Consider the following 56,989-nt stretch of genomic DNA (forward strand, 5'->3'; position numbering starts at 1 on the left):
CCCGCGGGGGTGCCGTGCAGCGGTCGCCGCGGCGCCGGAGCGCGGGGAGCAGGCGCAAGGGCGAGCCCGTGGTGGTTCGTGAGGTCCAGCCCCTGCCCGCACGAACGATTCAGCAGGATGATGTTCCCGTGACGCGTGAGGAACCGGCTGCTGTGGAGAAGCCGCAGGAGAATGGCTGGGACCGGCGCATCGCCGGCGGTCTGGCCTTTCTGCGGCGGCGCCTGACAGGTGAGTACGAGGTCGACGACTTCGGGTACGACGAGGACCTCACCGACCAGGTGCTGATGTCCATGCTCCGGCCCGTCTATGAGAAGTACTTCCGCGTCGAGGTGAAGGGCATCGAGAACATCCCGGCGGAGGGCGGGGCGCTGATCGTCGCCAACCACTCCGGGACGATTCCGCTGGACGGCCTGATGATGCAGGTCGCCGTCCACGACAACCACCCCGACGGCCGTCATCTCCGGCTCCTCGCGGCCGACCTGGTCTTCATGCTGCCGGTGGTCAACGAGCTGGCCCGCAAGGCCGGTCACACCCTCGCCTGCGCGGAGGACGCCGAACGGCTCCTGGAGCGCGGCGAACTGGTGGGCGTGATGCCGGAGGGCTTCAAGGGCATCGGCAAGCCGTTCAGCGAGCGCTACAAGCTCCAGCGCTTCGGCCGTGGCGGCTTCGTGTCGACGGCCCTGCGTCAGGGCACTCCGATCATCCCGTGCTCCATCGTGGGCGCGGAGGAGATCTACCCGATGATCGGCAACTCCAAGACGCTGGCCCGGCTCCTCGGTTTCCCGTACTTCCCGATCACGCCGACGTTCCCGTGGCTGGGCCCGCTCGGTGGGATCCCGCTCCCCACGAAATGGACGATCCAGTTCGGCGAGCCGATCCCGACGAACGGCTATCCGCCGGAGGCGGCGGAGGACCCCATGCTGATGTTCAACCTCACGGACCAGGTGAGAGAGCAGATCCAGCACACGTTGTACAAGCTATTGGTGCAGCGGCGGTCGGTGTTCTTCTGAGGGCTCGTTCCGCGACGGGGAATTACTCGGGTGCGCTGTGCCGACGGACGGAGTCCGGCGCAGCCGTCCGAAGCCTGCGAAGCAGTGCGAGGGCGGCGGTGTAGATGGGTCCCCATGCTGATGTTCAACCTCACGGACCAGGTGAGGGAACAGATCCAGCACACGCTCTACAAGCTGCTGGTGCAGCGGCGGTCGGTGTTCTTCTAAGACGCCTGGTCACGTCGTTTTCCAAGACGCCCGGGTACGTCGGTGGGGGCGCCCCTTGTGGAAAGGGGCGCCCCCACCGACGTACCCGTAGAACCTAGTTCGTGTCCTCGCTGTCGATGCCCAGGCCCGGGAGCAGGCCCGGGAGGAGGGGCGGCAGAGTCACGTCCGGCTCCGCCGGCAGGGTCTCCTTGCCGGACGGGGAGGCGCTGATGTCGCCCTGGGGCGGTTCCAGGAGGCCGCCCGTGTTGCCGCCGAGCAGGCCGTCGTCCTGGGACTTGGAGCTGGACGGCTTGGGGTTGCCGCCGCTGGAACCGGTGCCGTCGGACGAGTTGCCGCCGGTCGAGCTGGGGGCGGCCGGGCGGTCCGTACGGGACGAGTCCGTGGAGTCCGAGCTCGCGCCGCGGTGGCGGCCGGTGCCCTCCGGGGTGGGCGGCTGCGGGAGCAGCGAGCGCAGCGGCTCGACCTCTTCGTCTATGGCGTCGAAGACCGAGCTGACCTGGCGGCTGACGTCGCCGAGCTGCACGGGCAGCCGGTCGCGCAGGGTGCCCCACGCCTCGCGGTGCGACTGGGAGAAGGCGGAGAGGGTCTGGATCGGGCCCAGGGAGTCCGGGTCCCGCTCATAGGCCTCGTGCAGCAGGCGGTGGCCCTCGGAGGCGTCGTGCTGCATGCCGGACAGCGCACGCCGGATCTCGCCCAGGGACTCGTGGTCGAGGGGCCCCGAACGGCCGCGCTCCATCAGGCGGCGCGCCTCGCTCAGCCGGGTGGAGGCCTGGTCGAGGTAGAGCCCGCCGCGGTCGCCCTCGCCGTCGGCCATGCCCAGCTTGAGGTCCTCCATGCCACGCTTGAGCCCGTAGAGCGAGTCACCTGGCAGGGCGTCGGAACTGGCAGCGGCGACACCGCTGAAGGCTCCGGCGGCCACACCGACGGTGAGTCCGCCCGCGGCAAGCCCCTTCGACAACCGGGACCGCGGTCGCAACTTCCCCAGCCCGGTCGCCCGGTGCGCGCCCCGGCCCCGGGGAGATCGCTGCTCGGGCACCGAAGGGTCCGCCGCCCCGCCTCCCGCAGCCGTGCCCTCCAGGAGCATGGCCTCCATCGCGGCCACCAGCTGGGCCCGCTGGACGACCTTGACCTCGGGGTCCAGCTCAGGTTTGGGCAGTTCGCCGAGGCCGGTCGCCAGGGACAGCATCCGGCTCTGCTCGGGCCGGTCCGCGGTGGCCGGAGCGGGTCCTTCGGACTGCTCGGCCGCCGTGCCCCGGTCGGGCTGATCTTCCAGGGCCTGGGCGAAGGCGTTCGCCCGCCGGTGCGCCGATACGTTCGCGATCACTGGCGGCACCTCCTCTCGTCATCACGGTCGACTCCCCAGGGGGTCCTGAGGGTTGCACACCCTGACCGCAAACCACTCGATCGAGTGATCGAAGACGGTCAGAGTGTGACCACAGGGAGCCTGTATCCCGCACAACGAGCGGCTCGGCACTTGGGTTACGGACGACGGATGATCGGACCGCGAAGTCAACGGACTTTCACGGACGGTGAGTTGGGCATCGCTGAGCGTATGGAGCCATACGGAGTCGTACGGAGAAGGGGCGGGGCGGGGCCCGCCGTGTACGGGGTCTCAGCGGGCGTCTTCCGGGAGGAGCCGGGCCAGTGTGCGCACCGCTCGGTACTGGAGGGTCTTGATCGCACCCTCGTTCTTGCCCATCACGCGGGCGGTCTCGGCGACCGAGAGGCCCTGGAGGAAGCGCAGGGTCACGCACTCCTGCTGCTGGGGGTTGAGACGGCGAACGGCGTCCAGCAGCGCCGCGTTCGAGAGGGACTCCAGGACGGAGTCCTCGGGGGAGCGCTCGACCTCGTTGGCGTCGAGCATCTCGCCGGTGGTCACTTCGAGCCGGAAGCGGCTCGACTTGAAGTGGTCCGCGACGAGGTTGCGGGCGATGGTGACGAGCCAGGCGCCGAAGTCACGGCCCTGCCAGGTGAACGTGCCGATGCGGCGCAGGGCGCGCAGGAACGTCTCGCTTGTGAGGTCTTCCGCGGTCGCCTTCCCGCCGACGCGGTAATAGATGTAGCGGTACACGGTGTCGCTGTACTGGTCGTAGAGCCGGCCGAAGGCCTCGGCCTCACCGGCCTGTGCGCGCTCCACGAGGTCCATCATCCGGGCGCTGTCACTGTCTGCGGCCGGGCGGCGTGCGGTGGTGGCCGACGCGCTCGAACGTCCTCGTCTGCCCACCGTCGCGCTGCCGTCGGCCAGTGCGTAGCACGGGCCGACGGGCGCGACGGAGACAGCGAGGGCGGGGACGGCGTACGCGGTGGGGACGAAGCCGCGCAAGCGGTCGAGGACCGTTGCGCGCAGCGTAGCCAGGCCCGAGGCGTCAACCCCGACGTGTGGGTACACGGGACTCCCAGAGGCAGAGCTTCCATCACGTGCAGTACCGGACCGTTCACCCGTCGTAGCGAAGAGCGGGGTCCGTTATGCGTCTGAGGAGAATAACGCTTCGTACAGGCAGTGCTACACCCAGTTGCTCAAATCATCGATTACGTCGCTTCTGTTACCGAATGACGCCTGATCAAGTGCCGGACGGTGACCGGTTGTTGATCGGATCAGTCCGTGTTCCGTCTGGGTCCGGGGCGTGTTGTGGCCGGGTGCCGTTAACGGGACTGGCGAGGGCGCTGCGCGGGTAAGACAGCACGATTGCCCGCATGTCGGCGCGCGGGGACCCTGCTCAGCGGGGTGTTCGAAGCGTGTGGGTGACTCTGTCGCGGGTGGCGGTTTCGCGGTTGACCGTGTCGTGGTTGACGGTGTCAGCGACGACGGCGGTGCAGGGCGATCGCGGCGGCCGTGCCGCCCGCGACCGCGCCGACGCCGGCCGCCGCCGGGATGCCGACCTTCGCCGCCTTGCGGCCCGTGCGGTAGTCGCGCAGCCGCCAGTCGAGGGTGCGGGCGTGCTTGCGGAGCTTGCTGTCCGGGTTGATCGCGTACGGGTGTCCGACGAGCGAGAGCATCGGGATGTCGTTGTGGGAGTCGCTGTACGCGGCGCAGCGGCCGAGGTCCAGGCCCTCCGCCGCGGCCAGGGCGCGTACCGCCTCCGCCTTCGCCGGGCCGTGCAGCGGTTCGCCGACGAGCTTGCCGGTGTAGACGCCGTCGACCGACTCGGCGACCGTGCCGAGCGCGCCGGTCAGGCCCAGGCGGCGGGCGATCACCGTGGCGATCTCGACCGGGGCGGCCGTGACGAGCCATACCTTCTGGCCCGCGTCGAGGTGGGCCTCGGCGAGTGCGCGGGTGCCGGGCCAGATGCGCTCGGCCATGTACTCGTCGTAGATCTCCTCGCCGATCGACATCAGCTCGGCGACACGGTGGCCCTTGACGATGGACAGCGCCGAGTCGCGGGCGTCCTGCATGTGCTCGGGGTCCTCGACGCCGGCCAGCCGGAACCAGGCCTGCTGCCAGGCGAACCGGTAGAGGTCGCGGGCCTCGAAGAACTTGCGCTTGTAGAGGCCGCGGCCGAAGTGGAAGATCGCGGCGCCCTGCATCACGGTGTTGTCGAGGTCGAAGAACGCGGCGGCCTTGTCGTCACCGACCACCGGGAACTCCGGCTCGGTGCCTTCGGGCGCGGGTTCGGGCGCGAGCTCCTCCAGTTCCTGGGAGGACTTGCGCGCTGCCTCAGCCGAGGCCTCGCCTGCCAACACACTCCGCGCGGTCGCGGAGCGCCTACGAGGGGTGAGCCATCCAAGAGCGGCCATGGCGTGAGCATAGCCAGTTTGTTCGGTGGTTCAGGAGTCGGGAGGTTTGAACGCTGTGAACTCTCCGCGACCGTGTCGTTAAAGAACTCATAGGGCGGGACGGTGCCGTGCCGTGCTGTGCCGGTCCGCGGGGACCGCGGTTGGTCCGGCGCGGGAGAATGGTTCGTATGAGTCCCCTTTTCCGGCGCACCGGCCGCCGTACGCAGAACACGGAGAACACGGAGAACACGGCGGCGCGGGAGCGGCTGGTCACGCTGATCGGGAAGCCCGACTGTCATTTGTGCGAAGACGCACAGGAAGTCGTGGAGAAGGTCTGTGGTGATCTCGGTGTCCCGTGGGAGAAGAAGGACATCACCCAGGACGAGGAACTGCACCGCGAGTACTGGGAGCAGATCCCTGTGGTGCTGGTGGACGGGGCCCAGCACACGTTCTGGCGGGTGGACGAGGAGCGGCTGCGCAGGGCGCTCGGGGCGTAGCCAATGGGGCGGAGTAATGGAACCGTGGCCTGACCGAGACGTCCGAGGAGGCCGGAAAGTCACTTAGGATCGAGGGCGGTTCGGACTCGGGGGCGGGGATCGTAGAGGAGCGTGTGCGGTTTTGCCCCCAAGAAGTGAGGAACGGCAGCGCGTGTGCACCGGTTCCATACATCTGCGCCGGGGGTGCGTGACCCCGGTCACGTTGCCCGGGCAAATCGGACACCATCTTTGTGCACGCGTTCACAAAGACATAGCCTGCATCCGACGGGGCGGTCTAGGTACGTGTGACCGCCTGCAGCCCCGCGCTACCCGCAGGAGCACCGTGGCAACTGGCCGAACTCACCGACCGGCGACCCGCAGCCGAGGGATTCCCGAGGCCACCGTCGCCAGGCTTCCGCTGTACCTCCGAGCCCTCACCGCTCTGTCGGAGCGCTCGGTACCCACGGTGTCCTCCGAGGAGCTCGCGGCCGCGGCGGGGGTCAACTCCGCCAAGCTGCGCAAGGACTTCTCGTACCTCGGGTCGTACGGGACGCGCGGTGTGGGCTACGACGTCGAGTACCTCGTCTACCAGATCTCCCGCGAGCTGGGCCTGACCCAGGACTGGCCGGTCGTGATCGTCGGTATCGGTAACCTCGGCGCGGCGCTGGCCAACTACGGCGGGTTCGCCTCGCGCGGGTTCCGTGTCGCGGCGCTGATCGACGCCGATCACGAGATGGCCGGGAAGCCCGTCGCAGGGATCCCCGTGCAGCACACCGACGAGCTGGAAAAGATCATCGACGACAACGGTGTGTCGATCGGTGTCATCGCGACCCCCGCCGGCGCCGCCCAGCAGGTCTGCGACCGGCTCGTGGCCGCCGGTGTGACCTCCATCCTGAACTTCGCGCCGACCGTGCTGACCGTGCCGGACGGTGTCGACGTACGCAAGGTCGATCTCTCCATCGAGCTGCAGATCCTCGCCTTCCACGAGCAGCGCAAGGCCGGCGAGGAGGCCGAGGCGCAGGCCGGGGCCGCGATCGAGGCCGAGGCCGCCGCCGTGGCGGCGGCGAAGGAGACCGGGAAAGGGCCTGACGGGGATGTCCCCGCCGTGATGCCGGCATGAGCCTCCTTGTCGTCGGGCTGAGCCACCGCAGCGCTCCGGTCAGCGTCCTGGAGCGGGCCACGCTGTCCGCGGACGCCCAGATCAAGCTGCTCCAGGACACGGTCGCCGCCGAGCCGGCCGCCGAGGCCGCGGTGCTCGCCACCTGCAACCGGATCGAGCTCTACGCCGACGTGGACAAGTTCCACGCGGGTGTCGCCGAGCTCTCCACACTGCTCGCGCAGCACAGCGGCGTCGGTCTCGACGAGCTCACTCCCTATCTGTACGTGCACTACGAGGACCGGGCCGTCCACCACTTCTTCTCGGTGGCGTGCGGGCTCGACTCGATGGTGGTCGGCGAGGGGCAGATCCTCGGCCAGATCAAGGACGCCCTCGCCACCGCGCAGGAACTGCACACGGCCGGGCGGCTGCTGAACGACCTCTTCCAGCAGGCGTTGCGGGTCGGCAAGCGTGCCCACTCCGAGACCGGTATAGACCGGGCCGGGCAGTCCCTGGTGACGTTCGGCCTGGAGCAGTTGTCGTCCGGCGCCCCGGTCGGCGCCTGGCTCAAGGGCAAGCGAGCCCTCGTGATCGGCGCGGGCTCGATGTCCTCGCTCGCCGCGGCGACGCTCGCGCGGGGCGGGGCGGCCGAGGTGGTCGTCGCCAACCGGACGTTCGACCGGGCGGAGCGCCTTGCGGGGCTGCTGGGAGAGCAATACGGGCAACGCGCCGCGGAGCGGGAGGACTTGGGTGATCCGGGTAATCCCGGTGATCCGGACGTGCTGGCTCGCGCGGTAGCGATGGATTCGGTGGCCGACGAGCTGACACGTGCCGATGTCGTCGTGTCCTGTACGGGGGCGACCGGACTCGTCCTGACGGCGGGCATGCTGGCCGAGGCGGTCGAGGGGCGCACCGGCGCACCGGCCGTCGAGCGCGCTGTCGGCTCCGGCTCCGTACAGGCCGGGTTCCCGCCCACCAGCGTCGGTACCGAGGACGGCTGCCCGCTGGATCTGTCCGCGGTGCAGGGGGCCACCGGTTTCTCCGTCATGGGGGACGCCGCGGTGGCCGGTATGGACGCGGCCACCCTGGAGCAGCACGCCGCCTGGGTGGACAACGGAACCGTCGACCGGCGCGAGGGCCGTCGTACGTCCGAGGCCGAGGCCGAGGCCGATGTCGAGATCGATCTCGAAGTCGTTGCCGCGCTCGCCGCCGCGGCTGCCGCTCTCGGGCGGGTGCCCGAGCGGCGTCGGCCCGAGCCCGTCGTCGAGGTGCCGCGGCCCCGCCCCGTGCTCTCGCTGCTCGACCTCGCCATGCCCCGGGACATCGACGCGGCCGCGCACCGGCTGCTCGGGGTGCGGCTGGTGGACATCGAGTCCCTCGCCGAGGCGTCCGCGGACGCCCCGATGGCCGCCGACGTGGACCAGGTGCGGCGTATCGTTTCGGACGAGGTCGCCGCCTTCGGCGCCGCTCAGCGGGCCGCGCACATCACGCCGACCGTCGTGGCGCTGCGGACCATGGCCGCCGATGTCGTGGCGAGCGAGATCGCCCGGCTCGACGGCCGGCTGCCCGGCCTCGACGAGAAGCAGCGCGGCGAGATCACCCAGACCGTGCGACGCGTCGTGGACAAGCTCCTGCACGCGCCGACCGTACGGGTCAAGCAGCTGGCCGCCGAGCCCGGTGGCGCGGGGTACGCGGACGCGTTGCGGACCCTGTTCGGCCTTGACCCTGAGACGGTTGCCGCCGTTTCCCGGGCTGCTGACCGCCCGGACGGCGACCGCCCGGACGGCGACCGTCCGGACGGCGACCGTCCGGACGGCGACCGTCCGGACGGCGACCGTCCGGACGGCGATGGTCGGGACGTATTCAGCGGCCTTGACTTTGGTCGCGAGAACTTCGACAGCAACAACTTCGAGAGCGCCGAGAACCGAGGGCGAGCATGAATGGGCAAGCACTGAGACTGGGGACCAGGCGGAGCAGACTCGCCATGGCCCAGTCCGGGCAGGTGGCGGACGCCGTGAGACAGGTGACCGGGTGGCCCGTCGAGCTTGTGGAGATCACGACCTACGGGGACACGTCCAGCGGGCAGCTCGCGCAGATCGGCGGCACGGGCGTCTTCGTGACCGCCCTGCGGGAGGCGCTCCTCAAGGAGGAGGTCGACTTCGCGGTGCATTCGCTCAAGGACCTGCCGACCGGGCAGCCCGACGAGCTGGCCCTTGCCGCCGTGCCGGTGCGTGAGGACCCTCGTGATGTGCTGATCGCCCGGGACGGGCTGACGTTTGCCCAACTGTCCGACGGGGCGCGGGTCGGGACCGGCTCGCCGCGGCGCATGGCCCAGTTGAACGCGTACGCGCGTGACCACGGGCTGTCGATAGAGACTGTTCCGGTCCGTGGGAACGTCGACACGCGGATCGGGTTCGTGCGCAGTGGTGAGCTGGATGCCGTGGTGCTCGCCGCTGCCGGACTCAAGCGGATGGGGCGGGTTGGGGACGTGACCGACTTCCTGCCCGTCGACACAATTTTGCCCGCCCCCGGCCAGGGGGCCCTCGCGATCGAGTGCGCCGCGGACAACGCGGACCTCATCGCTGCGCTCGCCGAGCTCGACGACCCGTTCACCCGGGCCGCCGTGACCGCCGAGCGGTCCCTGCTCGCCGCCCTGGAGGCCGGCTGCAGTGCACCTGTGGGTGCGCTCGCCGACCTTCTGGCCGACGGGCAGACTGTCAAGGAAATGCGCCTGCGCGGCGTCGTCGGCACAACCGACGGCTCGACGCTGGTGCAGTTGTCCACCACCGGTCCCGTGCCCGAGACACATGACCAAGCAATGGCGCTCGGCCGTGAACTCGCCGCCGAGATGCTTGCCAAGGGCGCGGCCGGTCTGATGGGGGAGCGAGCACATTGAGCCCCACCACCCTTCCCGCCGGCCTCGAACTCGGGCACGTCACCTTCCTTGGTGCCGGACCCGGGGATCCGGGACTGCTGACTCTGCGCGCCGTGGAGGCGCTGGCGAACGCGGATGTCCTGGTCGCCGAACCCGAAGTGATCGACGTCGTCCGCACGCACGCCAGACGAAACGTCACCGTGCTCGACACCGATACGGGCCCGAGCCCGGACACGCCTCAGCTAACGGTGGTTGACGGTTCGTCAACCACCTCCGGCGTCCCCGCGTCGAAGGACGCGGCCAATATTGTCATGGAGGCTGCGCGGGGTGGCAGGCGGGTCGTCCGTGCCGTCTCGGGCGACCCCGGGCTCGACGCGTACGCCGCCGAGGAGATGCTCGCCTGCGCTGCCGCGGGTGTGCCCTTCGAGGTCGTACCCGGTGTCGCCGCCGCTGTCGGGGTGCCCGCGTATGCGGGTGTGCCGTTGCGGGACGCCCAGGGGGCGGACGTGCGGTTCGTGGATGCCCGTACGGCGTCCGGGCGTTGCTGGACCGAGGTCGGGGCGTCGGACGGGACCGTTGTTGTCTCGGCGACCCTTGATTCTGTGGGTGCTGCGGCTGGGGAGCTGGTCGCTGCGGGGCGTAAGCCCGATACGCCGATGACCGTCACCGTTGCTGGTACCACTACGCGGCAGCGGACCTGGGCCGCCACGCTCGGGACCATCGCGCAGACGCTGAAGCAGGCCAAGGTGCTGCCCTCGCCCGAGGGGCGGCGGCCGGTGATAGCCGTGGTCGGTGAGCGTTCCGCCGCTGCCCAGCGCGACCAGTTGTCGTGGTTCGAGTCCAAGCCGCTGTTCGGCTGGAAGGTGCTCGTGCCGCGTACGAAGGAGCAGGCGGCTTCGCTCTCCGACCAGTTGCGGTCGTACGGGGCCGTGCCGCACGAGGTGCCGACGATCGCCGTCGAGCCGCCGCGGACGCCTCAGCAGATGGAGCGGGCCGTGAAGGGGCTCGTGACCGGGCGGTACGAGTGGATCGCCTTCACGTCGGTGAACGCGGTCAAGGCCGTGCGGGAGAAGTTCGAGGAGTACGGGCTTGATGCTCGGGCCTTTGCCGGGATCAAGGTCGCGGCTGTGGGGGAGCAGACTGCCAAGGCGTTGGTCGCCTTTGGTGTGAAGCCGGATCTGGTGCCCAGTGGGGAGCAGTCGGCTGCCGGGTTGTTGGAGGACTGGCCTCCTTACGATCCCGTTTTTGATCCGATCGATCGGGTGTTCCTGCCGCGGGCCGATATTGCCACGGAGACGTTGGTGGCTGGGTTGATCGAGCTTGGGTGGGAGGTTGATGACGTTACGGCCTATCGGACTGTGCGTGCTTCACCGCCTCCTGCTGAGACCCGTGAGGCGATCAAGGGTGGTGGGTTCGACGCTGTTCTTTTTACGTCGTCCAGCACTGTGCGGAACCTGGTGGGTATCGCCGGGAAGCCTCACAACGTGACCGTCATTGCCTGTATCGGGCCTGCCACGGCCAAGACCGCCGAGGAGCATGGGCTGCGGGTCGATGTCATGGCTCCGGAGCCGTCTGTGCATCGGCTGGCCGAGGCGTTGGCGGACTTCGGGTTGCGGCGGCGGGCTGCGGCTGTTGAGGCCGGGGATCCTGTTACCCGGCCCAGTGAGCGGCGGCCTGGGTCTCGGAGGCGGCGTACCACGTAGGTGGGCGGGGGCTCGTTGCGTTGCGTTGGGTTGCGTTGTGGTTTGGCGTGCGCGGCGCGTTGTCCTGGGGCGCGGGCCGTGCCGGTACGTCGAGCCCGCCGCTTTCCGGGTGTACGGCTGCGGTTTCTAGGGTTCCGATTACTGGAGGAGCCCTACGCGGCGGGCTTCGACGTACCGGCACGGCCCGCTCCCGTGGGTTGTGCGGCTGCGGCTGCGGGTGGGGGTGGGGTGTGGATCCGTGGTGTGCGGGGTGCGGTTGCGCCGACGGTGCGTCGGCAAAGGTGGGGTCGGGGCGGGCGTAGTTTTGGTTTATGACGACTTACGGATCCTTTCCCGGCAGTCGGCCGCGGCGGCTGCGGACCAACCCCGTGATGCGGCGCATGGTTGCCGAGACCCGGTTGCATCCCGCTGACTTCATCCTTCCCGCGTTCGTGCGTGAGGGCGTCAGTGAGGCTGTGCCCATTGCGGCCATGCCGGGCGTTGTGCAGCACACCCGGGACAGTCTGAAGAAGGCTGCCGCGGAGGCCGTGGCGGCGGGGATCTCCGGGATCATGCTGTTCGGTGTTCCGGAGGAGTCGAAGAAGGACGCGGTGGGGACGCCGGGGACCGATCCGGACGGGATTCTGCAGGTCGCTCTGCGGGATGTGCGGGCCGAGGTCGGCGATGAGTTGTTGGTGATGTCCGATCTGTGTCTTGACGAGACCACTGATCATGGGCATTGCGGGGTGTTGGACGGTCAGGGGCGCGTTGACAACGACGCGACCCTGGAGCGGTATGCCGAGATGGCTCAGGTGCAGGCCGATGCCGGGGCCCATGTGGTGGGGCCCAGCGGGATGATGGACGGCCAGATCGGCGTCGTTCGCGATGCCCTTGATCAGATCGGGCGGGAGGACGTGGCGATTCTGGCGTACACCGCCAAGTACTCGTCCGCCTTCTACGGGCCCTTCCGGGAAGCCGTCGCCTCGTCGTTGAAGGGCGACCGGAAGACCTATCAGCAGGATCCCGCCAATGTGCGTGAGTCCCTGCGGGAGTTGGCCCTTGATCTGGAAGAGGGCGCCGACATGGTGATGGTGAAGCCGGCCGGACCGTATCTGGACGTTCTGGCGCGGGTCGCCGATGCCGTGGACGTGCCGGTCGCCGCCTATCAGATCTCCGGTGAGTACTCCATGGTCGAGGCCGCCGCCGAGAAGGGCTGGATCGACCGGGATCGGGCGATCCTGGAGACGCTCACCGGGATCAAGCGGGCCGGGGCGCGGAACATCCTCACGTACTGGGCGGTCGAGGTGGCGCAGAAGCTGCGCTGACCGCTCACCTGGTGTCACCAGGTGAGGGCGTCCGCCATCGTCTGCTGCCAGTACGAGACCGCGATCGAGCTGTCCACGTACACGCCCTCGGTGGGCAGCTTGGGGTTGGTCGAGGTTCCCGTGCTCGTGTTGAGGAAGACCGTGAGCGACTTGGCCGTGTAGCCGTGGGAGCCGCTGCCGTCCGCCGCCGAGAGGCGCACGCCCGCGTAGCCCGACTCGCCCGGGGCCAGTGTGACCACCGCCTGCGGCTGGGACTCCTTGAAGGCCGGCGGGACCGACTGTGCCTCGTCGAAGCGGACGGCCGGGTAGTACGGCAGCGTGCAGTTCTTCGTGCCCGTGTTGGTGACGGTGAGGAGAAGGTGGTTCAGGGGGCGGGAGACCACCGTCGCGGACGAGCGGATGGTGGTGCAGGCCGACAGCTTGGCGGGTGACCCCTGTGACTTCTGCGATCCCTGCGACTTCTGTGACGTTCGTGACTCTTGCGACTTCTTCGAGTCCTTGGAGGTCGTGGAGCCCGTCGTGCCGTCTGCGACCTTGGAGTCCTTCGGGGTTGAGTTCTTGGGGGTGCTCTCCTGTCCCTCGTCCTTCACCGTCTTCTCGTTCGCCTGCGGGGCCGACTTGGGCGATCCCGCGGGGGCGCCCTCGTCCCGGAGGCCTATTCCGTCATTGCACGCCGTCAGCGTGAGAGCGGCGACCGTGACCGCGGCGGCGGCGAGCAAACGGGTGCGAGTGGTACGTGTGGACATGAGGGATCCCCCTGGTGAAGTACGGGCCTTGGTCGCAGGCCTCTCGACCGGGTGCCGGGAAAGGCGTGCTTGGATGGCCCAAGCTTGTGTGGCAGTCCGTCCCGGCCGCCACACCTGCCGGGGTTTCCGGGACGCCGGAACGCCCGCAGTGCTTCTGAGCTGCGGGAATGCCATCCCCCTGGAACGTGGAACCGGGACGTTGGAGACGGAGGAACAGTGGCACGGGACGAGTTCTCGGAGCTGTTGGGGCAGCTGAAGGAGCGGTCCGGGCTCAGTTACGGGGCGCTCGGGAAGCGGCTTCACACGAGTACGTCCACGCTGCACCGGTACGTCAACGGTGACGCCGTGCCGACGGACTACGGGCCCGTGGAGCGGTTCGCTCGGGCCTGCAAGGCCACGCCCGAGCAAATGGTGGAGCTCCATCGGCGGTGGGTTGTCGCGGATGCCCGGCGGGGGCAGGGCCTCGACGGGGGTGACGACGGGGGTGACGACCGGGGTGACGGCGGGGGTGATGTGCCTGCCGAGGGGGTCGTCGAAGGGCTCGACGAAGAGGCGGCTGCGGGAGGGGTCGCCGAAGGGGGTGCAGGAAGGTTTGCCGGGGGCGCTTCCGTCGGCGGCTCGGATTCTTTCCGGTCGCGTGGCGCTTCGGGTTCGGATGCCGCCTCGGCTTTTGATTCTGAGTCGGTCGTGGATGCGGGGGGCGGGGGCGATGACTCCAGTGCTTCCGAGATCCAGCGTGGGGGGCCGCCGGACGTGCCTGGGTCGCGGCGGCGGCGTACCGTCGTGCTCGCTGGAGCCGCCGTGGCCGCCGCTGTCGTGTCGGCCGCCCTCGTGGCGAATCTTGTGCCGGGTGACGACGGCGACGGCAAGAAGCAGTCCGTGGGGGTCGCCGTCGGGACCGCCGACGACAGTCCCAAGGTGAGCGAGTCCGGCGATACGAAGGACTCGTCGCCCTCGCCGTCCGCCTCGCGCAGTGGCGAGGCCGAGGCCTCTCCGTCCCCCTCCGAAGCTCCGACCACCGAGGCCGGTGCCGGTGCCGCGAAGAACAGCGAGGCCGAGGTGGTCGCCTCCGCGCCCGTCGTCGCCGTCAACCCGTATAAATGGGATGGTCCGTGCAGTCAGCACTACCTGGTCGACCGGAAGTTCGAGCAGGTGCCTCCGCCGCCGGGTGAGACGGACGCGCGCGGGTGGGTCTCCGCGCTCGGCGGGGTCGCCGCCGGGGAGCAGATGCTCGCGCTGACCGTGCAGGGCACCGGGGAGGCCACCGTCGTCGTGGAGGCACTGCACGTGCGGGTGGTGGACAAGAGCGCGCCGCTGGCCTGGAACGACTTCGCGATGGGCAACGGGTGCGGTGGCGGCGTGGAGACCACGTCGTTCGGCGTGAACCTCGACGCCGGGCGGCCCGCGACCTCGCCCAAGGCCGGGCAGCGGAACTTCCCGTTCAAGGTGAGCGAGTCCAAACCCCACGTCTTCTACGTCTTCGCGGACGCCCGGGCGTACAACGTGAGCTGGTACCTGGAGCTCGACTGGTCCAGCGGGGACAAGAAGGGCACCGAACGCCTCGACGACAAGGGGCAGCCCTTCCGGACCAGCGGGAACGTGGGGCGGCCCGCGTACATCTTCCCGAACGGGAACTCCGAATGGATCCGGCACCCGTACGACCCCAATATTCTGGGCTGAGGACCCGGTCTTCCGGTCAGGGCACTATCAAGTCGCCCTGAGAGTTAGGTTGTTGCTCGTTTGATGACGCGACTCTCCAGGGAGAGGCCCCATGGCCGGTGATGCTCTCAGCCAGGACCCCGCCGAGCTGAGAAGGAGGATCGACACCACCAGGGCGCATCCGGCACGTGTCTACGACGTCTTCCTCGGCGGGAAGGACAACTACGAGGTGGACCGGGCCGCGGCCGCCGCCGCGCTCGCCGCCAACCCGCGCGGCTACCTCGACGTCCGGCACAACCGCGACTTCCTGCGCCGGGCCGTGAACAGGCTGACGGGCGAGGAGGGCATCCGGCAGTACCTGGACATCGGCACCGGTCTGCCCACCCAGGAGAACGTCCACCAGATCGCCCAGCGCCTCGCCCCCGACTCCCGGGTCGTGTACGTCGACAACGATCCGGTCGTCCTCGCCCACGCGCGCGCCCTGCTCACCAGCGGGCCCGAGGGCCGGACCGACTACATCGACGCCGACTTCGAGAACCCGGCCCAGATCCTCGAAGTGGCCGCGAAGACCCTGGACTTCGACCGGCCGGTCGCCCTCGCGCTCGTGGCGATCCTGCACTTCGTCGAGGACGAGAAGGCCTACCCGGTCGTGCGCGAGCTGATCGACGCCCTGCCCTCGGGCAGCCGGCTCGTGCTCAGCCACCTCACCGAGGACCTCAACGCCGAGAAGATCCGCGCGGTCCAGCGAACGTTCACCGAGCGCGGCTTCACCTTCGTACTGCGCTCGAAGGCGGAGGTCGAGCGGTTCCTCACCGAGAACGGCCTGGAGGTCGACGAGCCCGGCGTGGTCCCCGTCCACCGCTGGCGGCCCGACAACGCGGCGCCCGTCCCCGAGCAGCCCGACGCCGCCTACCTCGCCGGCCTCGACGACATCGAGAAGGTCAGGTACCGCGGCATCGACGACGTGACGGACGCGGACATCAATGTGTACGCGGTCACGGGGCGCAAGCCCTGAGATGCGGCCTCTGTGATGCGGGCCCGTCCGGAGTTCCCGGGTCGTTCTCGTGCCCGGCCGGGCCGCGGTACCGCTCAGTCCCACCAGAACGTCCATGAGCGGGCGCCCAGTACCTCCTGCTCGGCGTACGCCCGTAGGGAGTCGTGGTCGCTCTGCTCGATGTTGGCCGGGCAGAACGCGTAGTGCTCGGCGGCGATCGCCTCCGCCTCGGCCAGGGTCCGGGGTGGGGACGCTACGGAGACGGTGAGTTGGTCGAAGGTGAGTGCCACCACCCGTATCCCGAAGCGGTCCTCCCAGGAACGGAGGACCGCGCACAGCGGTGCCACGTCGTTCGTGAGGTTGGCCGGGCCGCACCAGCCGACGGCCGCCGGGATGTCCGCGCTGCGGCGGGCCGGCACGAGGGCGAGGTGCGCCTTCTCCAGCCAACTTCCGGCGCCCATGAGGGAGTCGGTGATCTCGGCCGCCCGCTCGTCCGGGTCGGCGTCCGGCGGGCCCGCCGGGGCCAGGCCCGGCCAGTCGGTGTCCGATGCCTCGGCCGCGTACTCCTCCCAGAGGTCCGCCAGCACCTCCTCCGCGTCGTGGTCGCCCGGATACGACACCACGTCGGGGTCCAACTCCCACTTGTCCGGGTGGGATTCGCTGTCCGCGCGGCCGCCGACCAGCACCGGATACAGGCCCGCCGCGTGCCGCGCGGACGCCAGCCGCAGCCAGTCGCCCGGTGCCGCCGGGGCGTCGGCGCGCCACAGCAGTGGTTCGTCCCAGGGGCCGTCGATCGTCGTGTCGAGCAGCGTCCCGGGCGGGAGGTCGAGACCGAGCGGGCGGCCGGTCGGGTCGGCCGCCAGCGTCGGCAGCTGGTTCGGGAGAGTCGCCATGCACGTGACTTTAGGGCCCGCCACTGACATCGGCCGCGGGGCCCGGTGGAGGAGGCGCTCGCCGGGCTCCGGGATCAGTCGTCGATGCCGAACCATGTCTTGGCGAGGGCGTCCAGCGTCGGCTCAGGCGGCTTGGGCATCCTGCGCAGAGAGGTGGGCAGGTCGCTGTAGACATGCAGCAGCGTGTACGCCATGAGCGTGTGCGGGTCGAACGGCGCGCGCCCGTAGGCCTCGTAGAACCGCTTCAGCAGCCGGGGCTGCCCGCGCGAGATGTACAGGGCGACGCCGACGAAGTCGTACGCCGGGTCGCCGATCATCGCCGGCTCGAAGTCGAACAGGCCCGTCAGGCGCCAGCCGTCCGGGTCCACGGTCAGATGCTCGCTCATGAACTCCGTGTGCAGCAGCACGCGCCGTGCCGGAGCGGCCAGCGGCACCGAGCTCAGGAACCACGGAATCTGCTCCAGCCACGGCTCCGACAGACCGGCCTCGCGCTGCTGCTCCACCGCGTTCGTGCGCTGCGCGTCGACGAACAGGCCCCACTCGGAAGGGCCGACGGAGCCCGCGAGCGGCGCCGGGTTCAGCGCGTGCAGCGCCGCGAGGGTCTCGCCGGCCTCCGTGACGATACGGTCCTGCTCCGCGGCCGGAATCCGCGGCCACGCCTTGGCGAGGCTCTCGCCGGGCAGCCGGGACATCAGGACGAAGGACCAGCCGTTCTTGTACGCCCCGGCCGAGTACACCTGCGGTGTCGGGACCGGGAGTTTGCCGTACACGTGGCTCAGTACCTGCTCCTCCCGCCTGGCGTCGAGCTCCTCGTAGGCGGGGAACAGCTTGACGACGTGCGCGGCGCCGACGGAGTACACCGGAAGCGAACCCTCGATGAAGCGGATCAGCGGCTTCACCGCCACCCCGAGGCGCTCGCACAGGTCCATCACGGCGGGCCGCAACAGGGCCTCGTCACGGACCATGTCGTCCAGTTCCTCGACTGTTTCGACGAGTGGCAGCACAGGTCAACACCATCCAGTCGGCCGGGTGACGGAGAAGGGCAGTGCAGTGCTCATTGCGCTCCCAGTGAGGTCCAACAGGGCTCTGGATTCCCCGGAGTTGGGGGGTTTGCGCCCCGCAGCATCGCATACTTCGGGGTACGCCCGGCCACCTCAACCCTTGGCCATCACTCATACGGATTGCCAGGTCAGGGGAGGGGGAAGCCAGAGGCATATGCGGACCCCTGTGACCGCACCGGTTACCCCTATCGCGGGGTCCCGCCTGTCGTGTACGCCTTCAACTTCCTTCACTCGAACGGGGTAAGCGGCCGGGCCGGTTGTCGTATGTGCCGAGACCCGGGCGCGGCCCCGTGGTGAGGGGCCGCGCCCGGGTCTCGGGCACAGCAGGGCTGAGAAGGGCAGAGCAGGGCAAGGCTGGTTGCGCTTGGGCGGGTGCCGGTGGCGCCCCCCTCGGGCCTTGTCAGAGGCGGTCGGGCGTCCTGATGCCCAGCAGGGCCATGCCCTGGTGGAGCGTGCGGGCCGTCAGGTCGACGAGGAACAGCCTGTTCTCGACGACCTCCTTCGGGTTCGCGTCGCTCAGCACCTGGCACTGGTCGTAGAACGTCGTCAGGTGCGACGCCAGCTGGTACAGGTACGCGGCCAGCTTGTGCGGCTCGTACCCCGACGCCACGTCCAGGAGCAGCTCGCCGAACTGGTCCAGGTGCAGCCCCAGCGCACGCTCCGCCGGGGCCAGTCCGAGCTCCGGGTGGGCCAGCGGACGTGCGTCCCCGGCCTTGCGGAGGATCGACTGGATACGGGCGTACGCGTACTGGAGGTACACGCTCGTGTCGCCGTTCAGCGACACCATCTGGTCCAGGTCGAACTTGTAGTCCCGGACGGCCGACGTGGACAGGTCCGCGTACTTCACGGCGCCGATCCCGACGTACCGGCCGTTCTCGACGATCTCGTCCTCGGTCAGGCCGATCTTCTCGGCCTTCTCGCGGACCACCGCCGTGGCACGGTCGATCGCCTCGTCGAGCAGGTCGACCAGCCGGATCGTCTCGCCCTCACGGGTCTTGAACGGCTTGCCGTCCTTGCCCAGCACCGTGCCGAACGCCAGCTGCTCCGCCTTCGCGTCGCCGTTCAGCCAGCCCGCCCTGCGCGCCGTCTCGAAGACCATCTTGAAGTGCAGGGACTGCCGGGCGTCGACCACGTAGATCAGGTTGTCCGCCTTCAGGTTGAAGACGCGGTCCCTGATCGCGGAGAGGTCCGTCGCCGCGTAGCCGTAGCCGCCGTCCGACTTCTTCACGATCAGCGGGACCGGGTTGCCGTCCGGGCCCTTGACGTCGTCGAAGAACACGCACAGGGCGCCCTCGGACCACACCGCCACGCCGGCCTCTTCGAGGAGGCGGCACGTCTCGTCCAGCATGTCGTTGTAGCCCGACTCGCCGACGATGTCCGCGTCCCGGATCTCCATGTCCAGCTTCTCGAAGACCGAGAAGAAGTAGATCTTCGACTCGTCCACGAACTTCTGCCACGTGGCCAGCGTGTGCGGGTCGCCCGCCTGGAGGTCGACCACCCTGCGCCGGGCCCGCGTCTTGAACTCCTCGTCGGAGTCGAAGTGCGTGCGCGCGGCCTTGTAGAGGCGGTTGAGGTTCGACATCGCCTCCTCGCCCGTCACCGCGCCGTCCTCGGCGGACTTGTGGTCCAGCTCGTGCGGGTGCTCGTCCAGATACTGGATGAGCATGCCGAACTGCGTGCCCCAGTCGCCGATGTGGTGCCGCCTGACGACGGTCTCGCCGACGAACTCCAGGACCTGGACGACCGCGTCGCCGATCACCGCGGAGCGGAGGTGGCCTACGTGCATCTCCTTCGCCACGTTCGGCTGGGCGTAGTCGATGACCGTCGTGCCCGGGTTCTCCGTGAACGGGACGCCGAGGCGGTCCGCCGGGTCCGTGGCGCGGGCCGCGAGGTTCTCCGTGATCGCCCGGTCCGTGATCGTGATGTTCAGAAAGCCCGGGCCCGAGACCTCGATGTCCTTGATCACGTCACCCTTGACCACCCGGTCGACGACCTGGGTCGCCAGGTCCCGGGGGTTGGCCTTCGCCTTTTTCGCCAGCGCGAGGATTCCGTTGGCCTGGAAGTCCGCCCGGTCGCTGCGTCGCAGCAGTGGGTCCGCGGTCGTGGTGTCCGGCGTGGTCTCCGGCAGGGCTGCCGTGAGCGCGTCCGCCAGGCGCTGGTGGACGGTGGCGGTGAGGGACGTGACCGAGGCCATGGGGTGGGTGCCGTTCTCCTCGTGGGGATGGGTGGATCCGCCCAGTATCCCACGGGGGTAAAGCGAGTTTTCGCCCCCGCCGCCCCTGCCCTCCCCCACTCTCGGCTTCGCTTCAGCGGGGGACCCCCATGAGCGGGGGGATCTCCGTCGTCAGTTTCTGGGGGCTGCCGCCCCCGGGCCCCCGCTCGTCCGCCCCGACGACTTCGACGCGCTCGTGTGGTGGAGCTTCGGCCGCGCCATCCGGTCCATGGCGCACATGCACGAGCTTGCCGCGTGGGCGCGGGAACACTGCAACAACCCCGTTCACGGGCTGGGCCCGCGCTGCTTCCGCCCGCGCACAGCCTGCTTCCGCCCCCGCCCCGCGCCCGCCGGCCGCCCGGTATGGAGACCGGCCGGCCGACAGGCAGGTGTCGGCCCGGATCAGGCCGTGCTTACTTCGTGGCCTCGGTGGAGAGCACGGCCTCGCCCGGCTCGCCGACCGAGCCGTCCCAGGCGTTGTCGTCGCTCGTGATCCACTTGTAGTCCACCACGCAATCCCACTCGGGGTCCTCCACCGGGGACGTGTCCAGGACCGCGTCCATGGGCTCGCCCACGGTCCCGCCCGGGATCTCGACGTCCGACGTCCCCGTCTTCTCGACACAGGCGGGCTTCCCGCCTACCTCGCCCGCGTCGACAACCGCGAGCCGGGTGCCCGTCGACTGCCCGCCGGTGCCCGCCTGTGCGGTGCCGACGGCCGCGCCGATGGTGAGCAGGGCGGTGGCGCCGAGGACGGCGACACGCTTGGCGATCTTGGTCTGCTTCACGAGGAATGTCCTTACGCAGGGCCACCGTTCGGAACGCGGTGGCGATGGGCATCACCGTGTCGCGAGGTACCTGAGGGCACGCTGAGGACCTGAGGCAGGCTTCAGGCTTCGCCACCGGGAAGGCGCGGGTGAGGCAGGCTGAGGGGCATGCATCTGCTGATGGTGGAGGACGACGTACGGCTGGCCGGCCTGCTGTGCCGGGGCCTGGCAGACGAGGGGTTCGAGGTCGACTGGGCCGCCGACGGCTCCGAGGGGCTGCGGCGCGCACTGTCCGACGCGTACGACGTGATCATGCTGGATGTGATGCTGCCCGGACTGCACGGCTACGGCGTCTGCGCGAAGGTGCGGGAGGCGGGCAATACCACGCCGATCCTGATGCTCACGGCCAAGGCCGGCGAGTACGACGAGGCCGAGGGCCTGGAGACGGGCGCGGACGACTACCTGGCCAAGCCGTTCTCCTTCGTGGTCCTCACCGCCCGCCTCAAGGCCCTCGTCCGCCGTGCCGGCCGCCCCGCCACGGCGGTGCTCAAGGTGGGCGATCTGCGCATCGAACCGGTGTCGTTGCGCTGCTGGCGCGCGGACGAGGAGGTCTCGCTCACCACCAAGGAGTTCGCCGTCCTCGCCACGCTCGCCGAGCGGGCCGGTGAGGTGGTCACCAAGACCGACATCGCCCGGCGGGTATGGGACGAGTACTACGACGGTGATCTGAACGTGGTGGAGGTGTACGTCAGTGCGCTGCGCAGGAAGATCGACGCGCCGTTCGGACGCCGCAGCATCCGGACCCTCCGGGGCGCGGGCTACCGGCTCTCGGCCGATGGCTGAGCGCCGCCGGCCACGGCTCCGGCTGCCGCGTCCGAGTACGGTACGGCCGCGTACAGTACGGGCCCGTACGACCGTCGCCGTCACCTTCGTGCTCGGGATCGCGCTGGCCGCCGGTGCCGCCGTCCTGCTCGCGGTCGTACGCGGTGACCTGTTGGACACCGCCCGCCAGGCGGCACAAGAAAAGTCCCTGACCGCGGTGGATCTGCTCTACCAGGCGGAGCCGGAGGGCGAGTACGCCATCGCCGCGAACGGGCAGGTCGACGTGGTCGAATTCGCGCAGTACGCCCAGATGGAACCGAACCCGATGCAAACGGAGAAGGAGGTCATCTCCACGGACTCTTCCGATTTCGCCCGAGCGATGTCGGCGGACGGCCGCTACCGGGTCCAGTCGGAGGTCGACTTCACCGCGGCCCAGGACACCCTGGACAGCATGCTCGCCCTGATGATCCCCGGCGTCCTGCTGATCGTCCTGCTCGGTGCCCTGCTCACCTGGTCGGCGGTGGGCCGGGCGCTGGCCCCGGTCGAGGCCGTCCGCCGAGAGGCCGCCGAGATCACCGCGACCGATCTTCACCGCAGACTCCCGGTCCCGCCCGGCCGGGACGAGATCGCGGGCCTGACCAGTACCTTGAACGCCACCCTGGACCGCCTGGAGCGCGCGGTGGCACGGCTGCGGACCTTTACCGGAGACGTCTCGCACGAACTGCGCAGCCCACTCACCACCCTGCGTACCCGGCTGGAACTCGCCCTGGCCCGCCCCGAGCGCACCGACTGGCCCGAGGTCGTCACCGAAGCGCTCCAGGACACGGACCAACTCCAGGACCTGGTCACGGACTTGCTGCTGCTGGCCCGTCTCGACGCGCACCAGCCCGCACACGACCGCCAGGTCGACCTCGTCGCACTCGCCGCGCTCGTCTGCGAACGCGCCGAACAGACCGGCGCCGTACCGCCGTTGGAGATCACCGCCCCGCAGTCCGCGCCGGTGTTCGGCAACCCCGCCCACCTGACCCGCCTGCTCACCAACCTCGTCGACAACGCCCGCCGCCACGCGACGACGACCGTCCATGTCCGTGTCGCCGTCGACGCCACCGACGTACTCGTGGAAGTGACGGACGACGGCGCCGGCATCCCGCCCGAGGACCGTGAGCGCGTCTTCGGCCGCTTCAACCGCCTTGACGACGCCCGCACTCGCGAAGACGGCGGCACCGGCCTCGGCCTGGCCATAGCCCGCGCCATCGCCACCACCCACGACGGCACCCTCACCGCGGAAGAACCCACCGAACCCCTCAACGGGGCCCGCCTGATCCTGCGTGTCCCCGGCATCTCCACCGCCTCGGCCGTCCCCACAGCCCGGTCGCGGCGCTCGAAAACGAAACGCGAGCCGACGCGGCCCAGGGTCATCAGCGCGAGCGCGAAGGGGTGAGCGCGAAGGGGGTGAGCCCCTGAGAGTGCCCCTGGTCCGCAAGTGGCCGAGATCAGTCCGGCGGTACGACGGTGATGACCACGTTCCCGGCCCTCTGCCCGATCGCGCCGCACGCTTTCGTACCGCTACCCCGGTGATCAATCTCTCCGGCGTTCGAGGAGCAGGGGCGATGAAAAGCAGTTTTCGTGGATGCGGGCAGACCTGGGAGAATGGGGCGGTCAGCCGTGCGAACCGTACCGCCGGCCAAAGACACCTCCTGAGGAAAGAAGGACGTGCCGATCGTGGCTCAGAGCACCGAGACCACCGACTGGGTCTCCCGTTACGCGGATGAGGTCATCGAGGAGTCGGAGCGCCGGGCCCCGGGCACAGTGACATCAGTCGCTACCGCTCCGGTCGTCGTCGTCGCGTCCGGCCTGTCCCCGTCCGGACCCATCCACCTCGGGAACCTGCGCGAGGTCATGACCCCGCACCTCGTCGCCGACGAGATCCGTCGCCGGGGGTACGAGGTCCGGCATCTCATCTCCTGGGACGACTACGACCGCTACCGCAAGGTGCCGAACGGCGTAGTGGGCGTTGACGAGTCCTGGGCCGAGCACATCGGCAGGCCCCTCACCGCCGTCCCCGCCCCGAAGGGCTCCCCGTACCCGAACTGGGCCGAGCACTTCAAGGCCGCCATGGTCGAGGCGCTCGGCGAGCTGGGCGTCGAGTTCGACGGCATCAGCCAGACCGAGCAGTACACCTCCGGCACGTACCGCGAGCAGATCCTGCACGCGATGAAGCACCGCGCGGACATCGACGCGATCCTCGACCAGTACCGGACCAAGAAGGCCCCCGCCAAGAAGCAGTCGCAGAAGGCCGTCGACGAGGCCGAGCTCGAAGCCGCCGAGGGGTCGGGCGCCGCGGCCGAGGACGACGGCTTCGGCTCCGCCGGGTACTACCCGTACAAGCCCTACTGCGGCGGCTGCGGCAAGGACCTCACCACCGTCACGGCCTATGACGACGACACCACCGAGCTGACGTACACCTGCACCGCGTGCGGCTTCACGGAGACCGTGCGGCTCAGCGAGTTCAACCGCGGCAAGCTCGTGTGGAAGGTCGACTGGCCCATGCGGTGGGCGTACGAGGGCGTTGTCTTCGAGCCCTCCGGCGTCGACCACTCCTCGCCCGGCTCCAGCTTCCAGGTCGGCGGACAGATCGTCGGGAGCATCTTCGGCGGCAAGCAGCCCATCGGGCCCATGTACGCCTTCGTGGGCATCTCCGGCATGGCGAAGATGTCCTCCTCCAAGGGAGGCGTCCCCACGCCCGGTGACGCGCTGAAGATCATGGAGCCGCAGATCCTCCGCTGGCTCTACGCCCGCCGCCGTCCCAACCAGTCCTTCAAGATCGCCTTCGACCAGGAGATCCAGCGGCTCTACGACGAGTGGGACAAGCTGGAGGCCAAGGTCGCTGGGGGCACCTCCCAGGCTTTCGGCTCTGGGGGAGGGTCTGCCCTACCGGCGGACGTCGCCGCGCACTCACGTGCCGTCGGCACCGCCGCGGGTGAGCTCCGGAAGACGCCCCGCCCGATGGCCTACCGCACGCTCGCCTCCGTCGCCGACATCACCGCCGGCGCCGAGGACCAGACCCTGCGCATCCTCAGCGAACTCGACCCCGCCGACCCGCTCTCGTCCCTCGACGAGGTCCGGCCGCGGCTCGACAAGGCCGAGGCCTGGATCAACACCCAGGTCCCCGCCGACCAGCGCACCATCGTCCGCGAGGAGGCCGACACCGAGCTCATCAAGTCCCTCGACGACCAGGGGCGCGCATCGCTGCGGCTGCTCCTCGACGGCCTCGACTCGCACTGGTCGCTCGACGGGCTCACGAACCTGGTGTACGGAGTCCCGAAGGTCCAGGCCGGCTTCTCCGCCGACGCCACACCCAAGGAACTCCCAGCGGAGATCAAGGTCGCCCAGCGCACCTTCTTCGCCCTGCTCTACCACCTGCTGGTCGGCCGCGACACCGGCCCGCGCCTGCCCACCCTGCTCCTCGCCGTGGGCCAGGAGCGGGTGAGGAAGCTGCTCGGCGAGTAACCGTACGAGGTCGTACGTGGATGGGGGCGCCCGGAGATTTCCGGGCGCCCCCATCCACGTACACACGCACGCATGTCCCTACGCGATGTGGTCTTCCTGGAGTACCGCCGCGTGGCGGTTGGTGAAGCGGATGACCATCCGGTCGGCCTCGCGCTGCGGGAGCTTGATGCCGTACGTAGCCTCCACATCACCCCTGAACTGGCCCGAGGTCGGGTAGCTGCCGTCTATCGACTTCTTGAAGACCAGGTAGTAGTCCTCCTCGGTCGGCTCCGTGCCACCGCCCGCACCCAGCTCACGGGTACGGCCTGGGCCGGCTGGGATCGGGAAGGTACCGGTGTCCTCCGGAGAGGGCTCCGGGGCGGGGGCCGGTGGCTCCTCGTACTGCTGCGGGAACGTCTCCTGCTCGAATTGCCGCTGGTCCTGGAACTGCTGCAGATCCTCGAACTGCTGCAGATCCTCGAACTGTTCGGCCTGCTGCTCCCCGTACTGCTGGGTGTACGCGGCTTCCGGGTCGTACGACGGGTCGTAGCCACCCTGGTACGCGATGGACTGGGGGTCCCGGGCCTGGAGCCACGGATTCTGCGGCTCGGCGAAGTCCGGCTGCTCGGGGAGTTCGTTGCCCTCGGGAGCGGGACGCTGCGCCCGGGCGGGTGCCGCGTCGTTCTGTACGGCGGGTGCTGTCTCGGGGGTGTGACTGCCCGCAGCCGCGTCGACCGTCTCCAGGGCGGGCCGCGGGGCCGGCGGCAGCACCGCAGGCTCGATGCCCGCCGCCGCCAGACCGGCAGGGGCCGTCTCCGCCAGCGGGACGCCGTAGCGGGCCAGCCGCAGGGGCATCAGGGACTCGACCGGGGCCTTGCGGCGCCAGGCGCGGCCGAAACGGGAACGCAGCCGCGCCTGGTAGACGAGACGCTCCTGCTCCAGCTTGATGACCTGCTCGTAGGAGCGCAGCTCCCACAGCTTCATCCGGCGCCACAGGAGGAACGTGGGCAGCGGCGACAGCAGCCAGCGGGTGAGGCGGACCCCCTCCATGTGCTTGTCGGCCGTGATGTCCGCGATCCGGCCGATCGCGTGCCGCGCCGCCTCCACGGAGACCACGAACAGGATCGGGATCACCGCGTGCATCCCGACGCCCAGCGGGTCCGGCCAGGCGGCCGCGCCGTTGAACGCGATCGTCGCCGCCGTCAGCAGCCACGCCGTCTGCCGCAGCAGCGGGAAGGGGATCCTGATCCAGGTGAGGAGCAGGTCGAGCGAGAGCAGGACGCAGATACCCGCGTCGATACCGATCGGGAACACGTAACTGAAGTTCCCGAAGCCCTTCTGGAGGGCGAGCTCGCGCACCGCAGCGTACGAACCGGCGAAGCCGATACCGGCGATGATGACGGCCCCGAAGACGACCACCCCGATGAGTATCCGGTGCGTCTTCGTGAGCTCCATAGGCGCGGACACCCGTACTCCCCTCCCATGAGGACCTGTTGCGCGCAACAGGGTGGCACATGTGTACGGGCTCCGCGTGCGCGGAGCGAGATGAGCCCGGCCTCCGAGAGGGTCGGGCTCATGTAAATGGCCTGGTCCGGGCGCGAGTTGGGGGCAGCAGGATTGCCGGAATGCCGAATCGGACGCCCCGGATTCCTGCTACGTCCTTCTGCCCACGTCTACTTGCGGTCCTTCATCAGTCCTTCTTCGCGGCGGACTTGGTCGGACTCTTGCTGTCCGCGCCGGGGTCCGCGCCCTGCCCCGAGCTCTGGGTCGGGCTCTTGCTCGCGCTCTTGTCGGGGCTCTTGCCGGGGCTCGGGGTGGCGTCGGAACCGCCCGCGGAGCCGCCGGCCCCGTTCGCCGTCGCGACCGCCTGCACGGCCTCCTTGGCGGCCTTCTGCGCCGCCTTAGTCAGATCGGCGACCTTCGGGGCATCGTCACCCGCCAGACCCGCGCCGTTGTAGTCGACCGTCACGACGACGTTCTCGACGCGCGTCACGACCGTCTGCTGCTTGAAGGTGCCTTCCTTCTTCTTCAGGTCGTACGTCACCAGCGTCGCCTCGTTGCCCATGCCCGTCAGCGGCTGCGACTTGGTGTCCTTCGCACCCGCGACCGCGCGCGCGTCCTCGGTGTGCTTGGCGAAGTACTCCGAGGCCAGCTTCTCGCCCGTACCGCGGGTCGCGTCCGACTCGAAACGCAGCAGGGACACGTTCAGCCAGCGGAACTGCGAACCGTCCACGCCGTTGTTGTCCAGGCTGTCCCAGGAGCAGCTGCCACGCGTCGCCGTGTCGCCCGACTTGCCCTCCTTGCTGGACTTGGCGCCCTTCGGGACCAGCTCCTCCAACGTCTTCGACGTGAACACCTTGCAGGGCTCCGGAAGCTTCGCGTACGCCGCCTCCTTCACCACCGAGCCCGCCTCGGTCGTGGACGCCGACGCCGAGGCGCCGGAGTCCTTCTGCGTGTCGTCGCCGGAGCTGTCGCCGGAGTCCGATGAGCAGCCGGAGGCGACGAGCATCACCGGGACGGCTGCCGCGCCGACAAGGATGCGGGTGAGTCGCTGACGGTGGCGCTGTACGGGTCGGTGCATGGTTCCTTCACTCAAGACGCTCGGGTGTGCGTGCGAACGGCCGCGTCCTCGGTCGGCCGCGCTTGGGTCGGGTCCGAGGGGCCACGCTACGCCGAACGGGACACGTGTTGCTCGGGTTCCGCCCAGTCCGAAACCCCCGCGAACCGTCGCTACTCGTCGAAGGTCTCGGCGAGCTGACTCGCCAGTTTCCGCGCCCTGTCCTGCATGTCCTCGCTGCTCGGGACGTCGGTCGTGGTCGCCGGCTGCTCGTCGTACTGGATCGTCACCACCACGTTGGACGTGCGGAACACCACAGTCACCGTGCGCTGCCGGGAGCTGCTCAGCGCGTCGTCCAGGAACGCCTCGTCGGCCAGGTCGTCGAGCGTGCGGGGCTGAAGGGCGGAGGGGGTGGAGCTGTCGGACGGGCCGGCGGAACCGGTCTCCTCGCCCGACCCGCTGGAGGACGGGTCGGAACTGGACCGGCCCTCCTCCGAGGGGGAACCGCTCTCGTCGGGGGAGGGGGTGGAGGAGCCGGAGGAGCCGGCAGACTCACCCGACTCGGATGAATCAGGCGAGTTGGATGAACCAGATGAACCAGATGAACCAGATGAACCAGATGAATCAGGCGAATTGGATGAACTGGGTGATTCGGATGAGGTGGCCGGCTCCGGAAGGTCCGCCGCCGCTTCCTTCGTCACATAGATCTCCGACGCGCGGTCGTCGTCGCTGACCGCGTTGTCGTACGAGACCACGCGCTCGAAGTCCACCAGCAGGTGATCCGTCGCCGCCGTCGACTCCACCCGCCAACGGCAACCGACCTTCCGGTCCGTGTCGTACGTCTGCGTCGCCGTGCCCTCGTACGCCTTCTCGCGCTGCTCCTCGTCCGTGACCTGCTTGATGCCCGGCAGCAGCGAGTCCAGCGTGCCGTGCGACACCGCGCCGCACGGCTCCGGCAGCGTGCGGTACTTGCCGGGCTGCGCCGCGGTCGCCGACGTGGCCGTTTCGCCCGGCTTCGGGTCGGTCGTGTCGTCGCCGTCGCCCGATCCACCGGTGCAGCCGGCCAGCAACGCCGCGAGGAGCGCGGCGACGCCGGGTACGTACGCCTTCCGCTGCACGGTGGGGCTCCTCTCGACAGGACGCTGCGCTGGGCTCGCGACCGGGTTGTTCTGTGGTGATGCGATTCGTTAATCGGTTGCCGCGCGGGGGCGGCTCCTGGAGACAATGTGTATCGCACGCACTGCTGTGGACGCCGGTCCGTTGTCCCAAACGTTGACCTTGGCGCCGGTTTTGCGATTTATGGCTTCTGTTTGTTTTCCGGGGGAATGAGGACGATATGTCGTACGTAGAGGTGCCGGGCGCGAAGGTTCCCATCCGTATGTGGGCGGACCCGGGCACGGTGGAGGACGGCGCGATGCAGCAGCTCCGCAACGTCTCGACGCTGCCCTGGATCAAGGGCCTCGCCGTCATGCCGGACGTCCACTACGGGAAGGGCGCGACGGTCGGGTCGGTCATCGCGATGCAGGGGGCGGTGTGTCCTGCGGCGGTCGGGGTCGACATCGGGTGCGGGATGTCGGCGGTCAAGACGTCTCTGACGGCCAATGACCTGCCGGGGGATCTTTCGCGGCTGCGGTCGAAGGTTGAGCAGGCGATTCCTGTGGGGCGGGGGATGCATGACAGTCCGGTGGAGCCTGGGCGGTTCCATGGGCTTGCCACTGCGGGGTGGGAGGAGTTTTGGGGGCGGTTCGACGGGGTTGCTGAAGCCGTGAAGTTCCGTCAGGGGCGGGCTACTTTGCAGATGGGGACACTCGGAGCCGGAAACCACTTTGCAGAGGTTTGCATAAGTGAAAGCGGTTCGGTCTGGCTGATGCTTCACTCTGGATCCAGGAACATCGGCAATGCGCTCTTGAAAGACGTGGTCCGCAAGGAGTTCAAGAAGGCCCGAGTGACCTTTGAACCGGAGGTCAGCTGTCACCACAACTACGTCAACCGCGAGCGCTATGACGGCATGGATCTGCTCGTCACGCGCAAGGGAGCCATCAGTGCCAGGGCGGGCGAGTACGGCATCATCCCGGGTTCGATGGGTACCGGTTCGTACATCGTGAAGGGTCTCGGCAACGAGAAGGCCTTCAACTCGGCGTCTCACGGGGCGGGTCGGCGTATGAGTCGTAGTGCCGCCAAGCGTCGCTTCTCGACGAAGGATCTGGAGGAGCAGACGCAGGGCGTGGAGTGCCGCAAGGACTCCGGCGTCGTGGACGAGATCCCAAGCGCGTACAAGCCGATCGAGCAGGTCATCGATCAGCAGCGCGATCTCGTGGAGGTCGTGGCGAAGCTGAAGCAGGTTGTCTGCGTCAAGGGATGACGTGCGACAGCGGGAGGGGGTCCGACAAGCTCCTTGTCGGACCCTCCATTCTTCCTGTGCCTGCTGTTATCCACCCATGCTTGGTGAGCAGAGCTCTCGCCACACGGGAACGACTGTGGCCGGTTCGAAGCGGTGTGACCCCTTCGTGCCCGGGAGGATGATCACGGAATCGAGGAGACCGGAGAGGATCTCGCGTTTCTCACGCAGGCTTGTCCTGTTCCAGGCGGTTCGCGCGTCCACGTGCGGATGCCGCACGGATTGCTGTCCGGCCGTCCACACCTTCTGCTCGTTGACGAGTCGCTTGAGCTCGGCTTCCTCCGACGTCAGTTGTGAGAAATACAGCGCATCACTGATTTCCTCGGCGTACCACTGTTCCTGGAGCAACGATTTTTGTTGTCGCGCCAGTTCCAGCCGGTGCTCGCCGGGCCAGGGGTCTGTGAGGCGTGCACCGAGCGCGTCCTGTCGGTCCAGGATGCCCAAGGCGTACTGGGTGATCGGATCGTCCACCGCAGGACCTTGCCGACTTACGCGACCGCAGCCACCGTCCAGTGCGAGACGGCAGCGGTATACGTACGATTTATCGCTGGGGTGGCCGTTCATTGGCGCGTTGCACATCTGCCCCTGTGTCGTGGGCCTCCCGCATCGCACCAGTCCTGTCAGCAAGTACCTGCCGTGTTCGTAGAGGTGCCCGCCGGCCTTGTCCCATCCACCGGCGTGGCGTTTTTGGTCCAGCATGTCCGCGACGGCCTGCCACTCCTCCGGGGACACGATGGGATTCCACTGGCCGACAACGGGGTATCCGTCGGGACCACGGACCAATTCGCCGTGGAGCTTGCGGTATCCGCAGATGCGTGGATTCCGGAGGATCTGCTTGACCGTCTGCCGTTGCCACGGGTTGCCCAGTGAACTCAAGTGGCCGGACGCGACGAAGTCATGCGTGACAGCCGTGAGGGTCTTCCCTGCGAGGAAGCTCCACACTCCTTGCCGGACGACCTCCGATTCGCTGGGATGCAGCGTGATCCTGTCGTTGTTCCACCCAAAGGGGCGACGCGATGCGACAGGCTCTCCTCGATCGGCACGGGCGCGATGGTTGAGCTTTGCGCGCTGTTGCTGCTTCTTGCTCTCGGTGCGTGAGGCCGCTGCTCCGAGCAGGCCGCGTCGTGCCGCATCCTCCTTGTAGAGGTTGTACGTGCCGAGCTCATCCGCGTATGCGCGAGCGGGGTGCGCAGTAAGGCACTTGAGGAAGCACTGATACGTACGTACATCCCGGTAAAGCCGGTCGTCGGACACGCAGACCACTCCGTCGATCGGATACCCGGTCCTGGTGGCTCCGTCCTTGAGTGCTTCGAGCATCGCGTCGAAGTCGGGACGGGTGACGCCGATTTTGGACGCTGATTTGTCGTTGTCGACATAGCGGTGAACGATGATCATGCGATGTCGGGCGGCGATGCGGGCACAGTGCCTGGCCTGGTCCTCGACGCCGTGGCCGTCTCTCCTGTGCCTGTCACAGGAGATGCGACAGTACGCGACAACCAGGAGCCAGCCGGAATCCCGGAGAGCCAGCGCCTCAGGCAGTGATGGTGCGGTACCGGGGAGGCCCCGGAGTTCTGTGAGTAGAAGCTCAACTTCGGCAGCCTGAGGCCTCGCCTTTCTGCGTCGCTCGGTAGGCGCGTTCGAGCACGCGCTAGTGTCATGTTCAGCCACGGGAAGTACCTGTCTTCCTTGGTGGTCAGGCCTTCGGGCGGGACTGCAATCCCGCCCGAAGGCCGTCGTTTTGATGTTGTGGCGTGAGCCTAGATCGGGAGTTCACGTCCCGTATGAGTGATCTATCTGGTTCACCCTTGTGAGTTATTCGGACGCGGAGGCGTGCGAGGGGAGTTCACACTGCCCGTATGACTGAACTCCCCTTGCTCGCCAGTGAGTTGTTGGGATTTACCGCCGATGCGCGCGTTCTTGTCGTCAATTGCGATGACTTTGGGATGCATCACGGGATCAATGCCGCCGTTGTTCAGGCGATCGAGAGTGGGATCGCCGGCTCGTGCAGCCTGATGGTGCCCTGTCCTGGGGCGGGGGAGGCTATGCGGTTGTTGCGGGAGCGACCGGACGTGGCGTTCGGGGTGCATCTCGCGTTGGTGTGTGAGGCGGGGGTGCGGGGTGGGTGGGGGCCCGTTGCAACGAAGGCTGACGTGGCGTCGTTGCTCGATGAGGAGGGGGAGCTGTATGTGCCCGGCCGGAGTGCCGAGTTGATCGAGCGGGCCCGGATCGAGGACGTTGAAGCGGAGTTTCGGGCTCAGATCGAGGCCGTGGTCGACGCTGGGCTGGAGCTGGCCCATCTTGACTGGCATTGCCTGCTTGATGGTGGGCGCGGGGATATTTTCGAGCTGACCCTCGCGTTGGCCGCTGAGTACGGGCTCGCCGTGCGGGTTTGGGGGGAGGCCGGGCGGCGGAGGGTGCGTGGGCTGCCCGTTGTCGATCACGAATTTCTCGACAGCTTTTCGCTTTCGCTCGACGGCAAGGCGGAGCGGTATGCGCGGCTGTTGCGGGAGCTTCCGGTCGGGTTGAGTGAATGGGCCGTGCATCCGGGGCTGGGGGACGCGGAGTCGCGGGCCGTTGAGCCCGAGGGGTGGCGGGTTCGGCGTAGCGACTACGAGTTTCTCGTCTCGGCCGAAGCTCGTGAACTCGTCCGGGCGGAAGGCATTTTCGTGATCGATTATCTGGGGTTGCGGGAGAAGTGGCGGGCGGGAGGCCGGTGGGTGTGAGGCCAACCCGCCCGGCCCGGTAACTACTTCGCGTGCATTACCGCGTAGATCATTACGAACGCCACGAGGTGGATGCCGAAGAGGAAGTACGCGAGATACCACCAGACGTAGCGTTCGTCCTTCTTCTCCTGGGCCAGGCGGCGCTGTTCCAGGTCCTGCTGAGGGGTGGGCTCGGCGTCCGGCACTACAGCTCCCTGTGGACCTTCGTGTTGGAGGCCTGGGCCCGCGGGCGTACGACGAGGAGGTCGATGTTGACGTGGGAGGGGCGCGTGACCGTCCAGGTGATGGTGTCGGCGATGTCGTCGGCGGTCAGGGGCTCCGCCACGCCGGCGTAGATGCTCGCGGCCTTCTCGGTGTCGCCGCCGAAGCGGGTCAGGGCGAACTCGTCCGTCTTGACCATGCCGGGGGCGATCTCGATGACACGGACCGGGGTGCCGACGATCTCCAGGCGGAGCGTCTCGGCGAGGACGTGCTCGGCGTGCTTGGCGGCCACGTAGCCCGCGCCGCCCTCGTACGTGCCGTGTCCGGCGGTCGAGGAGACGACGACCACCGTGCCGTCGCCGCTCGCGGTCAGTGCGGGGAGGAGGGCCTGGGTGATGTTCAGCGTGCCGATGACGTTCGTCTCGTACATCTGGCGCCATTCGGCCGGGTCGCCGGACGCGACCGGGTCCGCGCCCAGTGCGCCGCCCGCGTTGTTGACGAGGACACCGATCGTCTTGAAGGCGGTGGCGAACTCGTCGACCGCCGCGCGGTCCGTGATGTCCAGCGCGTACGCCGTCGCTTGGCCGCGCGCCGTGTTGATCTCCTCCGCCAGCGTCTCGATACGGTCCTTGCGGCGGGCGGTGAGAACGACCCGGTAGCCCGCGGTCGCCAGCTGCCGGGCCGTCGCGGCACCGATTCCGCTGCTCGCGCCGGTGACGACGGCGATGCGGGAGGCGGCGGCGGGCGCGCCGGAAACGGCGGAAGCGGCGGGTGCGGCGGCGGTCATGGGCTGCTCCTCGGGGGAGGGCGCGGGCGCTGGCCGTGGTGCGGGGCCGCCGCTCGCTCGTACGGTCGATTGCTTCACCGGCCAGGATAGGCGGGCGGGGTGTACGGCCGACCGGTGACCAGGTGACCAGGTGACCAGGTGACCAGGTGACCAGGTGGCCTGGTGGCCTGGTGACCAGGTGGCCAGGTGGCCAGGTGGCCGCGGGACCTGGTCGCCTGGTGGCCGCTTGATCTGGTGCACGGGGGCGGGGGCGGTGGGAAAATCGAGGTGGGTGATCCCCTGTGCTGGAGGTGGATCATGGGACAGGCGCGTGAGGTCATGGACCGGCTCACGGAGGCGCTCACCACGACTCCGGACATCAAGGCCGTCGGTGAACTGTTCGCGGCGGACGCGGTCGCCGTCACGCCCGACGAGGGAGAGATCCACGGGCGCGACAACATCGTCGAGTACTGGAAGCACATGACGGAGGCGGTCCCGGAGGCGACGTTCGAGGCGGTGTACTCGTGCGAGGTCGGCGACACCGCGATCGACGAGGGCTACTTCAGCGGCAAGAACACGGGGCCGCTGGTGCTGCCCTCCGGTGAGTCGCTGCCCGCGACCCAGAAGGAGATCCGGATCCGCGGGGTCGACTTCGCGACCATCGACGCGGACGGCCGGATCGCCAGTTACCGGCTCTACTTCGACCAGATGGACTTCCTGGGGCAGTTGGGGCTGCTGCCCGACGAACTGTCGGCCTGAGGGTTCGGGCGGGCCGGGGGCGGCTGCTGCCCGTGGGCCTGGCTGCCCTTCGGTCTTCCGGCTTGGTTGGCTTCCCGGCTTGGTCGGTCTTCCGGCTTGGTTGGCTTCTCGGACTGGTCGGCCTCCCGGACTGGTCGGCCTCCCGGCCTGGTCAGCCTCGCGGTGCGTACATGATTACCGCCATGCCCGCGAGGCAGATCAGTGCGCCCGTCACGTCCCAGCGGTCGGGGCGGAAGCCGTCCGCGATCATGCCCCAGGCGAGGGAACCGGCCACGAAGACGCCGCCGTACGCGGCGAGGACGCGGCCGAAGTTCGCGTCGGACTGGAGCGTGGCGACGAAGCCGTACGCGCCGAGGGCCATGACGCCCGCGCCGATCCAGACCCATCCGCGGTGTTCGCGTACGCCCTGCCAGACCAGCCATGCGCCGCCGATCTCCAGAAGCGCGGCGAGGACGAACAGGGCTGCGGAGCGGAGGGCGAACATGCGGTCACTTTGGCATGCCCGTATCCGGGGGCGTGGGTCCCCCGGCCGTGGCGGTGGCCGGGGCGCCCGAGGCCGATCTCGCCTATCACGGGCATCTGTCGATGACGGGAGTAACTGGCGCGCAGGCCGTCAGGGCGTCGGCTTGTCGTAGCGCTCCCGTGCCTCGTTGACCTTCTCGATGTGCAGTTCCGCCCAGTCCTTCACGGCGGTGAGCAGGCGGCTCAGGCTGGTGCCGAGCGGTGAGAGTTCGTAGTCGACGCGGACGGGCACGGACGGTGTCACGGTGCGCGTCACGATGCCGTCGCGCTCCAGTGAACGCAGCGTCTGCGTCAGCATCTTGGGGCTGACCCCGGCGATCTTGCGGCTGAGGTCGCTGTAGCGCATCGGGCCCGCGGAGAGCGCGGCGACGACGAGGCTGACCCACTTGTCGCTGATCCGGTCGAGCAGTTGGTTGGTCGGGCAGTTCTTGAGGAACGCGTCGTACTCGACCCGTGCCTGTTCGCGGCGCTGGGCCGCGGTCGTGGTCGCCATCGTCCGCTCACCTCCGGGTGAGGTACGCACTTTCAAGTGCCTACTTACTCAGAGATAGTAACTCTTCCTAAGGTTGTTGCAACAGGTCGGAAACCCGGCCGGCAGGTGCATATCTCCTTGAGGGAGCGTTGACATGCGTGCAGTAGTGGTGACGGCGTTCGGTGGTCCGGAGGTCGTGGAGGTGGTCGAGACGGACGTGCCGGAGCCGGGCGACCGGCAGGTGCGGATCAAGGTCGCGGCGGCGGCGCTGAACCCGGTCGACGCGGGGGTCCGCGCGGGTGTGTTCGGGGGCGCGGGCAAGCGGATCGGGCTCGGCTGGGACGTGGCCGGGACGGTGGACGCGACCGGGGCGGCGACGGACTGGGCGGTGGGCGACGAGGTGGTCGCGCTCCAGCACGGCACGGCCAAATCCCTTGGTACGCACGCCGATTACGTGGTCGTGGACGCCGACGCGGTGGCCAAGGCGCCCGCCTCGGTCGACAGCGTGCACGCGGCCACCCTGCCGTTGAACGCCCTCACCGCTGCCCAGGCGCTGGACCTGCTGGACGTCCGGCCCGGCCAGAGCCTCCTGGTGACGGGTGCGGCCGGTGCCGTGGGCGGTTACGCGATCCAGCTCGCCGCCCATCGCGGGATATCAGTGACAGGGCTCGCCCGGGAGGCCGACGAGGAGCTCGTACGGTCGCTGGGGGCGGCCCACTTCACGGCGGGCGCCGTCGCGCCGGGCAGCGTGGACGCGGTTCTCGACGCTGCGGTTCTCGGCGCGGGCGCGCTGGAGTGGGTGCGGGACGGGGGCGCGTACGCCGGGGTCATTCCCGGGGCTGAGCCTGCCTCGGTGCGTGGGGTGCGGGTCGGGGCGGTCGAGGTGGCCGCGGACGGGGCGCGCCTCACGGAGTTGGTGGGGCTGGTCGATGCGGGGGTGCTGACGGCTCGGGTCGCCGAGACCCTGCCGCTCGCCGAGGCGGCGAAGGCGCATGCGCGGCTGGGGGAGGGTGGGGTGCGGGGGCGGGTGGTGCTGGTTCCGTGAGCCGTCACCAGCGGACTCGGACAGCTTCGGCTTGAGTTGCGTCTGCGGGCCGGTGGGGGCTTGTCGCGCCCACGCGGCGGAGCCGCATATCGATACAGCCCCGCGCCCCTTGAAGAGTGCGCCCTCTCTAAAAGGGTGCCCTCAGTGTGTGCCCTGTGCGTACGCCGTCGGGGGTACGCCCACCGTTGTCGTGAAGTCGCGGATCAGGTGGGCCTGGTCCGCGTAGCCGAGGTCTGCGGCCAGGGTGGCCCAGTCGACGGACGGGGTGGACTCGGCGTGCTCCAGGGCCTCGTGGATGCGGTAGCGGAGGATGATCCACTTGGGGCCCACGCCGACGTACGTGGAGAAGAGGCGCTGCAGCGCTCGTACCGTCATGCCCTCCGTGCGGGCGAAGTCCGTGACGCGGCGGATCGTACGGTCGGTGCGGATGCGCTCGACCAGGGCCATCGCCTGGTCGGCGCGGGGGTCGGGGGCCGGGTCGAGGCCGAGCAGGAACGCGTCGAGCGCGGCCACCCGGGCGTTCTCGTCGGGCGGGGTGAGTACGGCTTCGAGGTCGCCCCGTGCGGCGGGGAGGACGTCGGCCAGGGGGAGCCGCTTGCCCGTCCAGTCGGACACCGGGTGCCACGGGGCGAAGGGGTGGAAGGCGCCGGGCCGGAACTTGATGCCGCACACGCGTCCCCGCCCCTCCAGCTTCTGTGTGAAGAGCCCGAGCTGGATGCCCGTGGCCTCGACGAAGGGGTCCTGGCCCTCGAACTGCTGGAAGACGATGTGCACCGCGGGGTGCGGGACGACATGGGAGACGTACGGCTCGGGAAGGTCCCAGTCGATCAGCCAGTAGTACTCCACGTGGTGGCGCAGCGCCTCGGCGGGCTCGGGGCGGCGGAACTCCACGTGTGCGAAGAGCTCCGCGGGGTCGACGATGCCTCTGGTGTCACGGCGTGGGGCGGCCATGTCGGGATAGTAGGACGGGGCACTGACAATGGCGCGGGAGAGACGGGCGCGGGGCGGGTGCGCCCAAGGGTCTCCGGCGTCGCCTTCGTCGCTGCCTCCGCCTCCGCCTCCGCCTCTGGCGCCGGCGCCGTGGGAATAGCTTGGCGGGGGCCGTCGTTCTGCGGGTATAGTTGAATCGTAAACAAACCTGCGGAGGATGAGGCAGCCATGCAGTTCGGGATCTTCAGCGTCGGCGACGTCACGCCGGACCCGACCACGGGCCGTGCGCCGTCCGAGCACGAGCGGATCAAGGCCATGGTCGCCATCGCGCGGAAGGCCGAGGAGGTCGGGCTCGACGTCTTCGCGACCGGTGAGCACCACAACCCGCCGTTCGTGCCGTCGTCGCCGACCACCATGCTCGGCTGGATCGCCGCGCGCACCGAGAACCTCATCCTCTCCACCTCCACCACCCTCATCACCACCAACGACCCGGTGAAGATCGCCGAGGACTTCGCGATGCTCCAGCATCTGGCGGACGGCCGCGTGGACCTGATGATGGGGCGCGGCAACACCGGACCGGTCTACCCCTGGTTCGGGCAGGACATCCGGCAGGGCATCAACCTCGCCGTCGAGAACTACGCGCTGCTGTACCGGCTGTGGCGCGAGGACGTCGTCGACTGGGAGGGCAAGTTCCGTACGCCGCTGCAGTCGTTCACGTCGACGCCCCGGCCGCTGGACGGCGTGCCGCCGTTCGTCTGGCACGGCTCGATCCGCTCGCCCGAGATCGCCGAGCAGGCCGCGTACTACGGCGACGGGTTCTTCCACAACAACATCTTCTGGCCGGCCGACCACACCAAGCGGATGGTCGAGCTGTACCGGTCGCGGTACGCGCACTACGGGCACGGCACGGCGGAGCAGGCGATCGTCGGGCTCGGCGGCCAGGTGTTCATGCGCAGGAACTCGCAGGACGCGGTACGGGAGTTCCGGCCGTACTTCGACAACGCGCCCGTGTACGGGCACGGGCCGTCGCTTGAGGACTTCACCGAGCAGACCCCGCTGACGGTCGGTTCGCCGGAGCAGGTGATCGAGAAGACGCTGTCGTTCCGGGACTACGCGGGCGACTACCAGCGGCAGTTGTTCCTCGTCGACCATGCCGGGCTGCCGCTGAAGTCCGTGCTGGAGCAGATCGACCTGCTGGGCGAGGAGGTCGTGCCCGTGTTGCGCGAGGAGTTCGCGAAGAGGCGGGCGGCCGGGGTGCCGGAGGCTCCGACGCATGCGGCGCGGGTCGCCGCGGCGGCTGCGGCCGACGCCGGTGCGGGTGCCGGTGCCCGTGCCGGTGCCGGTGCCGGTGCCGGTGCCGGCAAGGAGGTGGCCTCGTCATGAAGCTCGTCGTCGTTTCGGCGGGGCTGAGTGTTCCGTCGTCCACGCGGTTGCTGGGTGACCGGCTGGCCAATGCGACCGCCGAGCGCACCTCGGCGGACGTCCAGGTGGTGGAGCTGCGTGACCTCGCGGTCGAGATCGCGCACAACTTCACCACCGGTTTTCCGGGGCCCGCGTTGGGTGCCGCCCTGGAGGCCGTGGCGTCGGCGGACGGGCTGATCGTCGTCACGCCGGTCTTCTCCGCCTCGTACAGCGGGCTGTTCAAGTCCTTCTTCGATGTGCTGGATCCCGAGGCGCTGGCCGGGAAGCCCGTGCTGATCGGTGCGACCGGGGGGTCCGCGCGTCACTCGCTGGTCCTGGAGCATGCGTTGCGGCCGCTGTTCGCGTATCTGCGGGCGGTGGTTGTGCCTACCGGGGTGTACGCGGCCTCGGAGGACTGGGGTGCGGAGGGGCTCGTGGAGCGGATTTCTCGGGCCGCGGGGGAGTTGGCGGGGTTGATGAGTGGCCTGGCGGCCGGGCGGGGTGCGGTGACGGTGTCGGCGACGCCGGCACCGGAGTCTGTGCCTGTGCCTGTGCCTGCGCCTGTGTCGTTGCCGGCGCAGGGGGCGGTGGAGCTGGTGCGTGGGGGTGGCTTTGAGGTTGTTCCCTTTGAGCAGCAGCTGGCCGCGTTGAGGAGCGAGTAGGGGGCGTGGCGTTGCCGGCCCCGATTTCCTCGGAGGCCCGTCGTGTTTTGTCCGCGGGCTGTGGGGGCTGGGCGCGCAGTTCCCCGCGCCCCTAAAGGGGCGCCCCCGTGGGAGCGCCCCCTAGGGCCGTCCCGCACGGGCCGCCCGCTGTGCGTAGGCGGGCGGCCCGTGGTTGCACCGGCCCGGGAAGCCGAGCGGGTCGGTGCGGGACCGGGCGGTCCGGGTGGACTGGGAACCCGTGCGGGCCGCCCGGCGTACTGGATGTGACGCCCTCCTCCGGTGTTGGAGGGGGACATCACGGCCCCGCGGGTCTCGTGCTGTTGATGGAGGTGGGGCGGGTGGTTGTCGTTCGTCGGAATCGGTGGGTCTGGCGGTGGGCCCAGTTCGCCGCGCGGGCCCGTGCCTTCGCCCACGCGCGGCGGCCCCTGGTCGCCGTGAGGTCCGCGAACAAGGCCTCGTAGCGTTCGACGACCGGCTCGGCGTCGAAGCGGTGGGAGCTTCGCAGGGCCGCCTCGCCCATCGCCTGCCGGAGCCGTTCGTCCGTGATCAGGTCGAGCATCGCCTCGGCCAGGGAGCGGGCGTCGCCCACGGGGACGAGGCGGCCGTCGACGCCGTCCGTGATGATTTCGGCGGGGCCCAGCGGGCAGTCCGTGCTGATCACGGGCACCCCGCAGCGCATCGCCTCGACCAGCGTCATCCCGAACGACTCCGCGTCCGAGGCCGAGACCAGCATCGCCGACCTGGCGAACTCCGCCTCGATCGGCGTACGCGGTCCCATCAGGCGGGCGTGCCCGGACAGGCCCAGGCCGTCGACGAGGTGCTGGAGGTGTTCCCGTTCGGGCCCGCCGCCGTAGATCCGCAGCTGCCAGTCGGGTTCTTTGGAGGCGACCGCGGAGAAGGCCTCGATCAGCAGGTCGAAGCGTTTGCCGCGGACCAGTCGGCCGGCCGCGGCGATCACCTTCGTGGTCGGGTCGCGGGTGACGCCGACCGGCGCGGGCACCATGTTCGGCACCGCGGCGACCCGTACCCCCGGCAGTGGCATCCGCCGCCGGTACACCTCCGCGTCCGCCTCCGTCGTCGTCACCACCGCGTCGAGCGCGCGGTAGTGGCGGCCCAGCACAACCCGCAGCCGCTTGCTGTGCGCGTCGTGCCGCAGATGCTCCTGGGCGATGCGCAGCGCCCGGCGCGGGGCGAAGCGGGAGACGTAGACATTGATGCCGGGGCGCGTGCCTATCACCACGTCCGCGTCGCAGTGCGCGAGGTAGTCGCGGGCGCGCTCGTCGGTGAGCCGTGTGTACTGCGCGTACCGCTTGTCGGAGGACGGGAAGTCGACGGCCGGCGCGGCGTACGACGGGTCCGTGAGGTCCCGGCTGCCGTCCCGTTCGTCCACCAGCGGGACGACCGCGATCCGTGGGTCGACGGTGAACCGCGGCTCGTCCCGGTGCCGCCTCATCGACACGATCTCCACGTCGTGCCGCTCGGCGAGCGCCGTCGCGAGGTTGAGCGTGGTGCGGACGGTCCCCCCGATGGCGTACGCGTTGTGCAGCAGGAACACGATCCTCATGTGTTCGGTGGTCTCCCTACGTTTCATGCGTTTCACGCGGTGCGCTGCCTCCCCGTCGCGGCGCTCGCCCCCCGGCATGGGGAACACAGTGGCCGGGCGAGGTAAGCCACCGGTCCCGGCAGGGTGAGAGCCCGGTAAGAGGCCCGGCCGTACCCCTCTTCGGCAGGTCGTAAGGACAGGAGGGCTTGGCAGACTGGGCCCGTGCCCCAGAATCTGCTGCTCGCCGAGGACGACCGCGCGATCCGCCACGCCCTGGAGCGGGCCCTGACGCTGGAGGGGTACGAGGTCACGGCGGTCGCCGACGGCGTCGAGGCGCTCGCGCAGGCCCACCGCACCCCGCCCGACGTGCTCGTTCTCGATGTGATGATGCCGGGCATCGACGGCCTCCAGGTCTGTCGCGTCCTGCGTGCCGAGGGCAACCGCATCCCCATCCTCATGCTCACCGCGCTCGTCGAGACCGCGGACCGCATTGCCGGTCTGGACGCCGGCGCCGACGACTACGTGGTAAAGCCGTTCGACGTCGAGGAGGTCTTCGCCCGGCTCCGGGCCCTGCTCCGGCGGACGAGCGATTCCGGCAATTCCGGCGCGCCTGGTGGTTCCGGTGCCTCCGGTGCCTCCGGTGGTTCCGGTAGTTCGGGGAGTTCTGGCAGTCCCGTCGACGTACCCAGCGAACCGCCGCGCATGCCCGACGGCCAGGTCGCCGCCGCCGGTCTGCGCATCGATCCGCAGGCCCGCCGGGTGTGGCAGGGCTCGCGCGAGGTCGAGCTCACCCGCACCGAGTTCGACCTGCTGGAACTCCTCGTCCGCAACGCCGGCATCGTCCTCGACCACACCACCATCTACGACCGCATCTGGGGCTACGACTTCGGGCCCGGCTCCAAGAACCTCGCCGTGTACGTCGGCTACCTGCGGCGCAAGCTCGACGAGCCGGGCGTGCCCTCGCTGATCCACACGGTGCGGGGTGTGGGGTACGTGCTGAGGGAGGACTGAGTGCGGTCCGGCGGCACGGCCCGGTCGAGACCGGGGCCCGGCGGCGCGCGCCTGAGGCGGTGGGTGGCCCGGGCCCGGCTGTCCTCGCTGCGCACCACCTTCACGGTGTCGTTCGCGGCCGTGGCCGCCGCGGTCACCGTCCTCGTCGGGTTCCTGTCGTACGACGCCGCCGCCCGGCTCGTACGCGTCGACCAGCAGACCGTGTTCGAGGGGGTCGTGCAGGACCTGCTCTCCGAGGTGCGCCACAGTGCGCTGAGCCCCGCCGACTTCGCCACGGCCGACACCGACGGCGGCCCGCGCGACGAACTGATCAGGCCCAGCGGCACGGTCGTACAGGTGCTGGGGCCGGACAGGTCGGTCGTCGACCGGGGGCACCCGCCGCTGCCCGTCGACGCCGACGACAAGCGGATCGCGGCCGCGCGGACGGCCGGCCGGCTGGTGGAACACCGTGACGTCGACGTCGGCGACGACGTGTACCGGGTGGCCACCGTCTCGCTCGGCGACGGGCGGGGCGCGGTGCAGATCGCGCAGGAGTTCAGCGACACCGAGGACCTGCTGCGCGAACTCCAGCAGCGGACCGTGCTGCTGGAGGGAGCCGTCGTGATCGCCGCCGGTCTCTTCGGCTGGTGGCTGGCCCGGCGCATCACCTCGCGGCTCGTCCGGCTCGCCGGGGCCGCGGAGGACGTGGCGCGCACCGGACGGCTCGGCATCCAGGTGCCGGTCGCCGGATACGACGAGGTGGCGCGGCTCGGCCGCTCCTTCGACCGCATGCTGGGCCGCCTCGCCCAGTCCGAGGAGGACCAGCGGCGCCTCGTCCAGGACGCGGGCCATGAACTCCGTACGCCCCTGACCTCGCTGCGCACCAACATCTCGATGCTGCGCCGCATCGACGAGCTCCCGCCCGCCGTCCGTGCGGAACTCGTCGCCGACCTCGCCCAGGAGTCCCGCGAACTCACCGACCTGGTCAACGAGTTGGTCGACCTCGCGGCCGGCCAGTCGGACCGGGAGCCGCCCCAGCGGGTGGCCCTCGCCGACATCGCCGAGGAGGTGGCGGTGGCGGCCAGGCGGCGGACGGGCCGGGCCGTCACGGTGCGGGTGTCCGGCGACACGGTGGTGGACGGCCGGCCCGGCGCGCTACAGCGGGCCCTGTCGAACCTCGTGGACAACGCGGCGAAGTTCGACCGGGGCGGGAGCGCGCCGATCGACATCGTGCTGACGGGAGCGGGAGCGGCGGCGGCAGCAGGAGAGGGAGAGGGGGCAGTGGTGCGTACGGGAGTGGGAGTGGGAGCGGCTGGGGTGGCGGTGGGAGCGGGCGCCGGTGCCGACGCTGCCACCCGTGCCCGTGCCGACGCTGCCACCGGTGTCGGTGCCGGCACCAGCGCTGGTGCCGGTGTCCGGGTCGAGGTCCTCGACCGTGGGCCCGGTATCGCCGAGGAGGACCTTGAGCGGGTCTTCGACCGCTTCTACCGCGCGCCGGACGCCCGGAGCCTGCCCGGTTCCGGGCTCGGGCTGTCGATCGTGCGCGAGGTGGCGGCTGCCCACGGCGGATGGCCGTTCGCCCGGCGCCGGGAGGGCGGGGGTTCCGCGATCGGGTTCACGGTGGGTCGGGGCTGAGCCGGCCGCGGGCTCCTCGGCCACCGCTCCCGGAGGTCGCGCTGCGCCCCGTCGCGGCCCCTCCCGGAGATCACCGTGCGAACCCCCTCGCGGACTCTCCCGGAGGTCGCCCTGCGGACCCTCCAGGAGGGGGGCTACCAACCCTCCTGCAACTCGTCGTCCTCGCCCGCCTCCAGCAGGGTCGCCGCCGCGCCCACGACCCTCGGGTCCGGGTCCCCGACCACCTCGTGGTCCTTGCCCGTGTAGTCGAAGCGGGCCAGCACACTGCGCATGGCCTCCACGCGGGCCCGCTTCTTGTCGTTGCTCTTCACGACCGTCCACGGGGCCTGCTCGGTGTCCGTCTCGCGGAACATGGCGACCTTCGCGGCGGTGTAGTCGTCCCAGAGGTCGAGGGACGCGACGTCCATGGGGCTGAGCTTCCACTGCCGTACGGGGTCGACCTGTCGGATGGTGAACCGGGTGCGCTGCTCGCCCTGCGACACCGAGAACCAGAACTTCACCAGGTCCACGCCGTCGTCGACGAGCATCCGCTCGAACGCGGGCGTCTGCCGCATGAAGCGCCGGTACTCGTCGCCCGTGCAGAACCCCATCACCCGCTCCACACCGGCGCGGTTGTACCAGGACCGGTCGAACAGCACGATCTCCCCGGCCGTCGGCAGATGCTCGACGTACCGCTGGAAGTACCACTGTCCGCGCTCGCGCTCCGTCGGCTTCTCCAGGGCCACCACCCGGGCACCACGCGGATTGAGATGCTCGGTGAAGCGCTTGATCGTGCCGCCCTTGCCGGCCGCGTCACGGCCCTCGAAGACGACGACGAGACGGCGCCCGGTCTCCTTGATCCAGCTCTGCAGCTTCAGCAGCTCGATCTGCTGGAGCCGCTTGTGCCAGTCGTACTCCTTGCGCTCCATGCGCTGCGGGTAGGGGTAGTTCTCCCGCCAGGTGTCCACCGTGCTGCCGTCGGGACGGATCAGTATGGGGTCGTCGTGGTCGGTGTAGTCGACGCGCATGCCACTCAGCAGCTCGGTCATGTCTCTCCCCAAGGAGTGTCGTGGAACCAAGGAGTGTCAGGCGATCGCGTTCGCCATCGCGTTCGCCGTGTCGTGGAAGCCGTTGGTGAAGTCGAAGGCGAGGGCCGTGACGATGCCGACGGCCACCAGGAACGTGATGTGGTCCATGCCGTCGATGGAAGCAATCGGAGGCGTACGGGCGGCGAAGCGGAGGCAAAGGGTAGGGGTGCGTGTGGTCATGTCACCTGCAACTCCGCAGTTCCGGCGGGTGGAGCCGGGGTTTCCCGTCCGGGGGTGTTGCTGAGTACACCCCCCGATACGGGTCCTGCGCCCAATGTGCCCGCCCCGCCTTCTCCGTAGCGTCTTTCACGAGGCACAGGAAGTGCCCGACTGCGGGGCACGGACCGTGCCCGACGGAGGCTGATCACGATGTTTCGAGGAACGGATCGACGTAACAAGAGCTACGGCACGGTCCCCACCGCCGACGCGCTGCGGCTGGTCAAGGTCAGCAGGACCTACGGGGAGGCGGAGAACGCCGTGACCGCCCTCGACGGGGTGACGCTCACACTGCCCCGCGGCACGTTCACCGCGGTGATGGGCCCCTCGGGCTCCGGCAAGTCCACGCTGCTGCAGTGCGCCGCCGGACTCGACCGGCCCGACAGCGGCATCGTCATGGTCGACGGCGCCGAGATGACCGGCGGCACCGAGGCCGAGCTGACGAAGTTCCGGCGGGGCCGGATCGGCTTCGTCTTCCAGCAGTACAACCTGCTGGACACCCTCACCGTCGCCCAGAACACGATCCTGCCGCTCAAGCTCGCCCGCCGCCGCGTGAACCGCGCCCGGGTGGAGGAGATCCTCACCTCCGTCGGCCTCGGCGACCGCCTCGGCCACCGGCCCGACCAGCTCTCCGGCGGCCAGCGCCAGCGCGTCGCCATCGCCCGCGCCCTGGTCACCGAGCCGAGCGTGATCTTCGCCGACGAGCCGACCGGCGCCCTCGACACCCGCAGCGCGCGGGACGTCCTGCTCCTGCTCCAGGAGGCGGTACGGGTCCACGGCCGTACGGTCGTCATGGTGACCCACGACCCGGTGGCGGCCTCGTACGCCGACTCGGTGCTGTTCCTCGCGGACGGCCGTCTCGCCGGTGAGATGCGCCGGCCGACCGTGGACGCGGTGGCCGAGCGGCTCGCGCACCTCGGCGACGACGTGATGGCGGGGGTGTGACCGTCATGTTCGCTCTGGCCATGCGATCCATCAGGCAGCGCCCCGGGCGCTTCGCCGCGACGCTGCTGTCCGCCTTCCTGGGCGCGGCGATCATCATGACGTTCAACTCGATGCACGACACGGCGGGCGCGCAGGGCGTCGACCCGACCAGCGCGGAGACCCTCTCCACCGCGGCGGGCGTGGTCGGCGGCTACGGCAGCCTCCTGGTCTTCTTCGCCGTCGCCTCCACCTTGACGGTGAACGTCCGCCAACGCTCCTCCGAGATCGACCTGTTGCGCTGCTCCGGCGCGACCCCCGCACAGATCAGGCGGATGGTCGTGGGGGAGTCGGTGGCCGTCGCCCTGGCGGGCGCGCTGCTCGCGATCGGTCCCGCGATGCTCGGCGGGCGGGTGCTGCTCGGCCTCTTCCAGGACAGCGGGCAGGTCGCCGAGTCCGTCGACCACGCCTTCGGGACCGTCGCCCTGTACTCGGGCCTCGCCATCACCCTCCTCGCGGCGGCGGGCGCGGCGTTCCTCGCGGTACGCAGGGCCACCCGGACCCGCACGCACAAGCTCCGGACCCGGGGCCGGACGCTCTGCATCCGCGCGTCCATGGTCCTCGGCGGCCTGACGCTCTGCTCCACCTTCGCCTTCTCCTCGACCGACGCCGTGCTGATGGCACCGGCGGTGTACGGCGCGGTCCTGCTCGCGGTCGGCTTCGCGCTTCTCGCGCCGAAGGTGCTGAGGGCCCTGCTCGGCCGGCTCCCGGCGACGGGCCCGAGCGGCTACCTCGCCGTACGCACCATGCGGGAGCGCGCGGCCCAGCTGTCCGGTGTCCTGATGCCGCTGATCCTCTTCACCACCATGGCGACGGCGACCCTCTACATGCAGGCCGTCGAGAACGACGCCATCGACGCGTCCGGAGTCCCGAAGAGCATCGACGCGAAGAACCTCGAAACCCTCAACCTCACGGTCGTCGGCATCATCGTGGTCTTCGCCTGCATCATGCTGGTCAACTCCCTCTACGCGGCGACGACCTACCGCCGCCGGGAGTTCGGCCAGCAGCGTCTGGCGGGCGCGACGCCGGGCCAGGTCCTCGGCATGGTCGGCATCGAGTCCCTCGTCCTCACGGCGACGGGCGTCTTCTTCGGCACGGCGGCCGGCCTCGCCGGGATCATCCCCTTCACGATGGTCCGCACGGACTCGGACTCGGTCCTGCCGGACCACGGCCTGGGCATCTGGCTCGGCATCGTGGCGGTCGCGGGGGCGGCGGTACTGGTGACCTGCCTGGTCACGGCCCGCCGGGCCCTGCGGACTCCGGCGGTGGAGGTGGTGTCACTGGCCGCGTGATCGTGACGAGGGCGTGGCCAACCGCCTTTGATCACGACCTGACGGTCAGGCATGGCACGGGCGCGGGGCCGGTCGGCCCCGCGCCTGTCGTCCGCTTCCCGCCCCGGCGCTGGTGGCCGGGGCGGGAAGGTGATCAGCCGGCGGTCAGGGAGAAGGCCAGCAGGGCCATCGAGTTGAAGTCGATGGCCGACTCCACGGTCTGCCAGGCGCCCGCCTTGTCGAAGTACCGGGCGTTGTGGCCATCGAAACTGCTCCAGGCAACATTGCCCGGCGAGGTCGACTCGCACGGCTTCGTTTCGGGGAACAGGGCGAGGGACTGGGCCAGTTTCTCCTCTGAGTTGGGGCCGTTGACGACTGCACCGCGCAGGATGGTGCCCGTGCCGTTGAGGCTCCCCGCCAGGTTGGCGACCGCGTGCACCGGGCAGTGGGGGAAGACCTGGCCCGCACCGATCACGAATGAGGTGCCCCAGGAGTTGGCGCCGAGCACCCAGCTGCGCTGCTGCGTGGCGAAGGCGTCGTAGCCGTGGTCACCCGTCGCCTTGGAGTAGAGCCTGGCGGTGGCGATCAGTCCGAACGTGTTCGGCACGGCGTCGAAGTCGGTGTAGACCGAGCCCGCCCGGAAGGGGTCACCGTTGGCGCGGGTGACGCCGTCGTCGAGCTGGCGGCTCAGGTCGGCCGTGAGGTTCGCCGGGCTGACGTCGTTGAGGGTTGAGCCGTTCAGCAGGGTGAGCAGGTCGTAGTGCGCCAGGGCGCTGACATCGCCGATGCCGAGGGTCTTCTTGGTCGTCGAGTCCAGGTAGGCCCGCGCCCAAGTCGCCGCATTCTCCTTCCACGTGCCGGCCCGGCTGTCGCCGATCTGCTGGGCCGCCAGCGCCATCTCGCTCGCGGCGAATTCCACGTCGTCGAGCCAGCTGTTCTCGGGGTAGTAGGTCTTCGGGTAGACGGTGAACAACTCGCCCGTGTGGTCGAAGTCGGTGTGGTCGTAGACGTCCGCTGCCTTGTCCAGATAGTTCTGGGCCAGCGTGGTGTTGTTGTCGGCGAAGGCGCTCTGCGCGGCCAGAGCGAACGCCGCGGCCACCTTGCCCGCCAGGTTGGGGCTGATCTTTCCGCCCGGCGCCGCCGCGCGGAGCAGTGGCCGGTGCTTGACCAGGTAGTCCGGGTCACCGGGCTGCACGTTGAGCTGGTCGTCCGCCTCGGGCAGCCGCCAGTGGTCGTGGTCAGCCTTGATGGTGTCGAAGTTGCCGATGCCGATACCGACCTGGGCGTAGAGGGTCTTGCTGTTGCCGTCCCACATCTTGTCCAACCAGTCCACACCGTGCTGGGCCTCGGCGGACATGCCGCCAGTGGTGCCGATGTCCCGCTTGGCGAGCAGCAGTTCCGCCGTCGCGTAGGCCGTGGTGTGGGTGAACTTGAGGAAGTCCCCGGCGTCGAACCAGCCGCCGGAGACGTTCCTGGGGCCGCCGGCGGCGGTGGTCAGGGGCGCGGCGAGAATGTCGTACTGTTCCCCGGTCGTCTCGTCGGTCGCCTTCTGGTAGTCCGGGTTGTTGTAGACCGTCGCGTTCTCGTCGGCCAGGTGGGACGGCTGGCGGTTCATCACCGAGGAGATGACGTCCCGGCCGTCCCGCTGTGCCTGGAAGAACTTGATGTTGTCGCTGATCAGCGGGTCCATCAGGTCATGGGCTGTGGCGATCTTGAACGTGGGCGACGTGCCGCCGGCCGTTCCGGTCAGTTCCACATGGTAGGTACCGGGGGTGTTGACCGAGGTCAGGTCGATCGTGTGGACCGAGTCGTACGCGGTGTTCCAGCCTCCGGTGGAGGTGCCGAGGCCGCCGGTTGCCACGGTCGTCCCGTTCTCGTCGACGACCTTGAAGCCGGCGTCCGACAGGTTGCTGCTCGTACCCATGGCGAAGGCCTGTTTGGTCTCGCCGACGATGTAGCCGACCTGGTTGACGCGGACCTCCGCGTCGCCGGGGGCCGCACTCACGGGCGGCGCGAGGGCCACGACCGTGCTGGCCATGGCAGCAGCGGTGGCCAGCAGGGCGGCTGATCGCAGGCGGCGTGAGGTCCGCCGGGTGCTGGGGGCCGGTGGTGTTCGGCGCAGGCCGGAGTCGAGGCTGATGTTCATGTGGGCAAAAGCTCCTTGATCGAAGATGGAGAGCGGGACGACCCCGCCGGGCAGTGCCGGGCCAGGCCCCGGTGCCGGGTCGGCAGACACCGCAGTGCCAAAAGCGCATGCGGCGTCCGTCTCGGACGGCCGACCGGGACGGGGGTTGTGGGCGACTGGGCCCAATGGAGTGGCGGAGCGCCCCGCTTGGAGCGGGTTACTGGGTTCCCTGCCCCGCGTCGACGAGGGGTGAGGTGAGGTTGAGCGAGCTTCGGCCGCCATCGCGGCAGGGGCTATGACAGGGGTCTCCACCACCCCGGCAGGGCGGCCGGTGCACCGCCGTCGGGCAGTTCTGCTCCCTGGGACGACTCGACGGCTCTTGCTGCAGCCTGGACTCCGGCGGCCGCGTGGCAGACGGCCGCTGGGGACGCGGGGGTGGTGCGACACCGACCAGGATGAGCTGCAGCGCCTGGCTGCAATTCACTGCCGCAAGAGGAATAGGAAGGAAACTTTCCAAACTGTGGAGGGACCGTAGAGGGCGATCGGCGCGAAGGTCAAGAGTTCGGGGACGGGAACGATCCGGCCGGGAGCGCGAGCAGGGTTCACCTCGGCAGGCCGGCTCTTCGGGCGGCGATCGGCGTCGGAGAACGCCGGCCGGCGCAATCTGCAATATGCGGTCCGTGGTCTGCGGTCTGCGGTCTGCGGTCTGCGGTCCGTGGTCTGCTTCGGCAGGCGGAACCTCGCCCCATTGACACGCCGCCTTCCTCGGCCGTACCTTCGCCGATTAGTAATAGGAAACTTTCCTAACAGTCTCTGGCGGTGTTCGTAGCCCCGCCCGGCCGACGTGCTGCGCACCGCGACGCACGGCGTCGTCCGCATCTGCGGGCAGACAGCCGCGGAGAGCATCGCCGGCAAGGGCGCCGGGCGTTGACGGCCGCGAAACCGGAACCCAACGCTTGGAGATTGACAGCATGACCACCGACAGTCCGCCCCGCCCAGCCGCTGGAAACGGTGCCCCGGCACCCGGCCGGATCATGGCCGCGGAGATGGCCGAGCAGCCCGCTGTGCTGCAGCGGATCCTTGACCATGGCGCTCCGGCGATCCGAGAGGTCGCAACCGCCATCGCGGCCCGGCGCCCCCGTTTCGTCCTGCTCACCGCACGGGGCACCTCGGACAATGCCGCGCTGTACGCGAAGTACCTGATCGAGGTGCTGCTCGGCATGCCCGCCGGGCTGACGTCGATGTCCACGACGACGGCGTACGGGGCCAGGCCGGACCTCACGGACTGCCTGGTGGTCACGGTCAGCCAGTCCGGCGGATCACCCGATCTCGTCGAGTCCACCGAGGCCGCCCGCAAGGCGGGGGCTATCACGCTGGCCGTCACGAACAACCCGAGGTCACCGCTCGCAGCGGTGTCCGAGTACCACCTCGACGTGCTGGCGGGGCCGGAGAAGGCACTGCCCGCGACGAAGACGTACACGGCGGAGCTGCTGACCCTCTACCTGTTCGTGGACGGGCTGCGGGGTGGTGCCGGCGGGGCAGCCAAGGCGCTGCCCGAGCTCGCACAGTCGGTCTTGGGGCGCAGCGACGAGGTCCGAGTACTGGCCGAGCGCTACCGCTTCGCCCAACGTCTCGTGATCACGTCGCGTGGCTATGGGTATCCGACGGCGCGCGAGGCCGCCCTGAAACTGATGGAGACCACCTACATTCCGGCAAGCCCGTTCTCGGGTGCCGACCTGCTGCACGGACCGCTGGCGATGGTGGACAACGTCTCGCCCGTCATCGCCATCGTGCCGGACGGGAAGGGCGGCAGGGCGCTGCAGCCCGTCCTTGACCGGCTTCGGGGGCGGGGCGCTGATCTCGTGGTGGTCGGGCAGCGGAACCAGGTCGAGGCGGCCAGTGCGGGGTTCGTACTGCCGGCCGGGGTGGCCGAGGAAGTCCAGCCCGTTGTGGAGATCCTGCCGCTGCAGCAGCTGGCTTACGAGGTCACCATGGCCCGGGGACAGGACCCGGATGCGCCGCGGGCGCTCGCGAAGGTGACGGAAACGCACTGACCTCTTCGCTGCCGCGACCCGTTGCCGGCGACGGACTGGCCAACTGCCGGTCAGCGGCTGGCGCGGATCATCACGGTGAGGACCGGCGAGGCCGGTGACGGCTGGCTCTGCCCGATGTCCTCGTACCCCCATGACTCGTAGAGCGCGTGGACCTTTCCGTCCCCGGCGGCCGGGTTGACCATGAGGGTGACGTACGGCTCGTCGCGGGTGGCGAGGAGGGCGTCGTGGATGCGGCGGGCGGTGCCGGTCTTCCGCCAGGTTGGTCGGACGCCGATTTCCTTGAGGGCCATGGCCGGACGCTCGGTGTACGTGTCTGTCGGCGCCGGGCTGGTGCGCTGCCAGTAGCGGTCGCCGTGCTTGATGGTGTTGCCGTAGGCGTAGCCGACCGGATGCTCGTCCGCGTACGCCAGGACGGCCACGAACCCCGGCTCGGTGCTGTGTCGGTCCAGGCGCTCGCCGAACGCGGTGACCGCATAGTTCGGCAGGTGGAGGAGCGGGGCGCGCGCGTCGGCGTACACGTCGAGGAGGTCCCCTCGGACAGTGTCGAGGGTGGTGAACGTTCGCAGGTCGATCGTGGGCGCCGTGGTCATGCGGCCGTCCTCCATGTGGCTGCGTGCTCGGTCCAGGTCTGGACGGTCGTGCTGCCGGACGCGGTGGCGCGCAGTGCCGCCCCGAACTCTTGCAACATGCGTGCCACCCGGGCGTGTTGGGTGGCGGCGTCGGTGGGGACCTTCATCGCGGTGGCCGTGGCGGCGTCGGCGGCACCCTGCGCGAGCTGGGCGTGGGCGAGCCGGGTCGTTGCGATGGCCCGGGACCGGATCATGTGAGGTCGGAGGGCGGACAGGCAGCGATGGGCGTGGTACTCGGCGGTCGAGTAGTCGCCGAGTGCCAAGTACCCCGACAGCGCCAAGGAGTCCAGCTCGGCCTGGTCGTAGAAGGCCAGCAGCCACACCGGCCGGTAGTCGGCGGGGTCGGCTCGCAGCATGGCGTCCTGCGCGTGCTCGAACGCCCGGCGGGTGCTGGTGTGGTCCTGCGCCGCGCCGTGAATGGCCCCCTGCCTGGCCAGGCCGAGGGAAGCGAACAGAGAGTCACGGCGTGCGAGGTGCAGGTTGCGGGCGACGTCGTTCGCGGCGAACGCGTCGGCAGGGCGGCCCATATGCCGGTACATGGTTCCCGCGTGACTCCAGATGCGGAACTTGATCGCCTGATCGCCGGACATCTCGGCGAGGGCCTGGGCCTCACGCATGTGCGCCTTGGCGATGTCGTAGCGCCGGCCGTCGATGGCGGCCCACATCGCCGAGGAGCGGAACGCCGCTGCGGAGGCGTAGAGGCTGCTGCGTACGCGCTGGGTGGCACTGCCCGCGTTCTGGAGGTTCAGGGTCTCGTCGGCCAGCGCGGCGGCCCGCTGCTCGATGCCGAGTTGGCCGCCGTGGCGGTGGTCGCTGGCGATGATCTCGGCGAAGCGCTTCTGTAGACGGTCGACGTCGCTCATGCCGATACGTCGAGGCGAAGCGGTGCCGGGAGCAGCGGCTGCTGCTGCGGCAGCCGCCGCGATCCCGCCGACGAGGGTACGGCGCTTCAAGTCAGGGTCCTCCTGCTGCGGTGGGGCTGGGGTGGCCGGAGTCCGACCCCGTGGCACGAACCCTAGAGCGATGGCGGGCAGGCCGCTGACGTCCTCAAGTGCCTTACGGGTAGCCGATTTGGGCCACGTGACCCGGCCTGCCTTCCAGCCCCGGACCGATGAGCCGTCGAGACCGCCAGGCCGCCCGGTCAGCTCACCTAAAGCCCTGTTCACAGCGTCAGCAAGGCTGTTGGAGCTGTAGCCGTGCTCAGCCATCCACGCCTCAAGGACGGTGTTACGCGTGGTGTCCATCTGTGCACGGTAGCCCTCGCTCCCCCTCACCTGCCAGGTAAAGGAGGGGGCAAATCACCCTAGGTCGGCCTGTCGGAGAGATACCCGATCGCCCTAACCAGCTTGCGGTGAAAGGGAGTTGTCTGGGTGCTGGTCGCCCGTCACACCCCTCTGTACGGACGGCTGTTGACGGCCCGGTCTGCCCCTGAAGTCCCCCGATGGGGCGGGTCGGGCGCCGAGACGAAACGAAGGCTCTACCCCAATGACGAGTCTCAGTACGGCAGTTCAGGCCGCATCCGTCGGTCACCCCGCCTATAGCCAAACCTTCCCGTGCGAGCCGTCCACGGCCGAGCCCGGCCGCAAGCTCGTCCGGGACGTCCTCGGCATATGGCACCTCGACGACCTCGCCGACCACGCCGCGTTGATCGTCACAGAGCTGATCGCGAACGCCGCCAGGCACACTCCGTGCCGCTCGATCCGCCTGATTGTCGGGCGACCGAGCGCGGAACGGGTACGCGTCGGGGTCGTGGACCGGGAACCGTCACGCGTCCCGGCTCTCAGCCAGGCCGACGCCGATGACGAGTCAGGTCGCGGACTGCTCCTCATCGACGCAGTCGCCGACCGTTGGGGCTATGACCTGCACGGCTCGGACAGGCGCCCATGGGGCAAAGAGGTCTGGGCCGAGATTCGCGTCAAGGACGACGAGTGATGACTCCCGTCACGGTGCACCCGCCCCTCCCTGACGTCGCCCGCCTCCGGCCGCGCCAGCAGATGGCCATGGACTGCGCCCTCTGCACCCGCCCGCTGGGAGCGAGGGGCCGGGTGCTGGGTGAGGTGCGCCACGGGGGCCTGCCATTTCGGCTCTGGGCCTGCATACCCGACTGCCAGGCGGCCAGATCGGCCATCCCGAACACCTAGCAAGCCGGTACACGACTTCCCGGCACGAGGCATGCAGCCCATGACGACTTGCTCCGTGGATCGCGTCACCTTGTGCCGGGTGGCCAGGAGCCGGTCGGGGAGCCTGCCGCCTGGCAGCGCTCCGCGTGATGGCGCCTGAGGACGGCACCACTGCACAGCAAATCCCACCAAGCATGAGGAGTTGGTACGCATGACACGCAGCACCGTAGTTCCCAGCCGCACCCAGGCGCGCCCGCAGACCCCGGAAGCATCGGACGGCTTCGACCTGGACGTCTCGCTCGTCGAGATCGCCGACCCGGCAGGCCTGGTCAACCTGACCGACGACAACTGCGGCACCACCTGCGGCGCCTGTACCACCAACGTCGCCTGACCCGGACCTCAGGTCACCCCGGTCTGGTGTCGTCGCGCCCCCGTGCGGCGACACCAGCCGCTCATCCCCTCGCCCTACGGAGGTAGTGGTGGTTACTCAGCCTGCGTTCCGAACCGGCTCTACCGCTCTCGTGCGCGCCGTGGCCCGGCCGTCGCTGCTGGTTCCTCCGCTCCCTGACCTCAGTGATCGCTCGCCCAGCGGTTCGGCGGAGTGTGCGGCGTGGCTGCGCGCGGTCTGGGCGAACGAGGACGCTGCCGAGGCGCTGCAACACTCCAGCACGGTCCTGTCCGCGCAAGTTCGGGCCCTGTGCAAGGCCGAGCGACCTCCCCAGCGGGACGTCCGGCGCGCAGGTCAGTCCGTAGCCCGCTACCTGCTGCGGGCCCAGCACCGGGCAACGCCCTTCGGCCTGTTCGCCGGTGTGACCACTACGGCGTTCGGACCGCAGGCGCGTGCAGGCTGGGGCACGGAGCACGTGGCCGTCGGCCGTGCGGGGGCAGAGTGGTTGGCCGCCGTGGTCGAGCGGTTGGAGTCGTGCCCGGACCTTCTCGAACGGCTGCCCGTCGTCCTCAACAACACCGTGACGAGCCGGGGAGACCGGCTTGTCGTGCCCTTCCAGTCCGAGGCCCAGGACCGTGGAACCCGTGCGGTCGAGGCGTCCCTGGCCTTGACCGAACCATTGCGCGCGGTCCTCGCCGCGACGCGGGCGCCGATGCGCGTCGGCGCGCTTGCTGACAAGCTTCGAGCGGAGTTCCCCGCAGCCGAGCCGGAGAAGGTGCGTCGTCTACTGGGGGAGCTGATCCGGCGGCGGGTGCTGATCACGAGCCTGCACGCACCGAGCACCGAGACCGACGCCCTCGGGTATCTGCTCGACCAGCTCGACGCGATCGACGCCGGAACCCTCACCCCCGTCGCGGAGACGGTGCGCGAACTGCGCGCAGTCCGGGCAGGCCTGAAGGCGTGCTCCACACGCGGCGGCCGGGACCGCGTCGCGGCACAGATGCGAGCCCTCGTACCCGGCCTGCGCCGCCACCCCGTCGCGCTCGATCTGCGCCTGGACGCGCAGATTGTTCTGCCGGACGAGGTAGCCCGCGAGATCGAGCGTGCCGCCCTCATCCTGACCCGGCTGACCACCCGCCCGTACGGGACCGCCGCGTGGGGCGAGTACCACCAGTGGTTCTACGAGCGATACGGCATCGGCACGATGGTGCCGCTCCGGGAGGTCCTTGCGGACAGTGGCACCGGCTATCCCGACGGCTACCCAGGCACTCCGGCCAGCCCGCCTCGGCCTCGCGTCTCCGCTCGGGACGACGCCCTCGTACGGCTGGCGCAAGCCGCCGCGCTCGACGGCCGCGAAGAGGTGGTCCTCTCCGACGAACTGGTTGCGGCCCTGGCTGTCGGGCCCGACGAGCCTCGGGTGCCGCCGCACTTGGAGGTGGGACTGCGGGTGTACGCGGTCGGCCTGGAGGAGTTGCAGCGCGGGGAGTTCCGGTTGGAGGTCGTGAGCGTGTCCCGTGGTGCCGGTGTCTCCACGGGCCGGTTCCTCAGTGTGCTGGCTCCCGGCGACCGCGAGGCTCTGGCGGCGGAGTTGGCCGATCTTCCGGTCGCCGACAGCGACACCGTCCCCGCGCAGCTCTCTTTCCCGCCCATGCTCCCCGAGAGTGCTCACGTCACCCGCGCCCCGCAAGTTCTGCCCACCGTGATCAGCCTCCAGGAGCACCGCACCCCGGCGGACGCCGGCCTCACTCCGGGGGACTTGGCGGTGGGGTGTGATGGCAGGCGTATGTACCTGGCAGCCCCCGAGCGCGGTCACCGCGTCGAGGCCGTCGGCATGCACGCGCTGAATCTGCACACCCACACACCGCCGTTGGTACGGTTCCTCACCGAACTGTCCCGCGCCCAGTGCGCGCAGGTCACCGCGTTCGACTGGGGCGTTGCGGCGGCGATGCCGTTCCTTCCACGCCTGCGGTACGGGCGCACGGTGCTGACCCCGGCACGCTGGCGGCTGGAGGCGCCCGAACTGCCCAGCCGCGCACGCCCTCGCGCCGAGTGGGACGCCGCCCTCACCGACTGGCAGGCTCGGCGACGGCTGCCGCGCCGAGTCCACCTCGTCGAGGACGACCGGCGCCTCTTCCTCGACCTCGACGAGGCCGGCCACCGGACGCTACTGCGCCGACACCTCGACCGTACGCGCCTGGCCGTACTCGTTGAGGCTCCCGGACCGGAAGCGTACGGCTGGTGCGGCGGGCGAGCTCACGAGGTCGTGGTCCCCCTCAAAGCGACCCGGCCGCCGGAGTGGCCGCCCCTGCCGATCCCCACCCCGGCCCGTGCCCTCTCTCCGGCACAGATCCAGACGCCCGCCGCTTCCTCAGTGCTTCTGGCCGCGCTGTATGGAGACCCTCGCCGTCAAGACGTCCTGCTCTCACGGCACTTGCCCGGGCTCCTCGATCAACTCGGCAACCCGCCGTGGTGGTTCATCCGCTTCCGCGACCCGGACCAGCACCTTCGG

Annotated in this window: 48 protein-coding genes and 2 pseudogenes (2 of these 50 running past the window's edge); 28 read left to right on the forward strand and 22 right to left on the reverse strand. The window is 69.6% G+C overall.

What is annotated here, in order from left to right; translation table 11 throughout:
• Nucleotides 1–1,010: the 3' portion of a lysophospholipid acyltransferase family protein gene (locus OHA11_RS26695; RefSeq protein WP_266500535.1), read on the forward strand. 40 nt of this gene lie to the left of the window's left edge; 1,010 of the gene's 1,050 nt are visible here — the last part of the coding sequence; its start codon lies off the left edge, out of view; its stop codon occupies nt 1,008–1,010.
• 111 nt (nt 1,011–1,121) lie between these two features.
• Nucleotides 1,122–1,217: pseudogene (locus OHA11_RS26700) on the forward strand (glycerol acyltransferase); the annotation flags it as partial.
• A 94-nt stretch (nt 1,218–1,311) separates the two neighbouring features.
• On the opposite strand, the gene OHA11_RS26705 reads toward OHA11_RS26700, so the two are convergent.
• The 3 genes from OHA11_RS26705 to OHA11_RS26715 all read right to left on the reverse strand — a co-directional run bounded on the left by OHA11_RS26705 (nt 1,312) and on the right by OHA11_RS26715 (nt 4,952).
• Nucleotides 1,312–2,541, reverse strand: coding sequence for a DUF5667 domain-containing protein (locus OHA11_RS26705; protein WP_266500538.1), 1,230 nt, complete (start codon nt 2,539–2,541; stop codon nt 1,312–1,314).
• Between the two features lie 288 nt (nt 2,542–2,829).
• Entirely contained in the window at nt 2,830–3,606 is a 777-nt protein-coding gene (locus tag OHA11_RS26710; RefSeq protein ID WP_266500541.1) for an ECF subfamily RNA polymerase sigma factor, BldN family, read from the reverse strand.
• A gap of 407 nt (nt 3,607–4,013) precedes the next feature.
• Entirely contained in the window at nt 4,014–4,952 is a 939-nt protein-coding gene (locus OHA11_RS26715; protein WP_266500543.1) for an HAD family phosphatase, read from the reverse strand.
• A 158-nt stretch (nt 4,953–5,110) separates the two neighbouring features.
• Here OHA11_RS26715 and OHA11_RS26720 point away from each other — a divergent pair, with 158 nt between their 5' ends.
• The 6 genes from OHA11_RS26720 to hemB all read left to right on the forward strand — a co-directional run bounded on the left by OHA11_RS26720 (nt 5,111) and on the right by hemB (nt 12,385).
• The gene (locus tag OHA11_RS26720; RefSeq protein WP_266500545.1) at nt 5,111–5,428 is read left to right on the forward strand and encodes a glutaredoxin family protein; all 318 of its coding nucleotides are present in this window, start codon (nt 5,111–5,113) and stop codon (nt 5,426–5,428) included.
• Between the two features lie 322 nt (nt 5,429–5,750).
• Nucleotides 5,751–6,527 (forward strand): redox-sensing transcriptional repressor Rex, encoded by a 777-nt coding sequence (locus tag OHA11_RS26725; RefSeq protein ID WP_266500548.1) that lies wholly within the window; start codon nt 5,751–5,753, stop codon nt 6,525–6,527.
• Nucleotides 6,524–8,443, forward strand: a complete 1,920-nt coding sequence (locus OHA11_RS26730) for a glutamyl-tRNA reductase (protein ID WP_266500549.1) — start codon at nt 6,524–6,526, stop codon at nt 8,441–8,443. The genes OHA11_RS26725 and OHA11_RS26730 overlap by 4 nt, the downstream gene beginning before the upstream one ends.
• On the forward strand, nt 8,440–9,399 hold the full coding sequence (hemC, locus tag OHA11_RS26735) for a hydroxymethylbilane synthase (protein ID WP_266500551.1): 960 nt from the start codon (nt 8,440–8,442) through the stop codon (nt 9,397–9,399). Before OHA11_RS26730 ends, hemC begins: the two co-directional genes overlap by 4 nt.
• Entirely contained in the window at nt 9,396–11,081 is a 1,686-nt protein-coding gene (locus OHA11_RS26740; RefSeq protein ID WP_266500552.1) for a bifunctional uroporphyrinogen-III C-methyltransferase/uroporphyrinogen-III synthase, read from the forward strand. Before hemC ends, OHA11_RS26740 begins: the two co-directional genes overlap by 4 nt.
• 311 nt (nt 11,082–11,392) lie before the next feature.
• Nucleotides 11,393–12,385 (forward strand): porphobilinogen synthase, encoded by a 993-nt coding sequence (gene hemB / locus OHA11_RS26745; RefSeq protein WP_266500555.1) that lies wholly within the window; start codon nt 11,393–11,395, stop codon nt 12,383–12,385.
• A gap of 14 nt (nt 12,386–12,399) precedes the next feature.
• Here hemB and OHA11_RS26750 read toward each other — a convergent pair whose 3' ends face one another.
• Nucleotides 12,400–13,131, reverse strand: coding sequence for a DUF4232 domain-containing protein (locus OHA11_RS26750; protein WP_266500558.1), 732 nt, complete (start codon nt 13,129–13,131; stop codon nt 12,400–12,402).
• A gap of 216 nt (nt 13,132–13,347) precedes the next feature.
• Here OHA11_RS26750 and OHA11_RS48395 point away from each other — a divergent pair.
• The 3 genes and pseudogenes from OHA11_RS48395 to OHA11_RS26760 form a co-directional block, all read left to right on the forward strand.
• Nucleotides 13,348–13,491 (forward strand): annotated as a pseudogene (locus OHA11_RS48395) (helix-turn-helix domain-containing protein); the annotation flags it as partial.
• A 441-nt stretch (nt 13,492–13,932) separates the two neighbouring features.
• The gene (locus OHA11_RS48400) at nt 13,933–14,811 is read left to right on the forward strand and encodes a hypothetical protein (protein ID WP_323186785.1); all 879 of its coding nucleotides are present in this window, start codon (nt 13,933–13,935) and stop codon (nt 14,809–14,811) included.
• A 91-nt stretch (nt 14,812–14,902) separates the two neighbouring features.
• The gene (locus OHA11_RS26760) at nt 14,903–15,805 is read left to right on the forward strand and encodes an SAM-dependent methyltransferase (RefSeq protein ID WP_266500563.1); all 903 of its coding nucleotides are present in this window, start codon (nt 14,903–14,905) and stop codon (nt 15,803–15,805) included.
• A 74-nt stretch (nt 15,806–15,879) separates the two neighbouring features.
• Here OHA11_RS26760 and OHA11_RS26765 read toward each other — a convergent pair whose 3' ends face one another.
• The 4 genes from OHA11_RS26765 to OHA11_RS26780 all read right to left on the reverse strand — a co-directional run bounded on the left by OHA11_RS26765 (nt 15,880) and on the right by OHA11_RS26780 (nt 20,735).
• The gene (locus tag OHA11_RS26765) at nt 15,880–16,677 is read right to left on the reverse strand and encodes a DUF4253 domain-containing protein (RefSeq protein ID WP_266500565.1); all 798 of its coding nucleotides are present in this window, start codon (nt 16,675–16,677) and stop codon (nt 15,880–15,882) included.
• 74 nt (nt 16,678–16,751) lie between these two features.
• The gene (locus tag OHA11_RS26770) at nt 16,752–17,681 is read right to left on the reverse strand and encodes a phosphotransferase family protein (RefSeq protein WP_266500567.1); all 930 of its coding nucleotides are present in this window, start codon (nt 17,679–17,681) and stop codon (nt 16,752–16,754) included.
• Nucleotides 17,682–18,138: 457 nt separating this feature from the next.
• Nucleotides 18,139–19,932, reverse strand: coding sequence for an arginine--tRNA ligase (gene argS / locus OHA11_RS26775; protein WP_266500570.1), 1,794 nt, complete (start codon nt 19,930–19,932; stop codon nt 18,139–18,141).
• A 431-nt stretch (nt 19,933–20,363) separates the two neighbouring features.
• On the reverse strand, nt 20,364–20,735 hold the full coding sequence (locus OHA11_RS26780; RefSeq protein ID WP_266500575.1) for a hypothetical protein: 372 nt from the start codon (nt 20,733–20,735) through the stop codon (nt 20,364–20,366).
• A gap of 147 nt (nt 20,736–20,882) precedes the next feature.
• On the opposite strand from OHA11_RS26780, the gene OHA11_RS26785 reads away from it, so the two are divergent.
• From OHA11_RS26785 to lysS, 3 genes are all read left to right on the forward strand, one after another.
• Entirely contained in the window at nt 20,883–21,557 is a 675-nt protein-coding gene (locus tag OHA11_RS26785; RefSeq protein WP_266500577.1) for a response regulator transcription factor, read from the forward strand.
• Nucleotides 21,550–22,977, forward strand: a complete 1,428-nt coding sequence (locus OHA11_RS26790) for a cell wall metabolism sensor histidine kinase WalK (RefSeq protein WP_266500579.1) — start codon at nt 21,550–21,552, stop codon at nt 22,975–22,977. Before OHA11_RS26785 ends, OHA11_RS26790 begins: the two co-directional genes overlap by 8 nt.
• 272 nt (nt 22,978–23,249) lie before the next feature.
• Complete coding sequence (gene lysS, locus OHA11_RS26795) at nt 23,250–25,046, forward strand: lysine--tRNA ligase (RefSeq protein ID WP_266500581.1); 1,797 nt, start codon at nt 23,250–23,252, stop codon at nt 25,044–25,046.
• A 78-nt stretch (nt 25,047–25,124) separates the two neighbouring features.
• Here lysS and OHA11_RS26800 read toward each other — a convergent pair whose 3' ends face one another.
• The 3 genes from OHA11_RS26800 to OHA11_RS26810 all read right to left on the reverse strand — a co-directional run bounded on the left by OHA11_RS26800 (nt 25,125) and on the right by OHA11_RS26810 (nt 28,700).
• Nucleotides 25,125–26,480 (reverse strand): DUF2637 domain-containing protein, encoded by a 1,356-nt coding sequence (locus tag OHA11_RS26800; RefSeq protein WP_266500582.1) that lies wholly within the window; start codon nt 26,478–26,480, stop codon nt 25,125–25,127.
• Between the two features lie 235 nt (nt 26,481–26,715).
• On the reverse strand, nt 26,716–27,606 hold the full coding sequence (locus OHA11_RS26805) for a DUF3558 family protein (RefSeq protein ID WP_266500584.1): 891 nt from the start codon (nt 27,604–27,606) through the stop codon (nt 26,716–26,718).
• A 149-nt stretch (nt 27,607–27,755) separates the two neighbouring features.
• Nucleotides 27,756–28,700, reverse strand: coding sequence for a DUF3558 domain-containing protein (locus tag OHA11_RS26810; protein WP_266500585.1), 945 nt, complete (start codon nt 28,698–28,700; stop codon nt 27,756–27,758).
• Between the two features lie 218 nt (nt 28,701–28,918).
• Here OHA11_RS26810 and OHA11_RS26815 point away from each other — a divergent pair, with 218 nt between their 5' ends.
• Nucleotides 28,919–29,944 (forward strand): RtcB family protein, encoded by a 1,026-nt coding sequence (locus OHA11_RS26815; protein ID WP_266500586.1) that lies wholly within the window; start codon nt 28,919–28,921, stop codon nt 29,942–29,944.
• A 66-nt stretch (nt 29,945–30,010) separates the two neighbouring features.
• On the opposite strand, the gene OHA11_RS26820 is transcribed toward OHA11_RS26815, so the two are convergent.
• Nucleotides 30,011–31,648: a recombinase family protein gene (locus tag OHA11_RS26820; RefSeq protein ID WP_266500587.1), complete on the reverse strand. Its 1,638-nt coding sequence runs from the start codon at nt 31,646–31,648 to the stop codon at nt 30,011–30,013.
• A 188-nt stretch (nt 31,649–31,836) separates the two neighbouring features.
• On the opposite strand from OHA11_RS26820, the gene OHA11_RS26825 reads away from it, so the two are divergent.
• Entirely contained in the window at nt 31,837–32,703 is an 867-nt protein-coding gene (locus OHA11_RS26825; RefSeq protein WP_266500588.1) for a polysaccharide deacetylase family protein, read from the forward strand.
• 23 nt (nt 32,704–32,726) lie between these two features.
• Here the strand turns inward: OHA11_RS26825 and OHA11_RS26830 are convergent, their stop codons facing one another.
• Nucleotides 32,727–32,888: a hypothetical protein gene (locus tag OHA11_RS26830; protein WP_266500589.1), complete on the reverse strand. Its 162-nt coding sequence runs from the start codon at nt 32,886–32,888 to the stop codon at nt 32,727–32,729.
• Nucleotides 32,888–33,691, reverse strand: coding sequence for an SDR family NAD(P)-dependent oxidoreductase (locus tag OHA11_RS26835; RefSeq protein ID WP_266500590.1), 804 nt, complete (start codon nt 33,689–33,691; stop codon nt 32,888–32,890). The genes OHA11_RS26830 and OHA11_RS26835 overlap by 1 nt, the downstream gene beginning before the upstream one ends.
• 297 nt (nt 33,692–33,988) lie before the next feature.
• On the opposite strand from OHA11_RS26835, the gene OHA11_RS26840 reads away from it, so the two are divergent.
• Nucleotides 33,989–34,429 (forward strand): ester cyclase, encoded by a 441-nt coding sequence (locus tag OHA11_RS26840; RefSeq protein ID WP_266500592.1) that lies wholly within the window; start codon nt 33,989–33,991, stop codon nt 34,427–34,429.
• 151 nt (nt 34,430–34,580) lie between these two features.
• Here OHA11_RS26840 and OHA11_RS26845 read toward each other — a convergent pair whose 3' ends face one another.
• Both OHA11_RS26845 and OHA11_RS26850 read right to left on the reverse strand, forming a co-directional pair.
• Nucleotides 34,581–34,913 carry a YnfA family protein gene (locus tag OHA11_RS26845; protein ID WP_266500594.1) on the reverse strand — a complete coding sequence of 111 codons (333 nt, stop codon included), beginning with the start codon at nt 34,911–34,913 and terminating at the stop codon, nt 34,581–34,583.
• Nucleotides 34,914–35,042: 129 nt separating this feature from the next.
• Nucleotides 35,043–35,444: a helix-turn-helix domain-containing protein gene (locus OHA11_RS26850; protein ID WP_266500597.1), complete on the reverse strand. Its 402-nt coding sequence runs from the start codon at nt 35,442–35,444 to the stop codon at nt 35,043–35,045.
• Between the two features lie 133 nt (nt 35,445–35,577).
• On the opposite strand from OHA11_RS26850, the gene OHA11_RS26855 reads away from it, so the two are divergent.
• Nucleotides 35,578–36,468, forward strand: a complete 891-nt coding sequence (locus OHA11_RS26855; RefSeq protein ID WP_266500600.1) for an NADP-dependent oxidoreductase — start codon at nt 35,578–35,580, stop codon at nt 36,466–36,468.
• Nucleotides 36,469–36,609: 141 nt separating this feature from the next.
• On the opposite strand, the gene OHA11_RS26860 is transcribed toward OHA11_RS26855, so the two are convergent.
• Nucleotides 36,610–37,419, reverse strand: coding sequence for a helix-turn-helix domain-containing protein (locus tag OHA11_RS26860; protein WP_266500602.1), 810 nt, complete (start codon nt 37,417–37,419; stop codon nt 36,610–36,612).
• Between the two features lie 207 nt (nt 37,420–37,626).
• Here OHA11_RS26860 and OHA11_RS26865 point away from each other — a divergent pair, with 207 nt between their 5' ends.
• Nucleotides 37,627–38,781 carry an LLM class flavin-dependent oxidoreductase gene (locus OHA11_RS26865; RefSeq protein ID WP_266500605.1) on the forward strand — a complete coding sequence of 385 codons (1,155 nt, stop codon included), beginning with the start codon at nt 37,627–37,629 and terminating at the stop codon, nt 38,779–38,781.
• The gene (locus OHA11_RS26870) at nt 38,778–39,461 is read left to right on the forward strand and encodes an FMN reductase (RefSeq protein ID WP_266500606.1); all 684 of its coding nucleotides are present in this window, start codon (nt 38,778–38,780) and stop codon (nt 39,459–39,461) included. Before OHA11_RS26865 ends, OHA11_RS26870 begins: the two co-directional genes overlap by 4 nt.
• A gap of 295 nt (nt 39,462–39,756) precedes the next feature.
• Here OHA11_RS26870 and OHA11_RS26875 read toward each other — a convergent pair whose 3' ends face one another.
• Nucleotides 39,757–41,025, reverse strand: a complete 1,269-nt coding sequence (locus OHA11_RS26875; protein ID WP_266500609.1) for a glycosyltransferase family 4 protein — start codon at nt 41,023–41,025, stop codon at nt 39,757–39,759.
• Nucleotides 41,026–41,226: 201 nt separating this feature from the next.
• Here OHA11_RS26875 and OHA11_RS26880 point away from each other — a divergent pair, with 201 nt between their 5' ends.
• Together OHA11_RS26880 and OHA11_RS26885 are read left to right on the forward strand one after the other, a co-directional pair.
• Nucleotides 41,227–42,015, forward strand: coding sequence for a response regulator transcription factor (locus OHA11_RS26880; protein ID WP_266500611.1), 789 nt, complete (start codon nt 41,227–41,229; stop codon nt 42,013–42,015).
• Between the two features lie 63 nt (nt 42,016–42,078).
• Entirely contained in the window at nt 42,079–43,629 is a 1,551-nt protein-coding gene (locus OHA11_RS26885; protein ID WP_266500614.1) for a HAMP domain-containing sensor histidine kinase, read from the forward strand.
• Nucleotides 43,630–43,763: 134 nt separating this feature from the next.
• Here the strand turns inward: OHA11_RS26885 and ppk2 are convergent, their stop codons facing one another.
• Nucleotides 43,764–44,657: a polyphosphate kinase 2 gene (gene ppk2, locus OHA11_RS26890; RefSeq protein WP_266500615.1), complete on the reverse strand. Its 894-nt coding sequence runs from the start codon at nt 44,655–44,657 to the stop codon at nt 43,764–43,766.
• 408 nt (nt 44,658–45,065) lie between these two features.
• Here ppk2 and OHA11_RS26895 point away from each other — a divergent pair, with 408 nt between their 5' ends.
• Together OHA11_RS26895 and OHA11_RS26900 are read left to right on the forward strand one after the other, a co-directional pair.
• Entirely contained in the window at nt 45,066–45,857 is a 792-nt protein-coding gene (locus tag OHA11_RS26895) for an ABC transporter ATP-binding protein (RefSeq protein ID WP_266500618.1), read from the forward strand.
• 5 nt (nt 45,858–45,862) lie between these two features.
• Nucleotides 45,863–47,185, forward strand: coding sequence for an ABC transporter permease (locus OHA11_RS26900; RefSeq protein WP_266500620.1), 1,323 nt, complete (start codon nt 45,863–45,865; stop codon nt 47,183–47,185).
• A 133-nt stretch (nt 47,186–47,318) separates the two neighbouring features.
• On the opposite strand, the gene OHA11_RS26905 is transcribed toward OHA11_RS26900, so the two are convergent.
• Nucleotides 47,319–49,310 (reverse strand): glycoside hydrolase family 9 protein, encoded by a 1,992-nt coding sequence (locus OHA11_RS26905; RefSeq protein ID WP_266500622.1) that lies wholly within the window; start codon nt 49,308–49,310, stop codon nt 47,319–47,321.
• A 950-nt stretch (nt 49,311–50,260) separates the two neighbouring features.
• On the opposite strand from OHA11_RS26905, the gene OHA11_RS26910 reads away from it, so the two are divergent.
• Nucleotides 50,261–51,343 carry an SIS domain-containing protein gene (locus OHA11_RS26910; RefSeq protein WP_266500625.1) on the forward strand — a complete coding sequence of 361 codons (1,083 nt, stop codon included), beginning with the start codon at nt 50,261–50,263 and terminating at the stop codon, nt 51,341–51,343.
• Nucleotides 51,344–51,393: 50 nt separating this feature from the next.
• Here the strand turns inward: OHA11_RS26910 and OHA11_RS26915 are convergent, their stop codons facing one another.
• Entirely contained in the window at nt 51,394–51,933 is a 540-nt protein-coding gene (locus OHA11_RS26915) for a GNAT family N-acetyltransferase (protein WP_266500627.1), read from the reverse strand.
• The gene (locus OHA11_RS26920) at nt 51,930–53,216 is read right to left on the reverse strand and encodes an XRE family transcriptional regulator (RefSeq protein ID WP_266500629.1); all 1,287 of its coding nucleotides are present in this window, start codon (nt 53,214–53,216) and stop codon (nt 51,930–51,932) included. The genes OHA11_RS26915 and OHA11_RS26920 overlap by 4 nt, the downstream gene beginning before the upstream one ends.
• A 241-nt stretch (nt 53,217–53,457) precedes the next feature.
• Here OHA11_RS26920 and OHA11_RS26925 point away from each other — a divergent pair, with 241 nt between their 5' ends.
• The 3 genes from OHA11_RS26925 to OHA11_RS26935 all read left to right on the forward strand — a co-directional run.
• Entirely contained in the window at nt 53,458–53,904 is a 447-nt protein-coding gene (locus OHA11_RS26925) for an ATP-binding protein (protein WP_266500630.1), read from the forward strand.
• A gap of 399 nt (nt 53,905–54,303) precedes the next feature.
• Entirely contained in the window at nt 54,304–54,483 is a 180-nt protein-coding gene (locus OHA11_RS26930; protein WP_266500632.1) for an FxLD family lanthipeptide, read from the forward strand.
• A gap of 223 nt (nt 54,484–54,706) precedes the next feature.
• Nucleotides 54,707–56,989: the 5' portion of a lantibiotic dehydratase gene (locus OHA11_RS26935; protein ID WP_266507478.1), read on the forward strand. Its footprint extends 666 nt past the window's final position; 2,283 of the gene's 2,949 nt are visible here — the first part of the coding sequence; its start codon is at nt 54,707–54,709; its stop codon lies off the right edge, out of view.

It is taken from the genome of Streptomyces sp. NBC_00878 (assembly GCF_026341515.1).
Lineage (GTDB): Bacteria > Actinomycetota > Actinomycetes > Streptomycetales > Streptomycetaceae > Streptomyces.

Bases quoted from the DNA above. Each gene is read 5' to 3' on its own strand.
- OHA11_RS26715 (WP_266500543.1), bottom strand. From the start codon at position 4,952: ATGGCCGCTCTTGGATGGCTCACCCCTCGTAGGCGCTCCGCGACCGCG.
- OHA11_RS26720 (WP_266500545.1), top strand. From the start codon at position 5,111: ATGGTTCGTATGAGTCCCCTTTTCCGGCGCACCGGCCGCCGTACGCAG.
- OHA11_RS26730 (WP_266500549.1), top strand. From the start codon at position 6,524: ATGAGCCTCCTTGTCGTCGGGCTGAGCCACCGCAGCGCTCCGGTCAGC.
- hemC (WP_266500551.1), top strand. From the start codon at position 8,440: ATGAATGGGCAAGCACTGAGACTGGGGACCAGGCGGAGCAGACTCGCC.
- hemB (WP_266500555.1), top strand. From the start codon at position 11,393: ATGACGACTTACGGATCCTTTCCCGGCAGTCGGCCGCGGCGGCTGCGG.
- OHA11_RS26750 (WP_266500558.1), bottom strand. From the start codon at position 13,131: ATGTCCACACGTACCACTCGCACCCGTTTGCTCGCCGCCGCCGCGGTC.
- OHA11_RS26760 (WP_266500563.1), top strand. From the start codon at position 14,903: ATGGCCGGTGATGCTCTCAGCCAGGACCCCGCCGAGCTGAGAAGGAGG.
- OHA11_RS26765 (WP_266500565.1), bottom strand. From the start codon at position 16,677: ATGGCGACTCTCCCGAACCAGCTGCCGACGCTGGCGGCCGACCCGACC.
- argS (WP_266500570.1), bottom strand. From the start codon at position 19,932: ATGGCCTCGGTCACGTCCCTCACCGCCACCGTCCACCAGCGCCTGGCG.
- OHA11_RS26785 (WP_266500577.1), top strand. From the start codon at position 20,883: ATGCATCTGCTGATGGTGGAGGACGACGTACGGCTGGCCGGCCTGCTG.
- OHA11_RS26790 (WP_266500579.1), top strand. From the start codon at position 21,550: ATGGCTGAGCGCCGCCGGCCACGGCTCCGGCTGCCGCGTCCGAGTACG.
- OHA11_RS26800 (WP_266500582.1), bottom strand. From the start codon at position 26,480: ATGGAGCTCACGAAGACGCACCGGATACTCATCGGGGTGGTCGTCTTC.
- OHA11_RS26805 (WP_266500584.1), bottom strand. From the start codon at position 27,606: ATGCACCGACCCGTACAGCGCCACCGTCAGCGACTCACCCGCATCCTT.
- OHA11_RS26815 (WP_266500586.1), top strand. From the start codon at position 28,919: ATGTCGTACGTAGAGGTGCCGGGCGCGAAGGTTCCCATCCGTATGTGG.
- OHA11_RS26825 (WP_266500588.1), top strand. From the start codon at position 31,837: ATGACTGAACTCCCCTTGCTCGCCAGTGAGTTGTTGGGATTTACCGCC.
- OHA11_RS26835 (WP_266500590.1), bottom strand. From the start codon at position 33,691: ATGACCGCCGCCGCACCCGCCGCTTCCGCCGTTTCCGGCGCGCCCGCC.
- OHA11_RS26840 (WP_266500592.1), top strand. From the start codon at position 33,989: ATGGGACAGGCGCGTGAGGTCATGGACCGGCTCACGGAGGCGCTCACC.
- OHA11_RS26845 (WP_266500594.1), bottom strand. From the start codon at position 34,913: ATGTTCGCCCTCCGCTCCGCAGCCCTGTTCGTCCTCGCCGCGCTTCTG.
- OHA11_RS26850 (WP_266500597.1), bottom strand. From the start codon at position 35,444: ATGGCGACCACGACCGCGGCCCAGCGCCGCGAACAGGCACGGGTCGAG.
- OHA11_RS26855 (WP_266500600.1), top strand. From the start codon at position 35,578: ATGCGTGCAGTAGTGGTGACGGCGTTCGGTGGTCCGGAGGTCGTGGAG.
- OHA11_RS26860 (WP_266500602.1), bottom strand. From the start codon at position 37,419: ATGGCCGCCCCACGCCGTGACACCAGAGGCATCGTCGACCCCGCGGAG.
- OHA11_RS26865 (WP_266500605.1), top strand. From the start codon at position 37,627: ATGCAGTTCGGGATCTTCAGCGTCGGCGACGTCACGCCGGACCCGACC.
- OHA11_RS26870 (WP_266500606.1), top strand. From the start codon at position 38,778: ATGAAGCTCGTCGTCGTTTCGGCGGGGCTGAGTGTTCCGTCGTCCACG.
- OHA11_RS26875 (WP_266500609.1), bottom strand. From the start codon at position 41,025: ATGAGGATCGTGTTCCTGCTGCACAACGCGTACGCCATCGGGGGGACC.
- ppk2 (WP_266500615.1), bottom strand. From the start codon at position 44,657: ATGACCGAGCTGCTGAGTGGCATGCGCGTCGACTACACCGACCACGAC.
- OHA11_RS26895 (WP_266500618.1), top strand. From the start codon at position 45,066: ATGTTTCGAGGAACGGATCGACGTAACAAGAGCTACGGCACGGTCCCC.
- OHA11_RS26900 (WP_266500620.1), top strand. From the start codon at position 45,863: ATGTTCGCTCTGGCCATGCGATCCATCAGGCAGCGCCCCGGGCGCTTC.
- OHA11_RS26905 (WP_266500622.1), bottom strand. From the start codon at position 49,310: ATGAACATCAGCCTCGACTCCGGCCTGCGCCGAACACCACCGGCCCCC.
- OHA11_RS26910 (WP_266500625.1), top strand. From the start codon at position 50,261: ATGACCACCGACAGTCCGCCCCGCCCAGCCGCTGGAAACGGTGCCCCG.
- OHA11_RS26915 (WP_266500627.1), bottom strand. From the start codon at position 51,933: ATGACCACGGCGCCCACGATCGACCTGCGAACGTTCACCACCCTCGAC.
- OHA11_RS26920 (WP_266500629.1), bottom strand. From the start codon at position 53,216: ATGGACACCACGCGTAACACCGTCCTTGAGGCGTGGATGGCTGAGCAC.
- OHA11_RS26925 (WP_266500630.1), top strand. From the start codon at position 53,458: ATGACGAGTCTCAGTACGGCAGTTCAGGCCGCATCCGTCGGTCACCCC.
- OHA11_RS26930 (WP_266500632.1), top strand. From the start codon at position 54,304: ATGACACGCAGCACCGTAGTTCCCAGCCGCACCCAGGCGCGCCCGCAG.